At 41.6% G+C, this 54204-nt stretch carries 74 protein-coding genes and 1 pseudogene (2 of these 75 cut by a window edge); 22 read left to right on the top strand and 53 right to left on the bottom strand.

Features of this window, described 5'->3' with window-relative positions:
• The 4 genes from FTU87_RS01235 to FTU87_RS01220 all read right to left on the bottom strand — a co-directional run.
• Positions 1-92, bottom strand: partial view of a tape measure protein gene (locus tag FTU87_RS01235; protein WP_180096539.1) — the beginning only. Its footprint begins 4192 nt before the window's first position; 92 of the gene's 4284 nt are visible here — the first part of the coding sequence; it begins with the start codon at positions 90-92; its stop codon lies off the left edge, out of view.
• A 98-nt stretch (positions 93-190) separates the two neighbouring features.
• Positions 191-826, bottom strand: a complete 636-nt coding sequence (locus tag FTU87_RS01230; RefSeq protein WP_180096538.1) for a hypothetical protein — start codon at positions 824-826, stop codon at positions 191-193.
• Positions 827-828: 2 nt separating this feature from the next.
• A complete protein-coding gene (locus FTU87_RS01225) occupies positions 829-1080 on the bottom strand; it encodes a hypothetical protein (RefSeq protein ID WP_218944816.1) in 252 nt (83 codons plus the stop codon).
• 82 nt (positions 1081-1162) lie between these two features.
• A complete protein-coding gene (locus FTU87_RS01220; protein WP_180096536.1) occupies positions 1163-1723 on the bottom strand; it encodes a hypothetical protein in 561 nt (186 codons plus the stop codon).
• 500 nt (positions 1724-2223) lie between these two features.
• Between FTU87_RS01220 and FTU87_RS01215 the strand changes: the two genes are divergently transcribed.
• On the top strand, positions 2224-2391 hold the full coding sequence (locus FTU87_RS01215; RefSeq protein ID WP_180075137.1) for an MrpF/PhaF family protein: 168 nt from the start codon (positions 2224-2226) through the stop codon (positions 2389-2391).
• A gap of 30 nt (positions 2392-2421) precedes the next feature.
• Here the strand turns inward: FTU87_RS01215 and FTU87_RS01210 are convergent, their stop codons facing one another.
• From FTU87_RS01210 to FTU87_RS01045, 34 genes are all read right to left on the bottom strand, one after another.
• On the bottom strand, positions 2422-2760 hold the full coding sequence (locus tag FTU87_RS01210; RefSeq protein WP_180075138.1) for a hypothetical protein: 339 nt from the start codon (positions 2758-2760) through the stop codon (positions 2422-2424).
• Positions 2761-3138: 378 nt separating this feature from the next.
• Positions 3139-3528, bottom strand: coding sequence for a hypothetical protein (locus FTU87_RS01205; protein ID WP_180075139.1), 390 nt, complete (start codon positions 3526-3528; stop codon positions 3139-3141).
• Positions 3515-4327 (bottom strand): hypothetical protein, encoded by an 813-nt coding sequence (locus FTU87_RS01200; RefSeq protein WP_180075140.1) that lies wholly within the window; start codon positions 4325-4327, stop codon positions 3515-3517. The genes FTU87_RS01205 and FTU87_RS01200 overlap by 14 nt, the downstream gene beginning before the upstream one ends.
• A gap of 235 nt (positions 4328-4562) precedes the next feature.
• Positions 4563-5324 (bottom strand): hypothetical protein, encoded by a 762-nt coding sequence (locus FTU87_RS01195; protein WP_180096535.1) that lies wholly within the window; start codon positions 5322-5324, stop codon positions 4563-4565.
• Entirely contained in the window at positions 5324-5494 is a 171-nt protein-coding gene (locus FTU87_RS01190; RefSeq protein WP_180096534.1) for a hypothetical protein, read from the bottom strand. Before FTU87_RS01190 ends, FTU87_RS01195 begins: the two co-directional genes overlap by 1 nt.
• A 9-nt stretch (positions 5495-5503) precedes the next feature.
• Positions 5504-5926 (bottom strand): hypothetical protein, encoded by a 423-nt coding sequence (locus FTU87_RS01185; RefSeq protein WP_180096533.1) that lies wholly within the window; start codon positions 5924-5926, stop codon positions 5504-5506.
• Positions 5901-6398 carry a phage virion morphogenesis protein gene (locus FTU87_RS01180; protein ID WP_180096532.1) on the bottom strand — a complete coding sequence of 166 codons (498 nt, stop codon included), beginning with the start codon at positions 6396-6398 and terminating at the stop codon, positions 5901-5903. The genes FTU87_RS01185 and FTU87_RS01180 overlap by 26 nt, the downstream gene beginning before the upstream one ends.
• Positions 6399-6405: 7 nt before the next feature.
• Entirely contained in the window at positions 6406-6846 is a 441-nt protein-coding gene (locus FTU87_RS01175; RefSeq protein ID WP_180096531.1) for a gp436 family protein, read from the bottom strand.
• 7 nt (positions 6847-6853) lie between these two features.
• Positions 6854-7213 (bottom strand): hypothetical protein, encoded by a 360-nt coding sequence (locus FTU87_RS01170; protein WP_180096530.1) that lies wholly within the window; start codon positions 7211-7213, stop codon positions 6854-6856.
• 10 nt (positions 7214-7223) lie between these two features.
• Entirely contained in the window at positions 7224-8303 is a 1080-nt protein-coding gene (locus FTU87_RS01165) for a major capsid protein (RefSeq protein ID WP_180096529.1), read from the bottom strand.
• 5 nt (positions 8304-8308) lie between these two features.
• Positions 8309-8683 (bottom strand): hypothetical protein, encoded by a 375-nt coding sequence (locus FTU87_RS01160; RefSeq protein WP_180096528.1) that lies wholly within the window; start codon positions 8681-8683, stop codon positions 8309-8311.
• A gap of 3 nt (positions 8684-8686) precedes the next feature.
• Entirely contained in the window at positions 8687-9649 is a 963-nt protein-coding gene (locus FTU87_RS01155; protein WP_180096527.1) for a hypothetical protein, read from the bottom strand.
• Positions 9650-9704: 55 nt separating this feature from the next.
• Complete coding sequence (locus tag FTU87_RS01150) at positions 9705-10106, bottom strand: hypothetical protein (RefSeq protein WP_180096526.1); 402 nt, start codon at positions 10104-10106, stop codon at positions 9705-9707.
• Positions 10107-11312, bottom strand: a complete 1206-nt coding sequence (locus FTU87_RS01145) for a phage minor head protein (protein WP_180096525.1) — start codon at positions 11310-11312, stop codon at positions 10107-10109.
• A gap of 3 nt (positions 11313-11315) precedes the next feature.
• Positions 11316-12800: a DUF935 family protein gene (locus FTU87_RS01140; protein WP_180096524.1), complete on the bottom strand. Its 1485-nt coding sequence runs from the start codon at positions 12798-12800 to the stop codon at positions 11316-11318.
• Between the two features lie 10 nt (positions 12801-12810).
• A complete protein-coding gene (gene terL / locus FTU87_RS01135) occupies positions 12811-14346 on the bottom strand; it encodes a phage terminase large subunit (protein ID WP_180096523.1) in 1536 nt (511 codons plus the stop codon).
• Positions 14347-14814 carry a DUF2280 domain-containing protein gene (locus tag FTU87_RS01130; protein ID WP_005104425.1) on the bottom strand — a complete coding sequence of 156 codons (468 nt, stop codon included), beginning with the start codon at positions 14812-14814 and terminating at the stop codon, positions 14347-14349.
• Between the two features lie 45 nt (positions 14815-14859).
• Entirely contained in the window at positions 14860-15501 is a 642-nt protein-coding gene (locus tag FTU87_RS01125; RefSeq protein WP_180096522.1) for a putative metallopeptidase, read from the bottom strand.
• Entirely contained in the window at positions 15461-15898 is a 438-nt protein-coding gene (locus FTU87_RS01120) for a hypothetical protein (protein WP_180096521.1), read from the bottom strand. The genes FTU87_RS01125 and FTU87_RS01120 overlap by 41 nt, the downstream gene beginning before the upstream one ends.
• Complete coding sequence (locus tag FTU87_RS01115) at positions 15891-16064, bottom strand: hypothetical protein (protein ID WP_180096520.1); 174 nt, start codon at positions 16062-16064, stop codon at positions 15891-15893. The genes FTU87_RS01120 and FTU87_RS01115 overlap by 8 nt, the downstream gene beginning before the upstream one ends.
• A 789-nt stretch (positions 16065-16853) precedes the next feature.
• Positions 16854-17294, bottom strand: a complete 441-nt coding sequence (locus FTU87_RS01110; RefSeq protein WP_180096519.1) for a hypothetical protein — start codon at positions 17292-17294, stop codon at positions 16854-16856.
• A 12-nt stretch (positions 17295-17306) separates the two neighbouring features.
• Positions 17307-17573, bottom strand: a complete 267-nt coding sequence (locus FTU87_RS01105) for a hypothetical protein (RefSeq protein WP_180096518.1) — start codon at positions 17571-17573, stop codon at positions 17307-17309.
• On the bottom strand, positions 17573-17989 hold the full coding sequence (locus tag FTU87_RS01100) for a hypothetical protein (RefSeq protein WP_180096517.1): 417 nt from the start codon (positions 17987-17989) through the stop codon (positions 17573-17575). The genes FTU87_RS01105 and FTU87_RS01100 overlap by 1 nt, the downstream gene beginning before the upstream one ends.
• Entirely contained in the window at positions 17982-18128 is a 147-nt protein-coding gene (locus tag FTU87_RS01095) for a hypothetical protein (RefSeq protein ID WP_180096516.1), read from the bottom strand. The genes FTU87_RS01100 and FTU87_RS01095 overlap by 8 nt, the downstream gene beginning before the upstream one ends.
• Entirely contained in the window at positions 18121-18534 is a 414-nt protein-coding gene (locus FTU87_RS01090) for a hypothetical protein (RefSeq protein ID WP_257220448.1), read from the bottom strand. The genes FTU87_RS01095 and FTU87_RS01090 overlap by 8 nt, the downstream gene beginning before the upstream one ends.
• Positions 18527-18832 (bottom strand): hypothetical protein, encoded by a 306-nt coding sequence (locus tag FTU87_RS01085; RefSeq protein ID WP_180096515.1) that lies wholly within the window; start codon positions 18830-18832, stop codon positions 18527-18529. The genes FTU87_RS01090 and FTU87_RS01085 overlap by 8 nt, the downstream gene beginning before the upstream one ends.
• The gene (locus FTU87_RS01080; RefSeq protein WP_180096514.1) at positions 18829-19164 is read right to left on the bottom strand and encodes a hypothetical protein; all 336 of its coding nucleotides are present in this window, start codon (positions 19162-19164) and stop codon (positions 18829-18831) included. The genes FTU87_RS01085 and FTU87_RS01080 overlap by 4 nt, the downstream gene beginning before the upstream one ends.
• A complete protein-coding gene (locus FTU87_RS15060) occupies positions 19158-19298 on the bottom strand; it encodes a replication-relaxation family protein (RefSeq protein ID WP_257220447.1) in 141 nt (46 codons plus the stop codon). The genes FTU87_RS01080 and FTU87_RS15060 overlap by 7 nt, the downstream gene beginning before the upstream one ends.
• A 122-nt stretch (positions 19299-19420) precedes the next feature.
• A complete protein-coding gene (locus FTU87_RS01070; RefSeq protein ID WP_180096512.1) occupies positions 19421-19651 on the bottom strand; it encodes a hypothetical protein in 231 nt (76 codons plus the stop codon).
• The gene (dnaB, locus tag FTU87_RS01065) at positions 19648-21024 is read right to left on the bottom strand and encodes a replicative DNA helicase (protein ID WP_180096511.1); all 1377 of its coding nucleotides are present in this window, start codon (positions 21022-21024) and stop codon (positions 19648-19650) included. Before dnaB ends, FTU87_RS01070 begins: the two co-directional genes overlap by 4 nt.
• Positions 21017-21895, bottom strand: a complete 879-nt coding sequence (locus FTU87_RS01060) for a DNA-binding protein (RefSeq protein ID WP_180096510.1) — start codon at positions 21893-21895, stop codon at positions 21017-21019. The genes dnaB and FTU87_RS01060 overlap by 8 nt, the downstream gene beginning before the upstream one ends.
• On the bottom strand, positions 21892-22056 hold the full coding sequence (locus tag FTU87_RS01055) for a hypothetical protein (RefSeq protein WP_180096509.1): 165 nt from the start codon (positions 22054-22056) through the stop codon (positions 21892-21894). The genes FTU87_RS01060 and FTU87_RS01055 overlap by 4 nt, the downstream gene beginning before the upstream one ends.
• Positions 22057-22106: 50 nt before the next feature.
• Positions 22107-22598 (bottom strand): phage regulatory CII family protein, encoded by a 492-nt coding sequence (locus FTU87_RS01050; protein WP_180096508.1) that lies wholly within the window; start codon positions 22596-22598, stop codon positions 22107-22109.
• Positions 22599-22655: 57 nt separating this feature from the next.
• A complete protein-coding gene (locus FTU87_RS01045) occupies positions 22656-22892 on the bottom strand; it encodes a hypothetical protein (protein ID WP_180096507.1) in 237 nt (78 codons plus the stop codon).
• A 131-nt stretch (positions 22893-23023) separates the two neighbouring features.
• Between FTU87_RS01045 and FTU87_RS01040 the strand changes: the two genes are divergently transcribed.
• From FTU87_RS01040 to FTU87_RS01030, 3 genes are all read left to right on the top strand, one after another.
• Positions 23024-23716 carry a S24 family peptidase gene (locus FTU87_RS01040; RefSeq protein ID WP_180096506.1) on the top strand — a complete coding sequence of 231 codons (693 nt, stop codon included), beginning with the start codon at positions 23024-23026 and terminating at the stop codon, positions 23714-23716.
• A gap of 105 nt (positions 23717-23821) precedes the next feature.
• A complete protein-coding gene (locus tag FTU87_RS01035; protein WP_180096505.1) occupies positions 23822-24940 on the top strand; it encodes a DUF262 domain-containing protein in 1119 nt (372 codons plus the stop codon).
• Positions 24937-25581 carry an MAE_28990/MAE_18760 family HEPN-like nuclease gene (locus FTU87_RS01030; protein ID WP_180096504.1) on the top strand — a complete coding sequence of 215 codons (645 nt, stop codon included), beginning with the start codon at positions 24937-24939 and terminating at the stop codon, positions 25579-25581. Before FTU87_RS01035 ends, FTU87_RS01030 begins: the two co-directional genes overlap by 4 nt.
• 24 nt (positions 25582-25605) lie before the next feature.
• Here the strand turns inward: FTU87_RS01030 and FTU87_RS01025 are convergent, their stop codons facing one another.
• Positions 25606-26877, bottom strand: coding sequence for an N-6 DNA methylase (locus FTU87_RS01025; RefSeq protein ID WP_180096503.1), 1272 nt, complete (start codon positions 26875-26877; stop codon positions 25606-25608).
• 264 nt (positions 26878-27141) lie between these two features.
• Between FTU87_RS01025 and FTU87_RS01020 the strand changes: the two genes are divergently transcribed.
• From FTU87_RS01020 to FTU87_RS00970, 11 genes are all read left to right on the top strand, one after another.
• Positions 27142-27477, top strand: a complete 336-nt coding sequence (locus tag FTU87_RS01020) for a hypothetical protein (protein WP_180096502.1) — start codon at positions 27142-27144, stop codon at positions 27475-27477.
• A 208-nt stretch (positions 27478-27685) separates the two neighbouring features.
• Positions 27686-28039, top strand: coding sequence for a hypothetical protein (locus tag FTU87_RS01015; RefSeq protein WP_004646411.1), 354 nt, complete (start codon positions 27686-27688; stop codon positions 28037-28039).
• Between the two features lie 218 nt (positions 28040-28257).
• Positions 28258-28692 (top strand): hypothetical protein, encoded by a 435-nt coding sequence (locus FTU87_RS01010; protein ID WP_180096501.1) that lies wholly within the window; start codon positions 28258-28260, stop codon positions 28690-28692.
• Complete coding sequence (locus FTU87_RS01005; protein WP_180096500.1) at positions 28689-29225, top strand: hypothetical protein; 537 nt, start codon at positions 28689-28691, stop codon at positions 29223-29225. The genes FTU87_RS01010 and FTU87_RS01005 overlap by 4 nt, the downstream gene beginning before the upstream one ends.
• A gap of 56 nt (positions 29226-29281) precedes the next feature.
• Complete coding sequence (locus FTU87_RS01000; RefSeq protein WP_180096499.1) at positions 29282-29974, top strand: ATP-binding protein; 693 nt, start codon at positions 29282-29284, stop codon at positions 29972-29974.
• Between the two features lie 23 nt (positions 29975-29997).
• Positions 29998-30744: a hypothetical protein gene (locus FTU87_RS00995; RefSeq protein WP_180096498.1), complete on the top strand. Its 747-nt coding sequence runs from the start codon at positions 29998-30000 to the stop codon at positions 30742-30744.
• 10 nt (positions 30745-30754) lie between these two features.
• Positions 30755-31450 (top strand): 3'-5' exonuclease, encoded by a 696-nt coding sequence (locus FTU87_RS00990; protein ID WP_180096497.1) that lies wholly within the window; start codon positions 30755-30757, stop codon positions 31448-31450.
• Complete coding sequence (locus tag FTU87_RS00985) at positions 31447-31785, top strand: hypothetical protein (protein ID WP_180096445.1); 339 nt, start codon at positions 31447-31449, stop codon at positions 31783-31785. The genes FTU87_RS00990 and FTU87_RS00985 overlap by 4 nt, the downstream gene beginning before the upstream one ends.
• On the top strand, positions 31778-32284 hold the full coding sequence (locus tag FTU87_RS00980) for a hypothetical protein (protein ID WP_180096496.1): 507 nt from the start codon (positions 31778-31780) through the stop codon (positions 32282-32284). Before FTU87_RS00985 ends, FTU87_RS00980 begins: the two co-directional genes overlap by 8 nt.
• On the top strand, positions 32277-32639 hold the full coding sequence (locus tag FTU87_RS00975) for a hypothetical protein (protein ID WP_180096495.1): 363 nt from the start codon (positions 32277-32279) through the stop codon (positions 32637-32639). Before FTU87_RS00980 ends, FTU87_RS00975 begins: the two co-directional genes overlap by 8 nt.
• Positions 32639-32923 carry a pyocin activator PrtN family protein gene (locus tag FTU87_RS00970; RefSeq protein ID WP_074382946.1) on the top strand — a complete coding sequence of 95 codons (285 nt, stop codon included), beginning with the start codon at positions 32639-32641 and terminating at the stop codon, positions 32921-32923. The genes FTU87_RS00975 and FTU87_RS00970 overlap by 1 nt, the downstream gene beginning before the upstream one ends.
• A 113-nt stretch (positions 32924-33036) precedes the next feature.
• Here FTU87_RS00970 and FTU87_RS15270 read toward each other — a convergent pair.
• Positions 33037-33102, bottom strand: a pseudogene (locus tag FTU87_RS15270) (hypothetical protein); the annotation flags it as partial.
• Between the two features lie 80 nt (positions 33103-33182).
• Between FTU87_RS15270 and FTU87_RS00965 the strand changes: the two are divergent.
• Both FTU87_RS00965 and FTU87_RS00960 read left to right on the top strand, forming a co-directional pair.
• The gene (locus FTU87_RS00965; protein WP_180096494.1) at positions 33183-34391 is read left to right on the top strand and encodes a DUF1615 family protein; all 1209 of its coding nucleotides are present in this window, start codon (positions 33183-33185) and stop codon (positions 34389-34391) included.
• On the top strand, positions 34358-35011 hold the full coding sequence (locus FTU87_RS00960; protein WP_005096629.1) for an HAD family hydrolase: 654 nt from the start codon (positions 34358-34360) through the stop codon (positions 35009-35011). The genes FTU87_RS00965 and FTU87_RS00960 overlap by 34 nt, the downstream gene beginning before the upstream one ends.
• A gap of 188 nt (positions 35012-35199) precedes the next feature.
• Here FTU87_RS00960 and FTU87_RS00955 read toward each other — a convergent pair whose 3' ends face one another.
• Both FTU87_RS00955 and FTU87_RS00950 read right to left on the bottom strand, forming a co-directional pair.
• Positions 35200-36294: an acyl-CoA desaturase gene (locus tag FTU87_RS00955; protein WP_005096627.1), complete on the bottom strand. Its 1095-nt coding sequence runs from the start codon at positions 36292-36294 to the stop codon at positions 35200-35202.
• Between the two features lie 14 nt (positions 36295-36308).
• On the bottom strand, positions 36309-37373 hold the full coding sequence (locus FTU87_RS00950; RefSeq protein ID WP_100355063.1) for a flavin reductase family protein: 1065 nt from the start codon (positions 37371-37373) through the stop codon (positions 36309-36311).
• Between the two features lie 153 nt (positions 37374-37526).
• On the opposite strand from FTU87_RS00950, the gene fabR reads away from it, so the two are divergent.
• The gene (gene fabR / locus FTU87_RS00945) at positions 37527-38207 is read left to right on the top strand and encodes an HTH-type transcriptional repressor FabR (protein WP_005096625.1); all 681 of its coding nucleotides are present in this window, start codon (positions 37527-37529) and stop codon (positions 38205-38207) included.
• A 366-nt stretch (positions 38208-38573) separates the two neighbouring features.
• Here the strand turns inward: fabR and FTU87_RS00940 are convergent, their stop codons facing one another.
• From FTU87_RS00940 to FTU87_RS00895, 10 genes are all read right to left on the bottom strand, one after another.
• Positions 38574-39374 carry an alpha/beta fold hydrolase gene (locus FTU87_RS00940; protein WP_180075174.1) on the bottom strand — a complete coding sequence of 267 codons (801 nt, stop codon included), beginning with the start codon at positions 39372-39374 and terminating at the stop codon, positions 38574-38576.
• Between the two features lie 139 nt (positions 39375-39513).
• Positions 39514-39780: a PAAR domain-containing protein gene (locus tag FTU87_RS00935; protein WP_180096493.1), complete on the bottom strand. Its 267-nt coding sequence runs from the start codon at positions 39778-39780 to the stop codon at positions 39514-39516.
• A 146-nt stretch (positions 39781-39926) separates the two neighbouring features.
• Positions 39927-42764: an RNA polymerase-associated protein RapA gene (rapA, locus tag FTU87_RS00930; protein ID WP_180096492.1), complete on the bottom strand. Its 2838-nt coding sequence runs from the start codon at positions 42762-42764 to the stop codon at positions 39927-39929.
• 143 nt (positions 42765-42907) lie between these two features.
• Positions 42908-43552 (bottom strand): RluA family pseudouridine synthase, encoded by a 645-nt coding sequence (locus tag FTU87_RS00925; RefSeq protein ID WP_100355067.1) that lies wholly within the window; start codon positions 43550-43552, stop codon positions 42908-42910.
• A gap of 133 nt (positions 43553-43685) precedes the next feature.
• Positions 43686-44393, bottom strand: a complete 708-nt coding sequence (locus tag FTU87_RS00920) for a phosphopantetheine-binding protein (RefSeq protein WP_180000382.1) — start codon at positions 44391-44393, stop codon at positions 43686-43688.
• Positions 44394-44574: 181 nt separating this feature from the next.
• Positions 44575-45426, bottom strand: coding sequence for a hypothetical protein (locus FTU87_RS00915; protein ID WP_100329723.1), 852 nt, complete (start codon positions 45424-45426; stop codon positions 44575-44577).
• 244 nt (positions 45427-45670) lie between these two features.
• Positions 45671-46087 (bottom strand): heme-binding protein, encoded by a 417-nt coding sequence (locus FTU87_RS00910; RefSeq protein ID WP_180096491.1) that lies wholly within the window; start codon positions 46085-46087, stop codon positions 45671-45673.
• Positions 46088-46250: 163 nt separating this feature from the next.
• Positions 46251-47552, bottom strand: coding sequence for a glutamate-1-semialdehyde 2,1-aminomutase (gene hemL, locus FTU87_RS00905; protein WP_159137917.1), 1302 nt, complete (start codon positions 47550-47552; stop codon positions 46251-46253).
• 38 nt (positions 47553-47590) lie between these two features.
• On the bottom strand, positions 47591-48211 hold the full coding sequence (gene thiE, locus FTU87_RS00900) for a thiamine phosphate synthase (RefSeq protein ID WP_179999552.1): 621 nt from the start codon (positions 48209-48211) through the stop codon (positions 47591-47593).
• A 796-nt stretch (positions 48212-49007) separates the two neighbouring features.
• On the bottom strand, positions 49008-49391 hold the full coding sequence (locus FTU87_RS00895) for a DUF962 domain-containing protein (protein WP_005171513.1): 384 nt from the start codon (positions 49389-49391) through the stop codon (positions 49008-49010).
• A 335-nt stretch (positions 49392-49726) separates the two neighbouring features.
• On the opposite strand from FTU87_RS00895, the gene FTU87_RS00890 reads away from it, so the two are divergent.
• A complete protein-coding gene (locus FTU87_RS00890) occupies positions 49727-51184 on the top strand; it encodes a CYTH domain-containing protein (protein ID WP_100329727.1) in 1458 nt (485 codons plus the stop codon).
• A gap of 130 nt (positions 51185-51314) precedes the next feature.
• A complete protein-coding gene (locus FTU87_RS00885) occupies positions 51315-52769 on the top strand; it encodes a CYTH and CHAD domain-containing protein (protein ID WP_074382955.1) in 1455 nt (484 codons plus the stop codon).
• A 7-nt stretch (positions 52770-52776) separates the two neighbouring features.
• Here FTU87_RS00885 and FTU87_RS00880 read toward each other — a convergent pair whose 3' ends face one another.
• The gene (locus tag FTU87_RS00880) at positions 52777-53409 is read right to left on the bottom strand and encodes a hypothetical protein (RefSeq protein WP_005096604.1); all 633 of its coding nucleotides are present in this window, start codon (positions 53407-53409) and stop codon (positions 52777-52779) included.
• Between the two features lie 112 nt (positions 53410-53521).
• On the opposite strand from FTU87_RS00880, the gene FTU87_RS00875 reads away from it, so the two are divergent.
• Complete coding sequence (locus FTU87_RS00875) at positions 53522-53923, top strand: DUF3144 domain-containing protein (protein WP_005096603.1); 402 nt, start codon at positions 53522-53524, stop codon at positions 53921-53923.
• A gap of 117 nt (positions 53924-54040) precedes the next feature.
• Positions 54041-54204 carry the beginning of an amidohydrolase gene (locus FTU87_RS00870; protein ID WP_005171518.1) on the top strand. Its footprint extends 901 nt past the window's final position, so only the first 164 of its 1065 coding nucleotides appear in the window; the start codon lies at positions 54041-54043; the stop codon falls past the right edge of the window.

The following is a 54204-nucleotide window of genomic DNA, read 5'->3' as shown; positions in this document are numbered from 1 at the left end:
TCCCAATTATCTTTAGATGCTTTGGTGCCAGCATCAAAGCCCTTGGTGTCAGCATCCATGACTAATTTGAATGTTAAATTTTTACCAGACATACTGACCTCAAATTTTAGGCAATAAAAAACCCGCAGTGGCGGGTATAAGTTGAATATTAAAAAAGCACCCTAAGGTGCTTTTGATTTACGATACTTTTTTAACTTAGGTTTTTACTTTCACATTCCGCAAGCACTTTCTCAGCCTCTTTTTCTTGAAGTATGCTTTTAGTGAACAAGAAAGTTACCTCATCCTCTTTACTATCACCATCAGCTAAAAAGGTTAGTAGTGCTTCGTTAGTGGCCTCCATGGAGCTCACATAAAGTAGCTTGCTCGCCTCTAAGCATCCTGAGTACTTTTTTTCCTGGGTGTCGCGTTTTATTTTTTGCAATTCAGAAAGTGGTTGCGCCAAAGCCACCCTCATTACGCTATTTGAAAGTTTTCTTTGATCGCTAAATGATGCTGCGTAGCCTTTTAATTCCGAGAAACCCAATCTCTCGGCATGGATCTCTTTAGAGTATTTTAAATTTGCGATCGTATTTGCTTCGCCAGTAGGAAAATCTAATTTTTTCAATACCTCAACATAGGTAGAAACTAGTGATTCGTGCCTAGCTTGCTCCTCTATCTGCTTTTGCGAAAAATACCACCAAGCACCTCCTAGCAAACCACCAACCACCAGAAGCAAAACTATAACTAAAAAAGCATAAGGGGGCTTGTGGTGAGTGCCACACGTTTTACAGTGAGTATCTGTTGGTCTCATTGGTTTTTTACAAGATTTGCAATATTTAACACCCATCCTCAACGCTCCCACTCAATCTTATAGATCTGACCATCCACCACGGTGATAGTGTATTTCTGACCATTTACAGTGTAGCGATATGAAGATGCTTTATGTGGCCATCCTTTGCGGTCATGAATAACATGCTTATAAGAAGATTCGGGCTCGCCCAATACATCAAACATTTGCCCCAGTGAAGAACCGGGTTTCACATAGCTGGTACTACCACGTACAGAGTTCACTTCTGCAGCAAAAGCTGTGGTACTAAGCATAAGAACCGTAATTAATAATAATTTTTTCACACTAACCCCCTAAATAGTTATTTACGCATCATAACTTTAGGGAGATGCTTGATCAATCAGAGACCATTTCTTTTTTAAATGATTCAAAGCCTTTCTTATCAGATTGAGCCACACGTGCTGCAACGGCGTTATTGAAGATTCCCTGCTTATATAGCTTGTTTGCTGCCTTAACGTAGTTCTGAAATGCGCCGTAGGTCATTTCCATGATTTCGCTATGCTGATGGCCCATTGATACCAGAAACTGGAATGAATCAAACCAGGTGGAGTCATCTTTCTTTTTGGTGCCGCGTTTTGGCTTTTCGTATTTAAAGTAAGCTTGATTGACCAGAAGCACCGCTTTAAGCAGATCTTTAAATCCTTGCTCATCAGCAGCAAGCTCTACCAGTGATTCATTATTCAGATCAGTGACACATGCCATGGTCGAAATGACCTGCACACCATGAGCTTTAAATAGACCTGTCAAAATCTCATCTGAATGATTTTGGTCTTTGATGAAGCTCTTAATCAACTCAGCATGCATTGCCCAGGTATCAAAGTCTTTCATCTGGATCTGGCGAACTTCAATGTCATTGATTTTGAGGCTTCGATTCGTTGCTAGGAAAAAATCATTCATGGCGGAATCCCGAGATAAATTTTAGACATTAAAAAAACACCCGAAGGTGCTTTTCTTTTAACTTTGATAAAGGCTGAATTCTATAAAGTCCAACTACCACCTTGTCCCATCTCATAAACGATAAAAATTAAGGCTAGTACCATTAGTATGACAACAACGATTTCTGTTTTTGTTAGCATTTTCGGTGCTCCACTTTTCATCATTCATATGATAAGCAAAGCAAACAATTAATAACACAAATATTACAATAAAATTATTGGATGTTACAAAGAGTTAGAAGTTAAGGAAAGCTCTTTAGAGTGTAGCTACCTACTAAAGCATTCAAACATTTCGTTAAGCAACTCAACAAAAAGTTTCATCAGAAAAGCATTCTTACGCAAAACTAGATCCTTCTAACTCTAGCCTTGAATATCTTACATATCCCGACATAGCTGCTACATCCACGATTTAAATCATTCTCTAGACTGAAATTAAGTCTTAGAAACGTAGAGGAAATTCAAATGAAAAAGTATTCGAAAATTCTAATCTTGGCTTTATTCGGATTCACTGGCACCGTAGCTATTGCATCAGAACCACCAATTGAAGCCACTGCTGCAGCTGAAGCACAACAGGTTGCTTTAGAGTATGGAAATGAAAAAGATCAAAAATCTGAATCATCTGGTGAATAAAAGAAAGCCCTTAATTAAAGGGCTTTTTAATTACTTCCAGCTTGGCGTACAAGCACTCTTCCATGACAACTCAAATTGCTTTTGATCCGTCTGATTTTCTACAAGCACTATATTTTTCTGAAGCACAATGAAACGTTGAAAACCAATATCTGTACCGTCTGCTTCTTTATAGCTTACCTCTCCACACTCTCCTATTTGATTGCGGAACTTAGCTGAATCAGGATTGGGAATGAATTCTTTTGTAGCTTCTTTTGCAAATTCAAGCTGTTCCTTTTTGATTGTCTCTAGATCAAGCTGCTGACCGTTAGATTCCTTGTGTCCGCAACCCGATAAAATCATAATAAAAAATAATAAGCTTAAATTTTTCATAACTTCTCCATGTCTTAAGGGCAGCACTTTACATTAATTTTCAATCTTATCTAAAGCCTAGGGAGAGTGGATTTGTAAAGTTATGTTTAACCATTTTAAGTATTTTTAAAATTCAACTTATATAGCCAGGTGAAACTTCCACTTATCAAAAAACCTCCCGAAGGAGGTTCTTAGCTTACTAACTTACTGACATACAAGATAAATAATAGTAGAAATAATTATTACGGCTAGGATGGAGATAAATATTTCTATTTTAGTCATCGCAAAGTACTCTGTCTTATTATTGGCAGGTACATTTTATATAACCAAAATAGTCAAAACCAAGGGGGAAAAGTTCCAAATTTTTGGGTTAAAAAACCACTCCGAAGAGTGGTCTTGTTAAATATTTTCTAATCTACTATTAATCAACTCAGCCGTGCGTATACAGTAATCTGCATCTAACTTGGTCATGACAACATTTAGGCTGTAATCAGCATTCACTCTCTTCTTTTTTAGACGAATTAAGTCACTCTTGATTTGAGCAATAGTTTTACACTTATTTAAATCTACCAGACCGTGATTGTTAAATCGGCTGTATAGTTTTTCATGCATGCCTCCTTTTATGTTATTTGATTCCGGCCATGAATAGCGCTCAATAGCAACCTCTTGAGCCTTATGGAAGCTAGAATAATAAGCCCTACCAACAATATTTCTTATCATTGGTAAATCGCTGTGGTCTACTTGATGAAATAACTTTTTTGCTAAATCTAAAATTTCACACGAGGACATCTTTCAATTGTTCCTCATTAATTGGTGAAAAATTAATAGAAAAAGCATTAAACTCATCAATTACACCTTGTTCAAACACCGCATCAAACAACTTATCATTGAGGTAAATTATATCTTCAATAGATTTATTAATACCCAAATCAATCAAAAATTCACCGCTAGGCATTGATGTCATTAGGCCAAGCACTCTAACATTATGCTTTTCAATAAATTCTTCTAAAGTGATGGTCAATTTTTCTATCTGAAAACTGTCAATATTTAAGGCTTCATAAGCATTTGAAAAAGATTCAATCTGATATTGAATATCTTCTAGATTTAAATACTCTAAGTCATCAGAGATCACTTTTAATCTTTCTACTATACGGCTAAAGTTCATAATAGTTTCCTCAAACCTGCCTGTAAAAAAAGAAAATGTGCTTAAATTTTTTAAAACAGGAAATCGATAAGCCTGTGGCAAACTTAAAACCGCCTCAGCATCTAGATTGGCTAATATTTTATTTAGCTGTGCAAAAGCACCTATGCGAACCGCCATTCCAACCAAGGTTATATATATATTGCCATTTCCTGAAATATATGGAATTAAGGAGGTTAACTCCGCCTTAGCTTTGGAATACTGTCCAGATTGATAATAAATTAGCATTCTCTGCTTTTTTGCACGCAAAAAATCCACAGACTCCGCATCTCTAGTCATTTTTTCAAGTCGTGCTGCTTGAAACTCAGACAAATAGACGTTATCGGGGTTATTAAAAATAACCTGCGAAACTTCATCTAATTTGCTTTTGGGCTTAGGCGCAGTCATAAGAACAATAAATATTATAAATTTGTATGCATTTTATGCGGGTTAACCTTTTTATACAAATGGATTTACAGTTTCTCATATGTCTAAAAGTAAAAAGAAACCAACTCACACTGCTATCTCACTCATCTTCTTATATGCCTCATGAATATACTGATTATCCAGATCAGAGAGGAAACCATAAAACAGGCACAAAAAAAGACGCATAGCGCCGTGGAGTTCTTTGTGCCTGTATGGGTTACGGTGCTGTTGCTGCCGGAATCGTTACGATATGGCCATATAAGCCAAGTGTTGGGTCTGTTTCTTTACCCACATCAGATAAGGCTTGACCAGAGATTTCATACTGACCCAATTCTTCATGAATTAATGGGAAAGTGGTTTCAGGTGACTTTTTAGTTCGCCACAAACGAACAGCCATATGCTTACCATTTGCTGTATTCACCCCTTTGAAGAACAACTCATATTCTTCATTGAAGTTATTGGCCAGAGTTGTATGTGTTACGGCGCCAGTTGTATAGGTGGCTAGAATAGGCATACTCAGATCAGCTACATCATGAAAAATCACAGTGCCAAACTTAGCATCTACAGTGTATTGATCATCAGTAAGTGTCTTTGGTGTAGCGCTGGTTGAGTCCTTAAAGGTCACTTCTGATAAGTTATAACCTTTTAATTGAATTTCCTGACCAGCGGTAACTGTTCCCAAAGATTCATCAGTGATGGTATCGCTTGCAACTTCAGAGTTTGTACCAGATACGATGTACTCCAGATTGTCTTTATCCACCTCTTCCAGTGTTCCGGAGAAATTCACAGAAGTTGTATTTACCATCGTGAAGTCGGTTGTGCGATTGCCCGATGTTGACTCTTGATGCTCAATAACATCTGCACCAATCTCAAGCTCAAAATCGGGCACGTTGCCCAGATGGCGCATAGCGCCAGCAATACCATTGGTTAGCTTGGATAAATAGAATTTACCCTGCAACGAGATATATTCTTTAGCCATTACTTTTCATCCCCTGTGGTTTTCTTGGCTGGAGCAGCTTTAGCTTCAGGGACTTCCTGAATAGCGCCATCTGCCAGTAATTTTTTGATTTGTGCGTCATCTAACCCGCCAACGACATCGCCCTTTTGGAAGCGTCCGACGGGCTGTGTTGCCTTGTATTGTTTCGCCATGATTGGCTCCTAAATGAATTTCTGTGATTCAAAAATAATGGTGATATATGCAAAGCCTGGACTGTACCCATCTCGAACCGATATGAAATCCAGTGCAGTTCGTGATGCTTGTGGCTGCCAACCGGAAAGCAGTTGAATCACCTTCTCAGTCAAAAACCCCGCTTCATCACTTACAGCACGTCCATCGGTCATTTGAGATTGAGCATTGCGACATGCCACCGTAACCGCCCATTGCTGGCCGATCTGGTTGATGCTTCCACGACCTGCACTGGCTTTCTTGTCTATACGGACAAAATTGACATGTGCCGACGGCGTGACCTGCGACATCTCTGTTACGCTGACTGAATTCAACGGCGTATAGATCTTTAGAAATTCTGGAATCTCTTTCAGCTTTTCTGCAATCTCATCACGCACCGCGAAGAAGGTGCTCATCTATAAAACTCCCGACAATGTCTAAAACCATGGCTTCATCTTCTGCATCAAGACCGAGTTGAGTTCGAGGCGGAATAATGGATTGCTTAACTTTCCGATATTGGCCACCCACTGCAAAAGTAATGTATTGGCCATTCTTGGGTAGGATTGTTGCGCCATAATGCAGATGGGGTGCATACGCAACATCTGTACCCACCTCCACACCACTTGAAAGTACATTGTGTGTGTAGGAATTCATTAGGCGGCCAGTATCACGTAGCGTCTCGCCACCTTGCAGCTTGGCTCTCCATGAAATCTTCCACGGGTTACCATCCACACCAGTACCGGTTAAAAACCGATGCTGAATACTATTCACAAGCCCAGCACCAATCTCATCAAACAACTGGTTCTTCAGCGAATCAAAGTTACCCAACTGGTTAAGCACTGCTTCAATAGGTGAACTATCAGCTCGAATGGTTATTGCGAAAGCCATAAACACCTCACTTCATGCTGGGCATCATGTCTAAAGTGGCATCACCAAATACACCACCGGTATATGAAGTACCGACTGGTGCTGTCGAAGGTCGTCCTTTAGGTTGGTCATCCACGATCTGGCTTGTTTCCGGTAACTGAATCTGCAGATGTGCCTTGTTGTCAGCAACACGTTTTAAGAATGCAATCGCATCCTCATAACGTTGACGCACCTCTTCGGTGGGTTGCTGAAAGTAAAGACGATAGCGTGCAATATCACACGCCATACGCTTTAAATTACTCGGCACATTAGGCAGCGGCAAGGGATAACGGCCGCCGATGTGGCCGTTAATTTCCTCTGTCGCATCCTGAATCGCATCAGTTACTGAGGACTGAGAAGGAAGCATCGTTTTTAGATTTCCAATCTCATCACCAAATCGTGCGACCAAATCTGATTCAGTCGCATACATAGATCACCTATTTGGTTTCATCAGCAGGTTTTTCACCGGCTTTAGGTTTTGCGGCAGGTTTCACCTTTTCAAGTTCAGCCACTTTTGCCTTTAGCTCAGCAACTTCTTGATCAGCCTTGGCCTTGTCAGCAGCAGCTGTCTGATTCGCTTCAGTTAAGGTTTTATTTGCTGCTGTCAGCTCAGCATTGGTCTTTTCAAGTTCAGCCAAGCGTTCGGCCGTACCATCTGCCTTAGGTTCTTCCGGCTCTTGATATTCTTCAATAGCCCCAGATGCTAAAAGGGCCTGAAGTTGTTTAGCTTCAAGCCCTTTGATTTCATCACCTGGCATAAAATGCCCGATGGATTGTTTTGCTGTGTACTTCGGCATGTCTTGCTCCTTATAGGGTGATAAAGCCAGTACCACCAACTACACCGTTCTTATTAGATGGCACAACCAGTGGAGCAGATTCAGTCATTAGCATGATGCCGCTTGGATCTTCGCAGTACCATTGACGATCAAAGTATTGCTGAGCTGCACCATTGGCTAGCATATTTTTGATCTTACAGTGAGCAACTGAGCCATTGGTATCAGAAATCAATGAGAAGTAATCCTTAGGAATAAAGCGTTTCACTTGACCTTTGTTACGGTAGGTCGCGTCATACACCCAGAATTCGATCCCATCAAAAGTACCTTTGAATGTCGCAGATTCTTTAACACCAAAGCTCGGATTCACTGGAACAGAAATACCCGCATACGGCGTGATGAATTCTTTTTTGAATTCTTCATTATTCCAGAGAGCCGACCAAACCAAGCCCGACATAATAGACAGCTTGGTCTCACCACCATCAGCAGCCAATTGACGTTCAAGCATGGTGCGGATATCCGTTACTGGCTTGGCACCCACTTCATTCCACTTAGTCAACGGTGTATATGTCAAAGATGCATCACGACGGTAATCCACCAGGTTGTATTCATAATCATCTGAGTGAAGCGCGTATTTACCATTTTTCAGTAAATCAATCGCCATCATCAGGACTGAGTTATCAATCGCATCATGGTTGCGCTTCATCACTGCGATCTGAGCAACGATCATTTGCTCTTGCTCAGACAGTCGCTGATTACCCGTAGAAATAATCTTTGCCGCACGCAAGCGCTCAAGCAAAGCAATTTCAAAAGTTTCTGCAGGTGTGACCTGATTTTTTGGTTTGTAGTAAGCCGGTTTGACGTGGCGTACTTCACCGGATTGAGTGGTATCGAATGGCTTACCAGGTTGTTGTGGTGATACCAGTGGTGCCAAATCATGCTCAGCAGATACTTCCGCCAAAGGTACGTCATCACGCGTGAATAACGGGCGATTAGGGAAAAGCTTGTCTAAAAGCCAGGTGTCCATCGGACGGTAGTTTGAGTGGATCAGTGCAAGCTCACCCACATCAAGAAGTTCAAGTGGAGCACCTTCAATATTAAAAGACTGTGGCATGTTAATTACACCTTAGAAAGTTCGATTTTGTTTTTAGTTGCCTGTGCACGCGCTGCATCATATTGAGCAGTTGTAAGCAAAGTTCCATTTACTGATACAGCTTCGACATTAAATACGCCGCCGTAGTACACCGAAATTTCGATTCCATCAGCAGCCTTAATCGTAGCTTCAGCCGCAGTTACATCCTGACCGCAGATCACATCCCACGTTTTTTCATCAGTGGCGTGGGCCAGCACATTGGTATCTGACAGCGTTAATAGATCACCATATTTAAATGCAGTGGCGGTTGGAACCTTTGCATTGGCACGACGTAACTTTTCATTGTCCAAGACCAGTCGTTTTGAGGTGACTGAAATGGGCGGTACATAGTGAATAGCCATGGATTATTTCCCCTTTTGTTCTGCAAATGCTTGTGCACCTGAAGTGAATTTGTGAGTGTCATTGTTATTTGACTGGCCACCTTGCCCCGGATTAGCTTGATGGCTAAACAAATGTGCAAATGCTGGATTCACACCTGGTGCTTGTTGTGGCTGTTGGCCAGCTGGTGGCTGCTGATTACCTGCTGAGAATTGACGAAGCTGCTTAGCCGCGAAGGTAAAAACTGAATCATCCATATTGGTATAAGCGGTTTTATCTTCAGCACTGAACTGTGTTTTCAGCTCAGTTTCTAAGGCTGTAATTTCATCAGCGCGCTTTTGCGCTTTGAATTGCTTAAGTTCAGTCAACGCATCATCACGCTCACGCTCTGCCTGCTCTTTGGCTTGTTGTGCTTTTTCTAATTCGGTCACGTTGGTGTCCTCTTTGGTTGGGTTTGGGTTGGCTTTGCCCGAAAAGGCTTTAATTGATGTATTGCGATCAGCACCTGTTGAACAGATCGTAAATTCACGAATACGGTTTTGACGAAAAATTGTGATCGGGCCTTCAAAGGACTGACCATTCACAGTGACTGTCTTGCCTTGTGATACTTCTTCAATGGATCCTGGATCAATCATCATCGACATTTGGAATGGGAAACCGTCATCAGAGTCTTGAACAATCTCTTGTGCTTTCGCATTCGTAAGAAAATCACCAGATACATCAATCTTTCCGTTTGTATCTACAGCTTGAACTACACCAATTCGACTTGAACCAAAGTGTTCTTCAAGTAAGGCTGTCGGCTTATCAATCTCAATTCCATCAAGATCAAAGACCACACCGGAGCGCCCCCAATACCAGTGACCATCTACACGACCACCAGCATAAGCAGTGCCTTTAAATTTTCGCTTTTGCCCTTCTTCAGCTTTAGGCACCTCAATTGCCGAGGCATTAAATAAATACTTCAGCCGCTCTTCATTTGGATCTGGCATTTTTCATGCTCCATAAAAAACCGCCCCATAAGGAGCGGTTTGAATTTCAATTTTTTTAGAGTGATTGGATTAACAATTCAAGTTTTTCAATAGCCTCGGTCTTTGCACCAAAGTACCCATCAATACTCGCCACAGCACTCAAAGCATTAATAGCTGCTAACTTCGTATCAAAAGCAAGATTTTTAAATCTTTCAGATAGATTTGAAATAGATTCATCATTACCTAAAGCCATACTTCCATTCGATACATCTGGATTTATCGCTAAGGCATTTGAACCAAAATTATGTCCTAATGCATGACAACCATGCTCATCGACCTTTAAGGCACCCATTAGAAGCATTTTAAGATTTGCTCGATCCTCTTTTGATTCTGCAACAATGGAGTCAATGTTCAATCCGGTTAAAGACATCCCATCTCGATATAAAACGCTCATCCCATTTTTTAAAGTAAGTTTCATCTAATTCACCAATGCCTTTAATGTATAAACCATTTGCCCTTCAACTGTTTCAATCGAAACCACTTCAAAAGACAATCCCATCGGCATCAGCACGCCGTTTCCAGCATTCAGCATATCCAGATCAATACCTAAACCTTTAGCATTCTCAATCTTGATTACGATGTCTGAAGCTGTATCAGCCATTAACAACGGCGCATTCAATTGAACTGTCTGCCCAACTTGATAAGCCGCTACCTGCTGAAGCGTTGCAGCACCCACCACTGTTGAAGCGGTATTACTTGCCACAGCTTGAATCGCTGTCATATCGGTACTCAGCCAGCGCTTAAGCACATCATCAGCCAGTGAGCTTGTAGCGGAGTTTAAGTAGCCAGTCAGTGCGGCATCATTTCCTTGCACATAATCAAGGAAAGTACGAATCGCACTAGGTCTGATCTTTGGATCTAGTGGAATTACCGTATTGGCCACCGTATCAAATAGATCCCGAGCTTTATCATCCATCGGAGCAAACAGACTGGTGAGCTTTTTACTCGCCGTCCATTCTGCCCTGATGACTTCCTTCTGCTCGAGGAGATACTCCTTATCCAGACTTGAAGCACTGATTTTCTTATCCACCAGTGATTCAAGTTCACCAAACTGCAATGGATGAGAACTCCAATCTAAGGCTTCGGCTATCTCAGGCAACTGATCATCTGGTGTAATCCCGTATTTCAATGCCTGCTTCTCGGTTAAGGCAATCACGGTGCACCGGCAACGAAATCCCAATGGTGGATAATGTGTTAGCCAGAATGGATGATCAATCGGCAGTACGATACGATTTAAAGCTAAATGAGCAGGACGTACGCGACTATCATCGATAGCCGAGTACATCAGGTATTGTCGTTTAGCTTTATTCCGTTGCTGCTGTTGCCACCGACCATGACCGTATGCACTTTGGATATTGGTACGAAATACATTATCCAAATAGTGTTTAGGCAGGATGATTTCAGATTCTTCAATCAGCTTCTGAAAGTCCTTGAAAGTGCCACCATCGGCAATCGATTTATTCACGGCCTTGATGACCGTTTCAACCTGCTCAAGACTGGATAGAAAACTAACCGTGGTTGCCATCTGCCGGGTCTTTAAGTCCATTGAATAGAACTCATCAGGTAGCACGATCTTTTTATTGTGAGCAAATCGAAGCGCCTCAAGGAATGTGACTGGTTGCATAACTTACTTCCCGTTTTGAGCCGTCACATATCCCAGTACATCCGCAGCATACAAAGCCTGATCCAGATTGGCCGTGAACTGAGTTTGTGTTGCACCAGGTATTAATTGCATCAAGTTATAAGCCAGAGCTTCAGGACTATCAGATTTGAATATCAATTCCTTGACCTGATCCGGTTTTAATAGCTGCAATTCATCCTGTGCATCAGTCAACTCTTCAACTTCTTGCTGCTCTGGTGAGAGCTTGTTTGCTGATGCCTTAAAGTTGAATGCCTGACGCGGTAATGCTGAAAATTGATTAAAACCGGTTTGAACCTCCTCAATCACATCACCATCTTCAAGCCCATACTCACGCTTGAAGTATTGTGGCGTTAAGACTGCACCTGCATTCTTTAACTTCACATCACGATCTGCTTTAGGCTCTTCGAGTGATTTCTCTTCACCAATGATGACTCGATGACGTTCCCAGCCATTTAGATCGCATAACGCATTAATAACGGCTTGGATCGTTGGCATGATCATTCGTACATCGGCTTTGTACTTTGAGTTTTGAACCTCAAGATGAACATCACCCAACGCGCGTGATCCAGAGCCATCGGTACCAGATGTAAGAGTCTGACCAAGAATCACCTTTTGAATACGGCGCTCAAGGTTCTTATCAAAGACTTCGAATGTTTGGGATGCATTACCATTAGTATTGGCAGTTTGGATTTCAACTGAATCTGTACCACTTAAGGCAATAACCGAACTGGCATGAGCTCTAAGTAGTGCATCACGCATATCTGTCGTCTTGCCGGCAGTTTTACCAACCAGCATTGGTAAGCCAAACTTTTCAACGAACTTGGCCCAGAACTTAAAGCCAGACGTTTTGAAGAACCAGACCCAGTACAGTCGACTTAAAAGAGCCTCACCTAATGGATTCTCATAAGTAGATTTACAACGTGTCAAAAAGTGCTTGAAGCGCTGGTCTACTTCCTGATCCTGTCGAGTTGTGTTGTAGTTAGCCAGCAACATCAGACGACCATCATTCTTAGGCTCATACCATTGCATTGGCTTTTCACCAATCCACTTAAAACCAATAAACGGTGTAATAGTATCGCCGTCAATATGTAGGCTCGGTTCCTCAGGCTTGGTATAGATTGCCTCTAATACAGAATATCCGTACCAGCGAGCATTCTGCGCACCCAAGAGAATCTCAGACCACCACTCACGTAAATGCTCCATAATGATTTTAGATTCCGGTCGGTCCATCGGCTCTACACGCCATGATGCACTTTCAAGTTTATCCTGCCGTTTTTCAATTGCCTGATAAATCTCATCGTCATACATCATGACTTTTAACCGTGGGCGGGTAACACCGGCTTTACGCAAAACTTCATCACCATCCGGCATTTTAGTCAGATAACTGATTAAGGCCTGCTCTGCCTCATGAGAATAGAGTGCACCAGATTCGGGCTTACTATTTTCAGACTTTTTACTTTTCTTAGCCATAAATAAAACCTTAAGCCGCTGGTGGGCTATAATTAATCGCAATTACTGCATCTTCAATTGCATCAATGAGCGTATCCACTTGGTCATCATGATCATGGGTAAATGCCGCATTAAACGCTTCACACTCTTCAAAAAACTCGCCTACCCAGTGAGCATCTTTAGGTACCATCACAAAACGATCTTCAGGCTTATCCTTATAGTTCGCTTCAAGATGAACCTGTACATCCATAAACCGGGATAGCTTGTCTGTATTACGCTGTACCGGAATCACAGCAACACCTGAGTAAGTACCGAGTGTCTGGATCAATTGGGTACCAGATGCCTTATCCTCTACTTTCATGTAGCGAATAGGCTTGGTATGCCAGGTGTATTCTTTGTGCTTATCCAGAAATGCCTTAGCCTGGCGGTTTAGTTCCGGTGCTTCCCATTTGCCACGCAAGAGATCCAGTAAGTACAGCTTTCCATCTATACCCATACCCACCAGCAGGAATACAGAGTAGTCATTGTGCTCTTTGGTTTTCTGCGCTGTATCGACAAGGACGGCGCGCCACTGAAGCTCTGGGTGCTCTTTATAGAATCCAAACCATTCAGACTTAATCAAATCACCACCCAGCTTTTTAGGCTGCTGCATGTACTGACTTGAGAATGTATAGCGTGATACCGTCGCGCCCTCTTTATCCTTACCACCCTTTTCAAGCTGCAGTAAGGATTGCAGTGATTCTTTCTTTAGCCAATAACTTTGACGACCCTGCTCATCACGCTCAGTATCTCGCGGTACCAGCTTTTGAATATGCTCTGGCAAGGTTGCAATGTACTTATCATCTATCAATGCCGGAATAGATACTTGGCTCCATTCACCTGGTAGATTTCCCGTCATGACGAAATTAGTGGGATCCTCAGTGTGAAGGCGCTGCATGATCATGATGATAGGTGTATCAGATTTAGCTTTACGAGAGTTCACCGTGTTCAGTAGCTTCCGATTCGCTGCATCCCGCTTGATCTTACTGAAAGCATCTTCAGGCTTTAATGGGTCATCAATGATGATACAGCCAGTAAATCCATCATCTGCCAGTGTTCCTGCCCGTCGTCCAGTGACCTGTCCACCCATAGAGGCAACATACACATGACCAACGTCATAGTCCTCAACCGTAATTTTCCATTCTTTCTTTGAATCAGTACTGTTAGAGACAGTTAAATCCCACATCAGGCGATAGTCTTTCGACTTCACAATGTCACGCGCAGTATCTGAAACACCTTCTACCAGTGATTGGGAAAAGGACAAATACAGAAACCGTGATCGAGCATTTAGAGCTAAGCCTCGTGGAATTAGGTTGGTGGTCAGTTCAGTTTTTCCGGCCCCTGGTGGAACATTGATAACTACGTTCGCAATCTCACCAGCTATCACCTGATCAATGATCCAAGAGATATAAACATGGTGCCAGTTCACAGTAAATTTAAAACCCATACGGGGTTTAAAGAATCGCCGGGTGAAATATAAATGCTCATCTTCACACAGCTTCTTTTCAACCTGTGTTTGCAGATCCATTTAGTATTCCTCTTGGGCCTTCTTTACAGCAGCTTCAACTTGGTCTTGGGTAGCGTGCACAACTGTTGTTTGTAATGCTTCGCCGTCTTTACCAGTGATTTCCTGTCGGTTGGTATATTTACCACCCATATCTTCGGCAGCCTGCTTCAAAATATTCAAAGCGGCTACTCGATTCTTGCCATGCTTTTGATATTGATTTTCTAAACGCTGAAGTCTAACAGTCAAGTTTGCAATAGGAATATTTTGAGGTTTTTCCAAAAAATCTTTTCTGGTTACTTCAAACTCAGCTTTCAATTCATCGCTTAGATTTTCACCTGCACGCTTTGTTGGATCATATTTTTCACATTGCTGCTTTGTAACCTGCACCCCGTAATCTTGGTTGACGAGTTCCGCTGTTTCGGTAGGTGTGTTAAATCTGGCAAGTGATCGAACTATAAAGAGTTTTATCTCTTTTTTAAGAACTGCCATATCCTTAATCCTGTCAACCTACGTCAACCTAAATGGGCAAAAAAATTAGCCGATAACACAGTTCCCACAACATGCTGCAATATTCGTTTCAGATACAAACGGCGCATTCTTGGCAATTTCCAAAAGCCGTTTTACAGATTCGTCTGCACCCCATCGTTTTGTTTCACCAAAGAACACTTCGACATCATGGCCGGCTAAGTAATGCTTAGGTAAGCCAGTATGGTCGCTATAAATGATTTCGCCATCTTCATCGCGCTCAACCCCGATGTGATAAAGCTCATGCTCAATCAGCCGGCAGAATTCACGATCTGAAGCCTGTTCACAGAATGCAGCATCAACAGTAATCAAATATTGAGGTACAAAGCCGTACCAATCACGCATCTGTTGTTCCTGACGTGCCTTCTTCCAGCCACCCTGGTTAAACATGACCTTTTCACATTGGCCCAGTACCATACGTTTTTTCGCTACGGCGGCAGATGAAGCCCAAGCGAATGCAAGGAACTCTTCATTGTCATGCAGTAATTCAGCAATATGATCATGATCAGGGTTATGTAGTTCACCACCGAGAGTAAGCCAGTTATTCACGACCCATTCTTTAAGCTCTGGTGCTGGTGCCAAGCGAATGGCTTCCTCTTGCTCAGCCTGATCAATCAGCTCCGTCGGTGGGAATGGTCTGAACTGTTCCATACGATGCTTTTAAACCTCTTAGCCATTTGGTTGCACGGCCCATATTGATGTCATTAACTTCAAAGCGGTGATATCGATAACCCATTTCTTCAGCATGGTCATAGCGATCCATACTCCAAGCTTTTGTGGCTAATTTACCTTTTCGACCACCAGACCAAGGCCCACCAGCAATTTCAATTAATGTGAGATAGCCAACCAGGTGTAAATCGAAACGCCAGTGCCTCGTACTTTTAAAGTGAAAATATTCTTCGTATTTGATTTCCATCCGATCCAAGATTTCTTTTAATCGATCGAATGCTTCTAGGTATTTTTCACCAGCTTTGGGTAGGGGTCTGACACGCGATTTCTTTTTTGGCGGGATTTTTTGGGTGAAAAGTTTATAAGCCTTTTCATCCATACAAAGCCACACGTAAATTCTTAATCCGCTCTTTCAACTTAATCATGATGCCGTCAATTGCCAGCAGCTCATTTCGCGTTAATCCGGCCCGACTGAGATTCTGATACTTAGACAGCTCAGTACTGCAAAATTCTAAGTCTTGTTTAGCTTGTACTTTGTCTGTCATGGGTACCACCAATAAGAAAAGAAAAACCCCTCAACATCTAGAATGCGAGGGGCTTTGATTGCCGTAATACGTCCGGCGAATTTTAGTCAAAAAAATACCCACACCATTGGGGTCGATGTGGGCGAAACTTTAAATTCAAAATGTGGAGTCTTTGAACAAGTGGTAAATTAATAGAGAATTAATATAACGTCCAACTTATTTTCAAAATAAATTATTAATTAATAAGTGAATTTATCGATTAGTTTATTATGGATTACTCAATTTCTTTCAAACAATCCCGACAGATTTTGATTTCTTCATCATCAATCGTGTAATCGATTTCAGTTACACCATGAAGACCAAATAAACACATCAATAAACGGAGCATGACTTTTCTCCTGACAATAAAAAGCCCGCTTAATTGGGGAATTAGGCGGGCCAATATTTGCTTTACCATTTAGTTATTTTTACTGCTTTAACTTCTTGGAGTAGTAAAAATATAGCACCTGAATTTCGATAACAAAGTATAAGGAATGTGTAGAAACTGTTTTCAACCGTCCACTTTGAGTTATTTTTCTTTTCACGGTATGGCAATATTTTGGGAATTAAAAGCCCGATCAATTGACCGAGCTTTCGTTGCTATATCTGGGTGGCGGCATCCGATTTCAAACCACTAGAAATTAATGAAACCGCCATAATGCAAAAAGCCCACCTTTCGATGAGCTTCTTTGTCAGTCAAAGTGAATTACTTACACTTCGGTGACTTATAACACAAAATAGCATATTCGCATTTAAACGCAAGTTATTTAATCATTTTAAGCGAAGTCTTTTGTCATGGCCTGCTAAGTAATAACTCCCTGCAAAAACCATGTTGTTTATCGAGCTTCTTGATAGAGTGAATTCCTTCTCCATCTGGCTTAATGACATCCCTCTCACATTCTTTTCGATAAACAATTGCACTGCCACTTTCGCTGAAGCACAAACCGAACTAGACTTATTAAAATCAACAATCAACTTCCGCACCTGCTCAGCCTCAAAGTCACTAATCTGACAAATGACCTGATCCTTACGTGGTGCCACCCCTTTGTTATTTTCAAGAATCAGCCAGTAGATCTGATTTACCCCAAGTGAGTCTGGTTGATTTCCTGACTTCATGCGAGAAATCTGGATGTATGCCCCATACTGCTTAAGCCAATCTTCAATACTAAAACGATCCCAGTTCATCACTTCCGCTTTAACCATCGCATTCATCCCTATTCCCTCTTAAATCACATTCAATGCTTTCAATAATGCAAAAATCAGCAGACCCTGAAGACCTAAAGCACATGCCGATGCAATCTTATGCGTCCAGACTTTTTCGCCACGATTAAGTTGGTTGTATTGGTTTTCGTGGTACTCCATGCGCTTTTTAACCTGCTTGCCCCGATACATCGTGTAATACAGCGGGTCGACCAGACCGATGCAGTTCAAGAAAAATTGATATGCAATCGACAACACCAAAACCCATAACGCTATTTGTTCTAATTCCATCACTTCATCCCCCAAATCAGCATTCCCGCATCTCGTTGCTCTTGATTCGTTCTGCCCTGCCAACCTGTAATTCGATTAAAATCTTCAGCTTTCAACTTTGTGCGTGTCGGCTTAACCAATACCACCGCTAAACCGCATTCTTTTGCCATCTCTGCGAGCAATTTGCCTGTTGCGTGGTTCTCCCCTACATTCTTGGCAATCTTCTCTCCTGCGCTCTTGGAATGACCAAAACGAAAATTAGATTTTTTATTCAACCAACCCGCCTCAATGACGACTTTCTTGATTTCATCTTGATGGCTTCGGAATAGCTCTACAGTTTCAGGAAAGGTTAAGTTTTTAAGTTCCAGTGACTGCCCTAAAACAGCCACTCCTGATTTTTCCAAGTCTGGATCGATGCCGATAATCAGGTCAGTCATTGGCACCTCGCCACATCATCACCACAAAAGCGATTTGGAAAATAATCATCAACACGCCCAATGTGGTTGTCTTAAACTCAGCGAAAAGAATGACGTTGCAAATTAAAAGCACCGCTACTTCTTGTTGGAATTTACTCATGACCACCTCGCAGGGCTTTTTCTAAAATCTTCACACCCATATCAACGCCTTCCGACTGGCATATTTGAGCAGGGTCTTTATAGCCATCAACGTCTTCACTTAAAATTAGAGAGAGTTGCCGCATTTCGAATAAAGCCTCATCAATTCGCTTTTGCTGGCCCTCAACCTCCTTCTTCTTCTCGATATAACAAGCCTCCATGTTGCTGAGTTGGGCTTTCAAACTCTCAATCTGCTTCTCATACTTTCGCAAATCAGCGTCTTGAAGCTTGATGACTTCGGTGTGCTCGTCGATGATGGCTTGTTGGTGGTTCCATGCTTCTTCTGAAATCCTGCCCTCTTGGCCAAGAAAATAAGTAACTCGGCCATTTTTATTTAAGGATTTAAACCACTTTTCAAAATCACTCATGCTCAATCACCTTCGTATTTGGAGAAATGTGGTTCTTAATATCACTACACGTATCAATGCGGTCGTGATCGGCTAGAGCGATGCGGAGGTCTGAAATCAAAATTGGATCAAACCCACGCTTCTTGAAATAATCGCCATTGTTATCAGTTAAATTCCATTGCTCATGAACCCCGTTGTGGAATTGAAATTCAGGAGATTCTCGGAAGTAATAACCATCTTGATAACTTTCTGCATTTGATGGCGCCCCATCCACAATCTGCTTACACTTCTCCAACCCTAATTTTTCGATTAAGTTCATGCCCATTCCATGCACTCCTTGCAGTCGCAACCACTTCTAAATTTTGTGATAGTTCCATGTTGAGCCAGTTTTAGGATTTCTTTCTTCACCTCAACTGGCGATGCCTTCCGAGTTGGTTTCTTAGGTCTTATTTTTGGTGTCACAACCTCGATTGGACTCTTGCGCCCAAGGAAAGGTATTTTTCTTAATACTGCTACTTTCAATGGGTGATCAGTGTTGTTATCAAAACTCGCCAAAACCTCTCTGACAGTCAGCGGCTCGTAATGTGGTCGACCCAATGCTTCAGCAATTTCAATCAGTGCTGTTCTGATTTGTTCTTTGGTGTCTAACATGACCCACCCCCGAATAACTGCTTGGCTTTAGGTGTAAGGAAGTAGCGATATTCGTCATTACCACCCCCGACAAATCCAATAAGACCGACTTGCACCAAGGTTTTTAAGTAGCGCTGTACCGATCTAATCGTCATGTATGGCAGCGCTTGATCTTTGATTTCCTTGGTTGTGGCGATTGGTGTGTTTTTAATAACAAGTAAAACATCAATACCACGATTTAATGAAGCTGCTTTGTTATGTTGGTATTCTCTTTCCTTCACACCCCACCCCCTACTTGCTCCACAATCGTCTTAATGGCCTTAAGCGTTAATTCATGGTCATCACTCGGCACAACGAATAGGCTTGCAATCATTTGTACTTTCTTGGCGTACTTACGAGCATCTTTACAATATCCATTACGCTCACGATCCAAATTTTCATTGAAGGCGAGCAGGTCGGCATGTTCTTTTTGAAGCTGCTCAAGATTCATTTCTAGGTAATCACTCACACCCCACCCCCTGCGCTTTGCCCTACAACCTGCAACTGCGTGTAATATTCAGGACTCAAATCACAGAAAGTGGCCCGACCTAAATCAGTTGCCAGGCGAACCGTTCCAGTTGATCCGTTACGTGCTTTACCAATGATAATTTCCGCTGTACCCGCTTCTTTTGAGTCCTTGTTGTAAACCTCGTCACGGTAGATAAACATGATGATGTCTGCATCTTGCTCAATAGCGCCTGACTCACGAATGTCTGACATCACTGGGCGTTTGTTTGGTCGCTGCTCCAATGAGCGGTTGAGCTGAGACAGTGCAATCACTGGGCAACCAAAGTCCTTGGCAATCTTTTTAAGGCCCCATGAAATATCACCAATCTCCTGCACCTTGTTTCCTGTTTTCTCAGGTGGGGTCATGATCTGAAGATAATCAACAACGATGGCATTCAATCGACCACCAGTCTTTTGCTGAACCTTACGAGCTTCACGGCGAATATCAGCCAGACTTGGAGATGCCTTGTCATTGATGAAGATCGGGCATTTTTTCAAAGTGTCGACAGCGCGATAAATACAACCTGCACCTTCCTCATCAAACACAGCCGAACGGACTTGCTTCAATGGAATCTGACCAAGGCCCGAAATCATTCGCTCCATGATCTGCTCTTTCGACATCTCCCCAGACATGAACAACACCACTTCACCCTGATTTACAGCAAGGTCGAGCATGATGTTTTGGGCCAATGTGGTTTTACCCATCGAAGGACGTGCACCGATAATCACCAGATCGGTACGATCAATGCGGTCTAGTTTGTTATCCAGTTCAATAAAACCTGTTTTTACCCCTGCCTTAACTTCAATGCCGGCATGAATTTTTTGGTGACGGTCAATGATGTCAGTCAGCACATCTACAGCAATCGCTTCAACACTCAAAGTGGCCTGCTGAGTCGATGTATTATCAAGACCAGAAACCAATGACTGCACCTTCTCAATTGCGGTTTCACCGGTATAGGTCAGCGTATCGTTGGCAATGGTGCCGATATGCTTGCTCAGGTCTGCAATCTTTCTGCGAGTAGATAAATCTTTTAAGGTTTTGATGTGCGTAGGAATGAGCCTAGGAAGCGATATGGCACTCGATAGCTCCATGATGTACGTTTCATCAATTTGGGCTCTTTCTGTTGGATTTGAGCGAATCTGTTCCCAAACAACAACTGCATCATGACCTTCGCCTTTTAGGTGCTGGCGTTTGATGTAATTGAAGATGACTTGGTGGCGGCTGGCATAGAAATCACTTTCTTCCAGTTGCTCGATGTAGTCACCAGATCCAGCGAAATCCATGAACGAACACAAAACAGCTTGTTCAGTAGGAATTGAAAATAACTCAGTCATTGCTCATCCCCTTAAATTTCTTCGCCACACCCTTGAAGATTGGTGCTGGTTGTTGATCAGGGGTTGAGATTGGTTGTGGATCTTCTAGCTGTTCGATCTCAGCATTGGTTTCAGCCCAATTCCATGCAGCTTTGAATGACTCCCATCCGCGTAAAACGATAATCTGGAATACGCGCTCATTTGAAAGCTTTGCTTCAATTGCTTGCTTGAAGATAATTTTCAGGGAACGATCAGTAATGGTTTTGCGTTTCTTGTTTTTCAGATCAATAAACTCTTGAGCTGTTTTTTCAGATACACCGTTTTCCATCATGAATTTTTTAGCAGAGAATTTTTTAGGTTGTTCAGGTGCGGATGCGCCTAAATTAATATCTGTAGTATTCTCTGTTGTATTCTCTGTATTAGATGCCCCTTTTGGCACATTTGATTGTTCCGTAGCGCACATTTGATTGTTCCCAACGGCACATTCAATTGCTCCATTTGGCACATTCAATTGTTCCGTATGGCACAATTGAGAGCCAGTAAGGGTTTCAGAGTATTCAATGAGCGCTTTATAAAGATTTTCGCGCTCAACACGGAAATAAACTCGAGGTGGTACGCCGCGCTTCTTCTCGGAAATAAAGCCTAAATCCTTAAGTGCTTTTCGTGCTGTGTGCTGTTCTTTTCTGGTTAATCCAGTTTCCAAGGTCCATTCGTGGTGATCCTTATATATCCAGCCATCGGCATCCTTTGTGCGCGAAGTCCAATACACCAACTGGGATAACATGAGCGCACCATTTACACCGCATCCAATAAAAACATAATGCTTATTGAATGCGATCGGTTGATCATTCATAGCTTCAATTAACCTAATCATTGGAATGAGTTTGCTCATGCCTCACCTCTCACAAATACAAGCAGCTCGTGACGAGCTTTAGCCACCAAACAGGCGTGATCAAGGCATGGGTTTTGAATATTTGCTTTAAGGGCTTGTTCCAGAAGTTGAATCTTCTGGATAAGTATTTTTTCTCTAAAATTTCGTGCTAAACTACTCATGTTCATTTTCCTTTGCGGGTTTTTGGACGCTAAAAGCCTGAGTTCAGACCTCAGGCTTTTTCTCGTTGTAGAGCTGATAAATACTTTGAGCACTCGCCTTTCATGGCCTTACGCAAAGATTGAATTTTCTGTTCGATTTCTTCCAGGATGCGATCTGTCTCATCCATTTCAGCAGGTGTCACCACACCATCTTCCAGAGCAGATAAAACCTGCTTGTTTGCTGCACCATTGCCAACATTCATGCCAAGCAGTGATTCGAGAACACCTAGTTCATGATCCTTGCCTTGAGCTTGATCTACTGGAACCAATACAAAACCTAATTTGTGCGCCCATACTTTTAATGGAGCTGGGTTTTGTGTGTAGGTCAGCATTGCTTCAAATGCCTTTAGGCTCGGCAGATGGTTTTCCATGTTTGGATTGGCATAGTTCAAAATCGTGTTATGAGACACGCCAACAAGATCAGCTATCTCTTTTGGAGTAATGCCGTTCGACTGGTGCACCATCTTGTGCAATGCGGTTTTGGTCTCTTTCGATATATCCATGTGAATACCTTGTTTACTTTCACGTTTATTAAAAAAGCCAAGTTGCTGATAATTGGTTTAAGCAGCAATGGTATGATGTTTGGGGTTGGCTTTATCCATAAGCCAATCCGTGGTAATAAGGCCATTACTGTTGCTAGCTAATGTTTGTGCATAGTTTGTTTCGCCCGTGTAGTCTGTTCGAGGAAGCGATCCTTTTGCCTCCATTTTTCGAACCGCTACATAGGAGATGCCTAATAGGTTTGCTGCGATTGTTCGCCCACCTACAGCATTAATTGCTTTTTGCATAGGGTTCATGATTTAAACCTTAATTAAACCAGATGTACTTTTTTAATTAAACCACCAGTTACATAATAATGCAACCTATGGTTGATTCCTTTAGGCTGATTTTTGCTTGATAATTTAACCAAAGGTTAAAGTGTGTGGATATGGAAACTCTTGTTGATCGTTTACAGAAGGCATTAAGTGCCAAAAAACTCTCATGGTCGAAAGCCTCAACCATGATTGGTCTTAGCCCTCAAGCGCCATCCAAGTGGAAGAAAGGTCAAATAAGTAAAGAGACCCTAGAGAAATTAGCTGGAATTCTTGAGGTTGATGTTGGGTGGCTTATGACTGGGGGTGAGCCTGTATCAGCTCAAACAGAAAAAACCCAACCCGTAATTGCTCATGAATATGGAAATGTAAAGCCAACAGGGAAAAAGTTAAGGGAGATTCCGGTGTTGGATTTTGTTCAAGCAGGCTTGTGGAGAGATGTGGTTTATGATGGGCTTCACCCCAAAGGAAAGACCCATACAACCTATGAAGGTATAGACCCTAAGGCGGTATTTTCATTAACTATTGATGGTATGAGCATGGCACCAGAATTCATGCCAGGTGATGAAGTTGTTGTGGATGCAGCAAAAGCGCCAGTACCGGGATCATTGGTTATTGCTCAAGAAATTCAGCACGGTCTAGCTTTAACAACTTTTAAAAAATATCGTGTTATTGGGGTCAATGAGCATGGGGTGGATGTTATTGAATTGGTTCCACTTAATCCTGACTTTCCTACTTACAACTCTTTGCAAATAGAAATATCCATCATTGGTGTGGTTGTTCAGCACCACAGAGAGTTTAAATATTAATAAAAAAGCCGCTATATGCGGCTTGGTGGTTGGGGTGTGTGGATGTGTAATTATAATTTTTTAATTTATTCAAATTAATTTCTTTAAAGTACTAAGGGAAGGGAAATGTCAAATCTTCAGGAACAAATTGATAAAGCTCGCATGCAAGTAAATACTGATTCATATCCGATGTCGATAGGTGAGTTAATTAATTTATATGATGATGGCGAGCTTGATATTCATCCAGAATTTCAACGTGTGTATAGATGGTCGGTTGAACAAAAAAGTAGGTTGATCGAATCGATACTTTTAGGTATTCCATTACCATCAATTTTTGTTGCTCAAAGGAAAGATGGTGTTTGGGATGTTGTTGATGGATTACAACGGATTTCAACAATTCTTTCATTTTTAGGAAAATTAAAAGATGAAGAGGGTAAAGTTAAAAAACCTTTAATATTGCAGGCAACAAAATATCTGCCAGCACTACAAGACAAAGTATGGGAAAATATTCATAATCCTGAACAAGAACTTGACATTGAGATTAAAAGAATCTTTAAACGAGAAAAAATTGATATAAAAATTATCAAAAGAGAAAGTGATAGTGATACTAAATTTGAATTATTCCAAAGATTGAACACCGGTGGCTCTAAACTATCAGATCAAGAAGTTCGAAATTGCATGCTTTTAATGCATAATAAAACAGCATTCTTTTGGTTAAAAGAACTCACTAAAGAAGACTCTTTTAAAACAACGCTACCTATTTCTGAAAAACAATCTGAAGAGTCGTATGATGCAGAACTAGCCCTTAGGTTCTTTATCTATAGAAATAGTAGTGAGGTAATTCGAAAAGAACACTCAGATGTCGCACCATATTTAAATGCCGAAATGATCAGATTGTTTGATGAAAAACAGAATTTTAATTTTGATTATGAAAAACAAATTTTCCTAAAAACGTTTACCATCGCCGATAAAGCCTTAGAGGACTCTGCCTTTAAAAAATACAATCACCAAAAGGCCAAATATGAGGGCGCTATATCTCTGCCTGTGTATGAAGCGGCTTCATTCGGACTATCTAAGCTTATAGAAAATAACAAGCTTGATGATAATCAACTGGTGGAGCTATTTATAAGAAAAACCAAAGAATTGACAGCAGATAGTGAATACTTACGTGTAATCGAAAATCGCACTCGTCCAATTGATAGAATGGTTGAGATGTCAAAAATTGCAATTCGAGTTTTTAAATGAAAATTCGAACATCTTTAGAACTCCAAGATAGTCTCCAGAAGGATATTAAATGGCGTAAGCGAGAGTTCACCTCTCTAAACTTCATGATACAGTCGAGTCGTGGTCACGAAAAGCAAATCTTAATTAGGGCTGCTATTGTTTTACTTTACGCACACTGGGAGGGGCATATAAAACACTGTGCGTTAGCTTATATAACTTTCCTTAATAGCAAAGGATTGCCATTTCACAAAATGAAGGATAATTTTCTTTTATTAAGTGTTCCTGATAAATTTAGAAAAGGCTTTTCACTCAATAAAATCTCTTCGTTATTGGAGTTGAGTGATTATATGAATAGCCCTCCAATAGGAAACTTCAAGGTGGATGAAAGTCTAGTTGTTGACACCGACTCAAACCTGAAATACCCCATTCTGCTAAATATTTTGCAGCAATTAGGCCTAGACTCAAGACCCTACGACTTGAAAGAACACTTTATTGATTCAAAGTTAGTACGCTGCCGTAACGCTATAGCTCACGGTGATATTTTAGGCCTGACAGATATTGAGGATACTTATGAGGAGATTAAAAAAGAGTTGCTGAGTATGATTGTCTTATTTCAAAATCTAATATTTAAAGCAGTTGATAATCAAGAGTATCTAAAATAGCAATCAATACCTTTGGGAGAACCATTAAAATGATTCATCCAAAGGTATATCTTTAATCGCCTGTACTGTTAAATGACGTAATCGAATTCTCTTGTTTAGGAATTCATTAGTTGCATCTGATTTGAGTGTCTTTAAGAGCTTCTTGCAATCTCTTAAAGAATTGCTCATTGGTTTAATTACAATAAGATGGTTTTCTACCGCTACCATTGATTTAAGGTTAATAATTGTTGCTGTTGCCCTATATCTATCCCCAGGACTAGAGGTTCTTTTAATGATTACGAATGGCGGTGAAATTACTTTTCCTTGAAATTTCCTTGTTTCACTTATATCTTCCAATATCTCCCATCCTGGAGTATTTTTGGAGTGAAAATAGGGGTATTCATTACCTATCTCTATATCTCTATAGGCAACTAAAGGCCCAATACAGACATTAAACTTACTTGATAACGCTTTATATTCTCCTAATTCCTCCTGCCATAAAATCGACTTTTGACTTTCTTCTGCCATGATTATCCCAGAAAGAATAAAAACATCTACATCGGTTTTGGTATTAAACCTCCCCCAAAGAATGGATTTTGCAGACATGTTGATAGAGCAGAAATTACGAAATAAGCTATATCGACTTCCTGATCGTAAAACTTCAGGCAAAATTGCTACCACAACACAATCTTTAGGCAAAACCCTTAGAAAGTGATCAAAAACAATACCAGCCGCATTTATTTTCCCTTGTTTCCAATAGTTTTTGTTCGGTGACTTCCAAATAGAAAATGGGGGATTCATTGCAACATGGGTAATACTTTTTAAATCCGTCTTTGTAACAAGCAATGCGTCCATTACTTTTATATTTTTAAAATATGATGTAGCTTGCTCAATCGAGCAATTTTTTTGAACGCCACGATTTAATGCTTCAATAATTAGTCTTAATTTTGTGGCTTCAATAAATGACTCATGTATATCAAACCCCCACAAAATTTCACCCCACTCTTCAAGTGTTTCACTTAAAGTATCGCGCACCCCAAGTCTTCTAGAGCACTCTATTAGTAAGTTACCTGCCCCGCACGTTGGATCTAATACCCTTGAGTTTAAAGTTAGAGCTCTTTCAAATGAATTAATTGCTTCAGTTGCTAGCATTTGACCTGTAAAAAAACTTCCCGCTTCCCTCATCTGCTCCAGAGGAAGGCACTGCCTTAAAACTGTATCTATAGAATCTAGGTCCACAATTGATTTGATTGATTCTGGAGGAGCATTATCGATTAGATATCGAAGATTCTGATTATGAATGGAAAGTTGGTTCATCTTTAAATACTGCAGAAGTTCATAGCACTTATACCATTTTTTTGACAAAAAAACTATAATTAAATTATTGAATATAAAAGACTTTTAAAAACAAAAAACTGCAGATAAAACAATTTATTACACAAGCTTTAAGATCTAGTTTAGACTCCAATAAAATGATCTGTGTGTTAAAAAACAATACTATTGCCAACCTCTATCTTATTTGGGTGTTCTTTCCTTTATTTCCGCCTATAATTCATCCACCAACAACAAAAAAGCAAAACCATGAAAAGAATAACTTTGACCACCCTACTCTTATCTTTGGCTTTCACTGGTTGTGAGAAGCAACTAACTGATGATATAGATCCAATCACAACCACAACAGCTCTTGAGAACTCAGATAATATTCTTAGTAAATACCTGGAAAAGTTAGATTCAGAGTTCACCACTCAAGATGTGCGGGTAAAGATCTTATGCAGAGACTATCCGCGTGAGTATGAAAAGAACTATATGCCCAACTTGTTGAAGCTATCACCCGGTGAATACTCTGAAGTCGCACTTCTAGCTGATATGGATTTGGTTTTAGATCACTACAAAGAGAAAGATTCTATTCAGTGCTAAAATTTTCTTACTGCTGAAATATTAAATCTTTATATTGAGCTTAAGGCCTCTCATGACCTGGCCTGTAATAACAAAGCAAAGCATCACTAACCCGACTTTACGTCGGGTTTTTCTTTATGTAAGGTAAGTGTAACCTTGTCTTTAAATGTTACATTATAACAATTAGTATAATGATACCTATGATTCATAAATAGAAAGGTAAGTCTCAATGAAATATCTGTTAGGCGCAGCATTGTTAGGATTAGCGATTACTGGCTGTACTTCAAATCAAAAAAACGAAGTAGTGCAAGAAAAAGTTGTGAGCAATACTGCAACTGAAACTCAGGTAATTAATTTTACTGGTCCAATGGATCTTACAGTCGAATTGAAATCTTCAGATAATTTTGAAACCGCAGAAATGACAGATAATTCTGGCAAGGTTTATCACCTTAAACGAGCTATTTCAGGAAGTGGTATGCGTTTGGCCAATAATGATGGTGTTTCAATTCATTTCAAAGCTGGTGAAGGTATTGTAGAGTTTATGAAAGACAAACCTATCAGTATTACTGAATACAAAAAATAAGATTATTGTTGCAGGACAACCCACCCAGCGGTGGGTTTTCTTTTGCCTATTAAAATTTATTTAAACCTAATTTCAACTAAATTTCACCTTTGGTTTAATTTTCGCTTGCTTTATGTTTATACCTTTGGTTTAATAATTTCATCGAAACAAAGAAAAGCCCCAGCGTTGCTGTAACAACCTGGAGCGTGACCCACACTCTCTCTGTGAGTAAAGTGATTATGAACACAAAACTAACCCCACACAATAGCTTCAAGGTAACTCTGTTTACTGCTGCTTTAACAGTAAGCGCCTTGGCGTTTGCTCATCTTGCTGACTTTGGTACTGACCAGGTAGCACCAGCTCAAAATATTCAATCTGAATATGGAATCGTCTCTTTAAAGATGCTCGACGATATGCGCGGTGAAGCAGTCGTAAATCTGGATGGATTTCGTTTAAATATCTCTTCATTTGAAGTTCAGGCTTATCCAGATAGCTACGGCGTACCTGGTTCAGAGTTCACTGCAGTCGAAGTAATGGAGCTCGGTGAAATCAATGTATTTGATGCCAATGGTAATCCATATAAAGACTTCACTGATCACCAGGATCATCGCGAAATCAATTCAATGATCGCTGGTTACATCATGAAGCATCGTTTGGTGGAGGTGCAGTCATGATCTTAAATTCTGCTGATCAAATCTTTGAAGCGCTCCTGAATGGCCAATCGGTCTACTGGTGTGAATGTGGCTCTGACGACTGGTCTCCTCTTAATGATCGAACTCAAATTAATTTTGTAGATCTTTACACCGGTTTCCTGCAATTCAAAGCAGATGAGTTGCCTGTAATACCAATGCCGATTGAGTTCAACTCAACTCATCGCTACTTCTCTGAATACATCAAGACCTTTGAAGGGCTTGAAATATATCGAGTGGGTAAAACTCGTGCGAGTTATTTTGCCCTACGTGTCAAAAGCTCAGGAACTATTGCTGACTATTTCTGCAACACAACTATCTATTCCATTCAGCCGGACGGCTCATTGAGGAAGATGGGTAAATCCCTTACTCCAAAATGGATTTTAGATGGGTTGGAAAATGCGCGTGTTGCTATGCGAAAGAACAAGCGTCATCAAGCTTTAGAAAGTACGGGCTTCTTTGCATCCGAAGACTATAAGAACTTTAAGCGTAATAACCATCAAAACAAAGCGCGTTAGTAGCTAGATGCTATTTACGGCACCCCGAATGAATACCGAATAATGAGGAATGAATAATGAGTACATCTATTTTTATACTGGGACAATCAGGCTCTGGTAAGTCAACCAGCCTTCGCAACCTTAATCCGCGTCGCGTGTTGCTGATCCAGTCGATTAGAAAACCTTTGCCTTTCCGTTCAGCAGACTGGAAGTACATCACTGCTGAAGACCCAAATGGCTCAATCCTTGTGTCTGACAATCCGCAAGAAATCATTCAGCACATCCGCATGACTCGTCGCCCAATAATAATTATTGATGACTTTCAGTATGTAATGGCAAATGAATTTATGCGTCGTAGCACTGAACGTGGTTTCGATAAGTTCACAGAAATTGGCTTCAATGCGTGGAACATCATCACCGAAGCAAATAATGCTCATCCGCAAAAACGTGTCTACATCCTAAGCCACACCGAAGAAGACCAGCACGGTAAGACCAAGATTAAGACCATCGGGAAAATGCTCGATGAAAAAATCACCCTAGAAGGCATGGTCACTATCTGCCTACAGACAGCTGTAATTAATGATCAAAACCTATTTGTGACTAAGAACAACGGCAACACAACCGTTAAATCACCTATGGATATGTTTGATTCTGATCACATTGAAAATGACTTAAACCTTGTCGATCAGGCGATATGCGAATTTTATGGCTTGCCTATGCCGCAAGCTCAAAATGCTCAACAGCAACAACAATCTGCTCAAAATCCTTAATTTAATCTCTTGGAGAAATCATCATGACTCAGCAATACAAACAATTTGGCTTTAACCCTGAATCTGCAAAACAAGCGGACAGCAGCAATCGTATCGAAGAAGCTGGTAAGTATGTTGGCGTTATCAAAAGCATGGAATTCATCACTGCTAAATCTGGCACAACTGGCTTTGAAGTTGAGTTTGAAACGGACAATAAGGAGTCTGCGTCATTCACCGTCTGGACTGAAAAGAAAGACGGCACTCCATTAGGTGGTGTTCACAAGATCAATGCTCTGCTTGCTTGTGTGGGTGTACGGGGACTCACTCCAACGAATCAGCAGCTCGAAAAGTACGACTTCGACCTCAAAGAGCGCGTCATGAAAAATTGTGTTGTGGCTCCTGAGGTTGCGGGCAAGCGAATTGGGCTGTTACTTCAGCGCGAAAACTACAAAAATGACAGTGGTGATTTGAAATACCAGATGAATTTTTTCTCTTGTTTTCATGCTCAAAGTGAGCTTATGGCCAAAGAAATTCTTGATCGGAAAACCACACCAGAAGCACTACCAAAATCACTTGCTGCATTGATGGCAAACCCAATCACTATGCGCAAACCTAAAAATAGCGGTGGATTCCAGCAAAACCAAAACAACGGTTATGGCGGTGGGTATGGTCAGAATGGCGGCTCTAATCAGAGCGGCTCTAATCAGAGTGGCTATGATCAAGGTGGATACGCCAATGATGTACCACCTGTATTGGATGCCCCCTCTTACCTTGATGATCTTCCGTATTGAGGATTGGCTAATGACTGAACTTAAAGCACTAATTTTGGATACCGAAACCCACACATTAAATGGTTATCCAATTGAAATCGCTTTCGCACCTTGCGCTTTTGCGCAAGGGGTGTTGGTGATTCATCAGGATCAGGTTTTTGATGAGTATTTCTCTTGCCCTGAGCCGATCTCCCTCGGCGCTATGGCAGTGCATCATATTCTTGAAGTAGATATTGCGGAAAAGCCATCTTACGACACTTTCTGTATGCCAGAAGATGTCGAATATCTGATTGGTCACAATATCAATTATGACATTGAGGCTGTTCAAAAATGTCAGCCTGACTTTAAAGCAAAAGGTATCTGCACACTCGCTCTTGCTCGCATGATCTGGGGTGATTTGGAAACTCACACCCTTGGCGCTTTGTACTACTTTGTCATGAGTGATAAGCAGGCAGCCCGAAAGCACCTGCGCAATGCTCACAACGCTAGAGCTGACATCTATTTTACTGGTGTGATTCTTCAAGCAATTGTTGAAAGGCTTGCAATCAAAGATATGCAATCACTTTATCTAATGTCAGAAACTGCACGAATCCCGAAACGCATCAATTTTGGCAAGTATAAGGGCACTTTAATTAAGGATCTTGATGCTGGCTATGTTTCGTGGCTGCTGCGCCAGGATGACTTGGATCCATATCTCGAAAAAGCACTGCGAGGTAAAGCAGCATGAAAATTAAAGAAGGTGGTGGGATGGATATTCAGAAAGAAAGAGAAGGGTTTGAAAACCATTTAAAAAAAATGGGAAAAACTGACAATGAAACATTTTCTAAGAATGAAGATGATTCCTATCAAATGGATATTATTCATTTTGGCTGGAAGATATGGCAGGCAGCCAAAGTCCAAGCGGTGCCGGCTCAATTGGATGTCAATTCAATACTTCATGATATTGATTGCTATTTTGATAATGGTTTGAGCAATACAGAAAGAGCCGCTAATAACTTGCTTCAGTCAATTTATGAAAAGTTGAGTGGTGAAGTTAAAGCACAGGAGCCAGCCAATGACTAAGCAAACTTGTTTTTACAAAATTGAAGATGCTGAAACCTTGGCAAAAATTGATGCCTTCATGGATAAACGCGATGCCTTTTATGAGCAAGTCACAAAGCTCTGTAAGCACTATGGTTTTGAGATGCACCAAACACATGACAGCATTCAAAATGGTCTTCGTTTCTTCAATATGTCAGCAGACCCAAAGGCTGAAATTGATAAAACAAAATGGAAAACATCAAAGCATAAAAGTGGTTATTTAGCTATTTTGCCTCGCGCTACTGCCAAGGAGCACAAGGCTGAATATGATGCCATGAAGCCAAGGTCCATGACCTACGACGAGCTGAATAAGATTATTCTGGCTGAAGAAGTTTTGCCTTGGGGATCTGGTTATGGCTTGTCTTGGAAAAAGGGCGAATATTTTAAGTTCGAAACATCGCTAAAGGTTGCGCCAGTAGCTATTGAGATTCTGGGTAGTGAGTATCGAAAAGCTGATGTGGAGGATGAAGCCAATGACTGAAATTCAACTAACCAAGCTTCAATTGGCTAACTATGTTTGTGATGAGTTGCATAAAGAAATGCCATTTGATCTCATTTTTAATCAGGACGAATTCGTGCCATTTATGGAAATCATTGATGCTTCAAATCTTGATGTTGGATTTCCAGTCAAGAACATCGGTGACAAGATTCATGTCGGTGTAACAAAGGGAAATTCAAACGGTATATATCAAGCACTGAGCAGTTATATCGCAGAACATCAGAAGCCGAAAAACTGCATCGATCAATTCATTGCAAGCGGTGAATTTGATAAGGCTTTTCGTGATGTGTTTGGTTTACCTGAATCGGTAAAACAAAGTTTGAAGGAGATTTCATAATGGGAGCAGCTATGAAAATTGATGATCCGGTTGATATCAGTTTTATGTTACTCATGAAGTATCGTAAACCTGTAATCAAACTTGAAGAGCTCTTGCCTGATTACTTGCCTCATCTTACAATTGAGCAGGCAAATAAGCGCGCAAATAAATGCACTCTTCCATTTCCAGCATTCAAATCTGATGGACGTAACTCACCTTTTTATGTTCATCTAAGTGATGTAGCATTCTGGCTTGAAGCAATACAAAAAGAGTCTAAGAAAGACTGGGTAGCAATGAACCATTGATTGCTAAATTATTGATTAATTGCCGCATGGTTGCACCTATTTTGCACCTTGCACCATGCGGCTATTCAGTAAGATGCTAATAAATAATAATTTTTATAATGTATATGTGATTAATCTATCCCACCTGCCATCGGTGCGACAATCAAATTGTTTGACAGTTGATATGGACCAATATACATATAAATTCATCACTTTTTTGATGGGCATAGTATACTGCATCTGCCTTATTCGCTCATCTTTTCAATTAATTTACCACACCATGAATAAAACTTTTGCTGATTGTTTTTCTGTTAAGTCATTGTCTGTACTTGCACTTTCTCTGGGTCTTGCCGGCTGTGGCAATGGCTCATGGTGGTCAAAAGATGATGAACCGACACTTGAAGTTGAACATATTCGTAAAGCAATTCCGAGTCGGATAAATCAGCGTGAGTCCTGGGCACAAGATATTTACGACATCACCGAACAACTGGGTATTCCTCAAACCAAGGAAAATGTCTGCACGATTGTGGCCGTGGTCGATCAGGAATCCAATTTTGTGGCAGACCCTACAGTACCAGGTCTGGGAGAAAAAGCGGTTAAAGAAGTTCAGGATCGTCTTGAAGAAAAATTTAAAGATAAACTCGGACAAGCAATCGGTGGAACAGTTGCGGGATATTTCCAGGAAGTACTCAAGAACCATCCAAGCCCAGAAGATAACTATTTAAGCCAGATGCGCCGGGTAAAAACCGAACGTGAATTAGATGAGTTATATCGTGAAATATTTGACTATATGTCTAAGCATTACCATGTCAGCGCACTGACTGGTGCTGCAAAACTGGTCGGCCAGAACATTGGCGAGAAAATGAATCCGATTACCACTTTGGGTTCAATGCAAGTGCATATTAGTTATGTCAAGGAATATAAACGTCAAGGTGGCAACATCGCAGCCTTACGCTCCGATGTCTATACGCAATATGGCGGCCTATATTACGGGATTCATCGTCTGATGATGTATCCTGCAGATTATGACAAACCGATCTACCGTTTTGCAGACTATAACTCGGGCATGTATTCCAGCCGGAATGCCGCTTTTCAGAGCATGCTCAATGATTTAACTGAAGCTGAACTCGATCTGGATGGCGATTTATTACTCTATAACAAAGATGGCGCGATCCGTTCGCAGAAGAGTCAATCCGAGCGTGAGCTGATCAGTGTATTTGCGAAAAATAATTTTATTATTACCGAACGTCAAATCCGCGCCGATTTAAAGAAAGAAAAAGAGAAAGATTTTGAAGATACCATGACCTATCGTGGGATCAGCAAGCTCTATCAGGAAAAAACAGGCAAAGATCCGATGTATGCAATCATGCCGGAAGTGGTCATTTCTGGACCAAAACTGAGTCGTGATTACAATACCAACTGGTTTGCCACCCGTGTCGATGGTCGATATCAAACATGCATGCGCAAAATCAAACACCTAAAACTCTAGCCTTATTTGATTTTGATGGCACCCTGTATACAGACGACAGTTTTACCGGGTTCATTTTCTATGCCTTGAAAAAACGGCATATTTTAAGACGCGGCATTCGTCTCCTGCCCTGGATTCAGGCCTATTATCTGAAGCTGTATCCTGCCCATGCGATGCGTCCAAAATTGTATGGCAACATGTTTAAGGACAGCGATGCAGAAGAAATTTTACAACTGGCGCAGGACTATGCCCAGCAGCTGGTCTTTAAGTTTAATCCAAAACTGTTGCAGCAACTTCGGCAACATCAGCAACTGGGTCATGAGATCGCGCTGGTTTCAGCATCACTGGATTTATACTTGAAACCGGTCTGTACCTATTTAAATATCGATTTACTGTGTAGCGAAGTTGAAATCAAAGCTGGAAAAATAACAGGATTTTATCAGACTCCAGATTGTAGTAATGCGCAGAAGAAACTGAGAATTTTAGAAAAATATCGTCTGGAAGATTATGCTGAAATTTATGCCTATGGTAACAGCGAAGAAGATCAGGAAATGCTGAGTTTGGCACATCAACGCTATCTGGAAGGACAAGATCAGCAATTGCCAAAAATTAATCTACCATCCGATTCAATGACATATTAGGGCTTTAAAATTTCCGCTTTATTGATACGCCATAATAGTCTTTAACAAGCGCTTAAATGACAGATGAGTTGTCGCTCAACAATACGTTTAATGCAGATCTGATGACTGAATCATCCAAACTTTTTTTAAATATAAGCTTTATCCATAAAAAACCACCTCAAATAAGGTGGTTTTGGCTTTAAGAAATATTATTTCTTAAACGGAAATGCATATTTCACAATACGTTTAATCACGCTGCCATACTGCTTAACCAGACTGGCATTGTTATAGTTCAAACCATATTTTTCACACACCGCCTGAACTTTTGGCGCCATTTGCCGGTAACGACGGGCAGGCACATCAGGATACAGATGATGTTCAATCTGGTGACTTAAATGACCCGTCAAGATATGGAATGCTTCAGAACCGGTCAGGTTAGATGAACCACGAATCTGGCGCATATACCAGTGACCACGGCTCTCATTTTGCAGTACCGATTTCGGGAACACCTCTACATCTTTGGTAAAGTGGCCACAGAAAATAATACTGAACGTCCAGATATTACGCAGACCATTGGCCACCATATTACCCGTCAAAACTGGCAAAGCAGCAGGACCTGCAATCAATGGAAAGAACACATAATCTTTAAACAATTGTTTACCGATTTTGTTCTGCATTGGGCGCCATTCTTCTTTGGTCTGCTCTTTGCTTTTGCGACCTTTGAAATATTTACCCAATTCAAGGTTCTGAATGGCCACGCCCCACTGGAACAGCAAACAGAATGGCACCGCATAAATCGGTTGTAATAAATAACCCGGTTTCCAGCGCTGTTCTGGGAACAGACGCAATAGACCATAACCGATATCATCATCCATACCTTTAATATTGGTATAAGTATGATGTTTAAAGTTATGGGTTTGACGCCAGTTATCCGAAGTACCTACGATATCCCATTCATAGGTCTGACCATTCATTTTAGGATCATTCATCCAGTCATACTGACCATGCATGACATTGTGACCCAGTTCCATGTTTTCCATGATTTTGGCAAAGCCTAATAGACCTGTGCCTAGCAACCATGCTGGTGGGAACCAGCCTGCAAACAATAGCGCACGACCGGCAATTGATGAATAACGGATGGTTGAATAGACACGACGGATATATTTCGCGTCTTTTTCACCTAAATCATCCAGCACTTCTTGCTTGATCGCATCAAGTTCACGTGCAAGTTCATCGAGTTCTACTTGTGATAATTCACGGTTTTTAGGATTTTTAAAATATTGAAATTTTACTGGCATATTCATAGGATAAAACTCGCTTATAGGTCGATGACTAGATCAGTCTGCGCTGAGTTAACACAAATTTTGAGCAGATTACCTGGCTCAGTATTTCGTGCGCCGTTTACCAAATTCTTGGTCGAACCTTCCACTTTATTGCAGGCGCATTTATTACAAATGCCCATACGGCAACCATGTGTCGGTTTGATATTTTGTTGTTCCAGACTCACCAAAATGGACTGGCCTTTTGGAATACTGACAATTTTTTTCGACTGAGTCAGGGTGACATTAATAAAGCCGATATCGGATTGATCCGCCAGACTCATGCTAAAGGCTTCACCCTTAAACTCTTTGGCTGAAGCAAACAGCTGCTCTGCAGTCGATACAAAACCTGACGGGCCGCAGCAATAGACCGTGCTATTTTCCAGATTTTGCAAATCTGTCAGATAAGTTTCATTCAGACGAGCTGCCGCAGCTTGTTCTTGCGTGGCATAAACATGAAATGAGAAATTTGCATGTTTCTGAGCAAGTTCTTCGAAACGTGCTTTAAATGCTGCATCTTGATGTTTTTTAACCCAGTACCACAAGCTCACTGGTGTTGATAATTCACCCTTTTTGCTCAGGCTTTCCAGCATGCTCAGCATTGGGGTAATTCCGCTGCCTGCTGCAAGCAAGATCAGTGGACTCGCCTGCTGAGGTACAGTCATATCGCCATAAGGCTGACCAAATTCGATGACATCACCCACTTGCGCCTGCTCTGCAAACCAGGTGCTGACTTTACCGGCATGGACTTTTTTCACGGTCAATAACACATGCTGGGCATCTATACGGGTCAAACTATAGCTACGTTCATAACGAATGCCCTTCACCACCACATACACTGGATGGTGTTGCCCCGCTTCACCAAACTTAAATAAACGATTCACTTGAATTTTCAGACTCAGCATATCCTGTGCAGCATTTTCCTTGTGCACAATCTTGCCCAATGGCTGATTCAACGACCATATCGGATTGAGTTTCTGAATCCAGAAATTAATCGCATGCTGATCGACGACACTGTCAGACAGTGCATTCAACGGCATTTTAAGTTTTTGGAGTACATGCATCGTTATCGACATCATCTTGAGGTTTTGAATTATTATACACATGTATATATATTTGTATATACATGTGTATTGTTTCCATTCATTTCACAAGCCTGTCGTGCTCGGTTATAATCAAACGATTCATGCATGAACCTATTGATGAACGAGCCTTCAATGAAAATAAGCAGTGACGCATCTCTACTACAATCGAAAAGCATTGATGAGCCGATTATCGTACGGAGTGTCGGTCGCAAGGCCACCATTACCAAAGAAGAACTGTTTCAGGCAGCATTAAACCTGATTGGTCCACAAAAAAGTATTGCATCGTTGAGCCTGCGCGAAGTCGCACGTGAGGCCGGCATTGCGCCAAACAGTTTCTATCGTCATTTTAAAGATATTGATGAGCTGGCCATTGAGCTGATTGATCGTGCCGGGATTGTATTACGTCAGATTTTGCATGAAGCACGCTTAAAAGCCTCCCGACAAAGCAGTATTATTCGTAGTTCGGTCGAAATTTTTATTGCTCAGCTGGATGCAGATGAAGGCAATTTAAGCCTGTTATTGCGTGAAGGTTATACCGGTTCAAAATCGTATAAACAGGCTGTAGAACGCCAGTTAAATTATTTTCAGCAGGAATTGCAGGATGATTTGATTCGTCTGGAACGCCTGAATAATAGAAAGTTATTACATGCCGATATTGCCGCCAAAGCCATTACTCAACTGGTGTTTAACATGGGGGCCAATGTCATTGACATGCCGGCTGAAGACCGCCAGGAAATTGCCGAACAGACCATGCTCATGATTCGGATGATTCTGGAAGGCGCTCGCCATCTGGAAGATTCGCAGCTGCGTTAATTTTCCAATTTGCGTAAAATGATATAAAAAGAGACGTACTAGACGGATTACTGTCCCAAAGTTAAAGTGATTAGCTTTAAGTTACGCGCGTGTGGCAGGGATGCCACACATTACCCATCACGACAGGACGTCGTGTATGGGTAATAAGAGACTTTTGCCTACTTTGGGGCTTTCCAAAGTAGGGTTGCGCCTGCACAAATCCATTTAAACTTTTAAAGGGAAGATGAGGCTGCGCAATATCCAAGTATAAATATCAGATATTTAAAAACACTATCTAATTGCTTTTATTACTCCATACAATTCAAACTATAGCCTAGTTAAAATTGTGGAACAGTAGTGGTACCAGTCATCTCTTTTTTATGACGATTACAACAGTACAAGTTGTGCTTTCACTATCTCCGCAGTGGCTTCCGGATACTCAAGCGGAAACATATGTCCGCCCTCGACCACTGAATAATTGATCCGATAAATCTTGTGCATGCCTTGAGGCAAACCCTGCTGATAAAACTGGCTCTGCTCTGCAGTCATCAGATGAATCGGCACTTCAGGTGGTCGTCTTGGCGTACGCCACCACCATGCCGGTACAGTCCGGAAAATCTCCGCTTCTACCTGTTTTGGAATGCTCAAAGTCACCCCACCGCGTTCAGGTTCTGGCTGAATGCCACTCTCGATATAATCAGCAAAACATTGCTCATCAAAATTGCTAAATAAGCGGTTTGATCTGAGTGCATCAACTGCGGCCTGTTTCGATGGCCAGTGATCCTTGCGTTTTAGCGTAATTCCTGCAGGTGTATAGCGATCGATACTTTTCAGATTCAGCTTTTTAACCAGTTCAAACATGGCGCTGTTTTTTCCAATAATAAATGGCGGATCCATAATTAACAGTTTGGAAAACAGTTCCGGACGTCGATACGCTGCCATCAAAGTCACCAGACCACCAAAGGAATGTCCAAGACCCACCACCTGCTGCTGAGGAAATTGCTGCTCGATATCTGCAATGACTTCATCGACCAGATAGCGCCAGTCTGGCGTAATCGGATATTGCGACTTCATGCCAATCAAGGGAATCGCTTTGACCTCATATTCTGGCTGGAAACAGTCCAGAAATTTCTGATAGGTTGCCGCAGGGATGCCATTGGCATGGGTAAAATGTAGGGCTTGTTTCATTATTTTCCAAACGCAGCGCGTATTCATCCTGAAATCATCGGATGAGCTTACTGATCTGAAAAGTCATGTGATAGTGCCAAAACGCTCAAAGCATGACCTTGAAGTCAGCTCTTCTTATTTTATTAAACGAATTTAAGATTTATTTCTGCGATACCGTCAAATGCTGCATGGCTAGAAAAGTCGCGCCGCAACTGGTCTTATCCCCTGCGATAAGCATTGCCCGTCCTTTGACAGTAATAGATAAATCGCTGGAGATTGCGGTGACCATGGTCTGGCATTTGGGACAATAATGCGTCATGCCATTTAAATGTACGGCGATGCCATTCATAATAAAAGACGGCTCACTTTCCACCACAATACCACCGTGAGTGGTTTTGGCACCGAGACCAATAAAGGCTTTGGACATGTTTATTATTTCTGGTTATTAGTTAGACTGATTTTAAACACAAGAAAAATGACAGGCCAGTATTCCCCGACCAAAACAATATAAAAGCCGAATTTCGGCCATAAAAAAAAGCAGCCCGAAAGCTGCATTTTTTAATTGCTTAAAACTTAAGGCTTGACGACGACCATCACCTGGATTGCTTCCGGGGTCACAGATAAACCATCCAGTAGGCTGAGACCTTCTTTCTGCAACTTCTGTAAACGTGAAATTTCATCTTCACGGATACTTGGATTAAACTGTTTCAGATAGGTCAGACGGTCAATTTCATATTGCCATTTATTGCCATACACTTCTTTGGCTTGCTGCTTGAAGTTTGGCAATGCACTACGTGCCAGTTCAAGTGCTTGCTGATAACGTGCCTCAATCACATCACGACGTGCTTTCACTACCTGGCGGCAGCTGTTGCCATCTAAATGGTGTAGATACGGCTTCAGGATTTCTGGCGCAATTTTTTGTGAAAGATCCTGACCTTTCTCGCTTAATAACACACGAACCAATTGTTGCGGCAGGCTTGATGGCAAGTTCAATGCTTTCGGTGCAACCACATCGACCTTGAACCAGACTTCCAGCAATACCGAACCTTGTGGCAGTGCCGCAGATTTCAATACCGCAACGTTGGTGCTACCAAAGCCTTGAGTATTGATCATTTCCATCACACTTTCAGTGAATGGATGTTCCAGGGTCAGGTATTGCGCATCTTCGCGGATTTGTGCCTGATCACGATAGAAAGTGGCAGTGATGCCTTCTTCATCCAGCGTCAAACCTTGAACCTGCATTTGATCTGTTGGCTTGATGATCACGGTACCGTTACTTTGCTCGTCAAAGTCAATATTCGTGGACGCCATAAAGCGTTTCATGAAGATCGGCAAAGTAGTATTGTCATCATAGTCTTCAAGTGCCTTGACAATTTCCTGTGCCACCACCGGACGGCAAGAGTTGTACTCTAGCAAACGGTCACGGCCTTCCTGCAATTCAGCTTCCAGCGCTTCACGTTGCACGCTGACTTCTTCCAGCAGGTCTTCAAACGCTTGACCTTTGTCTGCCAATAGACAGTCTTTCAAGCGAACAATAAAGTTTTCTTGCAAGGTTTGTGCAGTTGGGGAAATATTGCCGAAAATATTCAAGGCTTCGTTATACCAGCGGAACATACGTTCTTGCGCAGTTCCCACCAGATAAGGCACATGAATCTGAATCCGGTTTTCCTGACCGATACGATCTAAACGGCCAATACGCTGCTCTAAAACGTCCGGGTTGGCAGGAAGATCGAACAGAATTAAATCAGATGCAAACTGGAAGTTACGCCCTTCTGAACCAATTTCCGAACAAAGTAAAATCTGCGCGCCATACGAATCTTCAGCAAAATAAGCGGCAGCCTGATCACGCTCTAACAAGCTCATGCCTTCATGGAACATCGCGGTACGAATACCGGCATGTAAGCGAAGTACATTTTCCAGCGCTTCAACCACTGGCCCGCTACGCGCAATCAGTAAGACTTTCTTGTGTTTAAGATCGGTACGTAAACGCTCCATCAGCCACATCACGCGTGGATCGGCTTCCATCCATGCACCATCGAGCTGGGCTTCTTCAGGCCACATTTGCTCACGCAACTTACCATCTTTCGACCAGTGTTCCGGTGCTGGTAATGGTGCCGGCTGACAGTCACGACCCGGGAAGCCCTGAATGGCTTCACGCGTATTACGAAACAGGATACGACCGGTACCATGACGGTCTAAAAGTTCGTGAATGGCACGGAAACGCTGCTCAGGATGATCTTCAATTGAATGACCCAACAAGGCCTCAATCGCAGTCAAATGTTCTGCTTCAAGTGGCAGATTTGACATCAACACTTCTGCAATTTTAGCGGTGTGCTGATATTGCGCTTCTTCATCCAGGAAACGATCCAGCGAGTTAAAGCGCTGCGGATCGAGTAAACGCAGGCGTGCAAAGTGACTTTCTACCCCGAGCTGTTCCGGTGTTGCCGTCAATAACAATACGCCCGGCGTATGTTCAGCCAGTTCTTCGACCAGATCATAACGGTCATTACCGCCATCTTCTTCGCTCCACATCAAATGATGTGCTTCATCGACCACCAGCAAGTCGAAACCGGCTTCGAGCGCCTGTTCACGCAGATCTTCATGGTCGACCATCAAATCGACAGAGGCAATAATTTTTTGTTCGGTCAGGAATGGGTTTTGTTCAGGATCATGCTCTTTGATTGATGCAGTACGGGTCAAATCAAATAACGAGAACTCAAGATTGAAACGACGGCGCATCTCAATCATCCACTGATATTGCAGCGAATCTGGTACTAAAATCAGGATGCGTTCAGAACGGCCAGTTTTCAGCTGTTGATGGATAATCAAACCCGCTTCGATGGTTTTACCCAGACCGACTTCATCGGCCAGTAATACACGCGGAGCAAAACGCTGACCGACTTCATGCGCAATATACAACTGGTGCGGAATCAGGCCGACACGTGAACCGACCAAACCGCGCAGTGGACTGCTTTGCATATTGGCCTGCATCAGCAGCGCTTCAATGCGCAAGTCATACCATTCTTTATAATCGACCTGACTGGCCAGTAGACGGTCTAGAGGCTTGGACAGCTGGATGGTGGCACCAATGCGGGTTTCATTCAGCGATTTACGTTCTTCAGTCCCATCTTCCAGGGTACGAATGACGTGATAACGCACCACGCCATTGCGGTCTTCCACGGATTCTACAATCCATTTGGTTCCTTCCTGATCCTGTAATTCATCTTTCACATTAAATACGATACGAGATAAGGGTGCATTGCTACGTGCATAGACGCGAGTTTCATCGCTTTTCGGGAATAAAATGCTAACCGACCGCTCATCAACATCAATAAGAACGCCTAAACCGAGTTCTGTTTCAGTATCTGATAACCAACGTTGACCAATAGCAAATTGCTGCAATTTTTCCACCTTTATCTTAAGTACAAGATTATGAATATTAGGCTCAATCACGAAACGTCATTGGAGCAAAATTTCACACCTTCAAGCAATGTATTTTGACATAAAGCCCACTAAAAAGTGAGCATAATTCACGCCGATTCAAGAAGTATTTCCTAGAACGGCGCCGGACAATAAAATTCGACCAGCTGATCTGTTTGAGGATGATAAAAACTCAAACGTTCAGCATGTAAATGTAGACGCGAGCTGAGCTGTTGCTGTTCAGGTGTCGCATATAAGGTATCGCCGATAATCGGATGCCCCAGATATTGCATATGCACACGCAACTGATGCGAACGGCCGGTAATTGGCGTAAGTTTCACCCGAGTCACGGCTTGTTCCTGAATATTAAAGTGTTCGATCGCCTGCCAATGCGTGATGGCCGGCTTGTTATGTGCCGGATCTGCGATATGTAAGGGCGGACGGCTTGGGTCATATACCACGGGCACCTCAATGCTACCTTCACCTTCGAGTGTACCGGCAACCACGGCCTGATAGGTTTTGTCGGTCTGGCGTTCCTGAAACTGGCGGGAAATGGTTTTTTGTCCCCATTTTGTGAGACCAAACACGAGAATGCCGGAAGTATCGCGATCCAGTCGATGGATCAGTAAGGTTTTTGGTTCTATTTTTAATAATCGGTTAATCAGGCAATCTTGTAAATCTTCTGTTTTCCCGGGAACTGTGAGTAAACCTGCAGGTTTGTGGATGACCATGAAATCGTCATCACGATGTATCAGATGTTCGGTTAGAAAATTACTCAAAGTTCAATCCCAGGCTGATCGCGAAAAACAAGGCGGCCATGATAGAAAGCTTCGCCCATAATTACAATGCGCTTTTATATAAATGCTGATGAAATTTCCGATTTAGGTCATAAAAATGCTCAATCGCAGCGTATCAACCTGAGGATTGTAAAATGAAGCCTGCCAATTCATGCAAAGATGCATGCTGTCGTACATCTTCATAACGAATATTGGCACCATGTGCACGCCATACACCGACCAAACTCACCACGGCTACAGAGTCCAATCCATAATTTCTTAAATCGACATAGGAATCAATCTCCAGAGCATCTATGTCTAGCTGTTCTGCCACAGCCAACATAATACCTTTGGTTGATAAGATATAGTCTGAGGGCGCACTTAAATCCCACAACCGTGTCAGACTATAAGTATTTAAGTGATGCACACCTTGACTGGAAATATTTTCGATCCACTGAATATGCTGTTCCTGATTGGCCAATAAGATTGCATCATCGACCACACCTATTTGATCTGTCACACTCATCAAATGCGGTAAGATTTGCTTGAGCATCGGTGTGACCTGCCCTGTAAAAATCAGTTGTGGATGCGTGGAGGCATATTCACCAAGCTGTTGCATACCCTGCATCAGGTCATCACCATATAAATCGACAATGGGAATATCCAGTGCTTTGGCTTTATTGGTCAATTGAATCAAATTCGCCATGAGTCCACTTTCTTGTATGCCCTGTTGCATACGCAAGTTTTGTAATCCGACTAAGACCAAAACCGATTGGTTCGATGCAAGCTGCCATTTGGCTTGAGATGGGGCAAGTTGGATTTTTTTGGGTATTGGGTACAGCATGGGAGACTCTTATAAATACAAAATAACGTAATGATTCATGCTATGTGAGTTTAGCATCTATTTGAAAAACACTCTGATTGTACGAACATTTATTCTTATAGTTTTGTATAAGCACCATTATGTTAAATGGGCGTTAAAGTGGTTAAGTTAAAATACGAAAAATCATAAAAGTGAATAGATACTAATTTACGTCTTTAATAAGTGTGTAGAAAGAATTTGATAAATCACAGTTAAACTTCTGAATTAATGCGGAAATATAATAGTCTGAATCATCAGCTTCAAAATAAATAGTTTTATACTTTTTAAGTAATGTCTTAAACTCATGTTGAAAGAAAGCTAAATAGTAGTTCATACGATCTTCATACATCCCTCCTATATATGCGATTTCTATTAAATTATCATCTGAGTTACCAATAAGGACGTAAGCACAGAGATCGTAATAACTATTTAAGAGTATTCTTGATTGTTCTAAGTTTATATTTTCTAAATTTTCGAACAATTGATCAGGAGGAATTTCTTGAGCTAAACGATTAACACTTTCATGATATCGACTATAGTTAAAGTGGAATAATTTCTTAAACTCTATCCATTCATCTACAGACATGTGATTTAAGCTTTTGGTTCTTATTGTTTTTGGATCAGTAATAATTTCATTTAATCTAGTTAACTCAATCAAGTAAGAAGTTCTGGCAATATAAAAACCATGTAATTCGAGTAGCTCATGTAGGTGAGTATCCCTAGAATTAAGTAACAGTTGTAATCTTTTTAGTTTAGAGTTCTTCTCTAAAAAGTTGATCAATTTTGAGAATATACTAGGTTCTAAATAATCTTGCACGTCATGAAATAAAATATAATCACGATAAGGATGTATCTTATTAGTATAAAGCATTCCTAAAGCAATAATCGTATGATCTTTTATCACAACTACATGATAAAAACCTATCTTAGGTAAATGGTGCTCAATCAAATATTGCTGTAAAAGCTCATTCGTTTTTAAATTAAAATAGTAAGATTCTAAAATTTTAATATTCATTTTAATTGACTAACCTACTTTTAGATTGAAGTTCATTTCTACTCTTTAATTTTCCTAAAATCAACATAATACAACTTATACAAAATTCTATTTTTATTTTATATAATTCATAACCTTATTGTATATAGATAAGCCCAATTATAACTAATTGAGCTTTTTAGTTGATATTTCACGTTCCACGCTTCATTTTGGTATACTTTTAGATAAATTTATTGAGTTTAGATAATCAATTTTTTATCTTGAATTAAATTAGCTGCGCCAAAAACTTCTTAATCGCCACCTGCGCAATCTCTGCATCTTCAAATGATTTCACACCTGATACACCCATCGCACCCACCAGTTGCCCTTGATACAGAATCGGTTCGCCACCTTCCAGCATTCCCGAGAAACTTTCCATAGTCAGAAAGCCCATCTGCCCGCCTTTGATAATATCTTCAAACAGCTTGGATGGACGACGACTCATCGCCGAGCATCTGGCTTTTTCAATGGCCAGATTTGCAGTCATCGGTGCTGCACCATCCATACGTTTCATCGCAAGCAAATTGCCCGTTTCATCGACTACGGCAATACTGACATTGAAGCTGTTCTGAATTGCGTATTGATGGGCGTGATCCAATAGAAATTCCGCATCACTTAGAGTCAAATAGTGTTTGGTTTGCATGAATGAATATCCATAATTTTAGAATTTAATCTCCCCTAACCCTGAGCCAGATATGGCACAAGGAAAAGAGGGGAAATTTATTATTTGTACAGATAAAATTCCCTCCTTTGAAAAGGTGAAAAGCACCGCTTCGCAAGAGGGAGGATTTAAAAAAAATTAAAATTTAAGCTTTCATCTCAGCAAAAGTCTCGATCGCAGCCTGAATGGTAAATTCAATATCTTCATCGCTGTGTGCAGCCGAGAAGAAGCCAGCTTCGAATGCAGAAGGTGCTAAATTCACACCCCGATTCAACATGCCATGGAAAAATTTACGAAAAGCATCGACATCACATTTCAACATCGAATCAAAGCTGGTGATGTCTTCCTGATCGGTGAAGTACAGACCAAACATCCCACCGACCTGTTGGGTTTTAAAGGGTACGCCCGCCTCGTCCGCTGCTGCTTGTAAACCTGCAAGAAGTTTTGACAACTGCGCAGATAGGTTTTCATAGAAACCTTCAGCACGAAGATGCTTGAACATCTCAATCCCGGCACGCATTGCCAATGGATTACCCGACAATGTTCCTGCTTGATACACTTTACCCAGTGGCGCAATGCATTCCATCACTTCACGTTTACCGCCAAAGGCACCGACTGGCAGACCTGCACCAATGATTTTACCCAATGTGGTTAAATCCGGAGTTACGCCATAATGTGCCTGCGCACCGCCTAAGCCAACACGGAAACCGGTCATCACTTCGTCGATGATAAAGACTGAACCATGCTCATCACAAACATCACGAATCGCTTGCAGAAAACCGTCAATTGGTTTCACCAGATTCATGTTGCCTGCCACAGGCTCCACAATCACGCCGGCAATTTCAGCACCAAACTTGGCAAAGCATTCTTTTAAAGTCGCAATGTCATTGTATGGAAGCGTGATGGTATGCTTGGCAAAATCAGCTGGCACACCCGCAGATGTCGCTTCGCCCTCACCTTTAGTTAACAAGCCCGAACCTGCTTTTACAAGAAGCGAGTCTGAGTGACCGTGATAACAGCCTTCAAATTTTACAATCTTGTCACGGCCGGTATAACCGCGCGCTAAACGAATCGCTGTCATGGTGGCTTCCGTGCCCGAGTTGGTCATACGTACCAATTCAATCGACGGCATGATCTCGCAAATAATATCGGCAAGCGTGGTTTCATGAACTGTTGGCGCACCAAAGCTTAAACCATCTACTGCGGCCTGTTGAACGGCTTGAATAATTGCAGGATGGGCGTGACCCAGAATCATCGGTCCCCATGAACCGACATAGTCCACATAACGTTTTCCGTCTACATCATACAAATATGCGCCTTGGGCTTTTTCGATAAAGACCGGTGTACCACCGACGCCGTTAAATGCGCGTACAGGTGAATTGACGCCACCCGGAATATGTTTATTGGCTTGTTTGAACAATTGTTCTTGCTTTGGAGATAAGCTCATGAAGGCACTCGACTCAAAATTAAATCAATCAAAAAATTTTATGCTGTAGCTTGAAAAAGCGCAGACCATTCATCTAAACGTTCAGGAATGGCATTCATCGGTAAGCCCAATATATCACTAATCACGGCGCAATAATCCGCACCTGACTCAATGACTTCTTTGGAATTTTCAACCGTTAAACCGCCAATGGCACATAAAGGCACGTTCAATTTCTCTTTGGCCAGTTTTAAGGTTTCCAAGCCAATATTACCGGCTTCAGGTTTACTGTCGGTGGCATAGATGGCACCAAATGCCACATAGTTTGCACCATCGGCAATGGCCCGTTCAGCCAGCTCAAGCGAGTTATTACAGCTACGACCAATCAAGACATTTTTCGGCAAGCGTGCAACTGCCTCGACAATAGACCCGTCATCCTGACCCAAATGCACACCCACCCCGTATTTAACGGCCATTTCAAGATCATCATTAATCACAAAAAGCACACCATATTCAGCACACATGGCTTTCATATACTCGATTTCGTAAATTTGATCTTGTTTGGCGACTTTTTTACGGCGATATTGCAATACTGCAATGCCGCCATTGGCCATTGCGCCTTCCAGTTTTGCCAATAAAAGTTCTACGGGATCATCATTGGTAATTAAATATAAACCGCGCATCTTGCTCGCCACTTGCTAGGATGGCTCTATTATAGGCATAACTCGGTTTAATTGCCGCAGTCCTGCTGTTTCCGCGACCGGGTAGCAACAGATTTGCAGTTTTTTAGCGCAATTTTCCAGTTAAATCTAAAATATCACCATTTTCAGGGATATACCGACTATAAAATATGGGTTTTAATCGCTTTATAACAAAAATAATAAAGTGTTAATGCTTACGCCCTCCGACAAACGCTTTTAGGATTTTGCAGATAACTTGGTGGAGAAGTTGCAAAATTCTAAGAGCGGTTTTTTTTGCCTTTAAATTTTCAATATTGTTAAGCCTCTTTAAGATTAAACTCAAAAAGATTAAAAAATACCCAATTTCAGGGATGGCCCAATTAGCTCAAAGAGACTTAAATAGCGTTAGACACAGAAAATAACCAGAAAAATAAATACCTGTGTTGGTGACACCCGATCCTTTCTAGTTTTGAATAATACGTTTGTGGGGAGACGTTTCAAAGCTAGAAAGGATCATTTTCTTTATGTATGATCCGCATGACTTGTTCTATAAATATTTACGCAATAATGGCAACGAAGTCAGTAAATTTATTTAAAAAATAGAGACATAAAAAAAGCCCGGAGAAGGTCGCTCCAGGCTTGGAAAACTGTTTTATTCAGTAAACTATAACTTTTGATCAAATTCCATCAAACTGAATAAGCAATAACACAATTAATAGAATAATAAATGGCGACTTGCAAGTCTTTTATCGAAAGATCATGTTCCCTAGCCACACAATCCGATGAAAGTTACCTGAGTTTAACTTGAAATCTTATCGTATTTGCGATCAAGCAGACTGAGACGACCACGCAGGACATCCGCAAACATACGCCAGTCTGAAATAAAGCTATACACCGGCTGTTTAAAACTGGCCGGTTTATTGCGTTCAAAGATAAAATGGCCAATCCAGGCACAGGCATAACCCGAAAGCAAACCATAAGCAAAATATCGTGGTTTGCCTTGACGAATGGCTTGAGTAAAACAATATAGGCCGATACTGCTACCTGCGACATGTAAACGGCGACTGACCATATGCCGGTGTTCGGTCAAATAAAAGCGGTAAAACTCATGATAATTGCCAATCGGCATCTGGGGTTGATGCGCGATCACATGGGTATTCTCTGGCTGTACTTGTACATTCATTTCTCATCGTCCTGATGTTTTCTTTTACCTTAGCGTATATTTTGGCCAATTAACAGTCTCTTGATTTGCTCGAATATTCTTAGATATTTTCCAAGCAAAGCCGCAATTCCTCTCGCTTTGCAACCCTATTAACAGCTCAAAGCCAATATTTAAATTCCTGTTCAATATTTTTATATGCAGGTCAAGTCTTACATGCATTTTGATTTTGGTTACAATCTGCCACGCATACATCTAAAAATATAATTGCGGCGATTGCCCGCCGAATTTTCAGCATCTCATTAAAGCGAAAAATATCAGTACATGCTGGCGTGTACTAAACAGATAGGAAAATCATTATGGTTGAAGTTGAACTCAAGTTCCAGATTCCTGCGGCACGACGCACTGCGCTGCTCAAGGCACTTGATCCGAAAAAGTCTCAACAGATCCAGCTTCAAGCCAAATATTATGATACTGCCGACCGTCAACTGGCCCAGCACGGGGTAGCACTACGTCAGCGTCTGGAAGGTACGCGCTGGGTGCAAACCCTGAAAGCTGCCGGTAAAAGCCATATTGAACGCTTTGAACATAATCATGATCTGGGGGAATTAACTGAATCTCCTGAACTGGATTTAAGTATTTATACCCAGTTCCCAGAAGCACAGGCGATTCTGAGCCATGCGCTCGGCAATCAGTCTGATCAGCTACAACTGCAATTCGAAACCGATATTGCCCGCACCTTGCGTGTAATTGAATACCAAGACACACAAATCGAAGTCAGTCTGGATATTGGGCAGATCCGTACCCGAAATGCTGAACAAGAGGTACATGAAGTCGAGTTTGAGCTAAAAAGTGGGTTGATACACAATTTATTGGCATTCAGTTTTGAATGGGTCAAGAAATATCAGCTCTGGCTCGATGTACGCAGCAAGGCAGAAATTGGTAATTTATTGGCCACCTCACAACGCGTGAGCCCGGCCACCTTCGCCAAAGAGTTCCAGATCAGTAAAAAAGACAGCGCTGGTAAAACCCTATGCAGTCTGATTGCGCAGCAGATGCAACATTTATTGCCAAATATCGCCGCGATTTCAGCTCAGGTTGCACAGCAGGAACATATTCAGCAGGCTCAACTGGCACTGGATCAGCTATATCTCACTTTGCTGCTGTTTAAAGACTGGCATCCGCAGCTTTCGGACAAATGGGCACATCAAATGGCTGCCTTTAAGCAGCAGTTCGAGCATTTACAACATTTGCAGCATATGCAAAACAGCTTGGCCAGCTTCCTGCAAAATCCGACCACTGCGGAAAATCTGAGTAAAGATATTCTGTATGCTCAGGAAAAACTGGGCAATCTAGTCAAATCAACGCAAAATGTGCATCATTATCTGGAGTTATTGACTTTTAGTTTAACTGAAGATGAACATGCTGCTCTGGATTTAAAAACTGCTGCACAAACCACGCTGCAACAACAGTATAAAGTGCTGCAAGAACAGATGAACCAGACTGAAATTAACAATTTTGAAAGTCTGGATCAATTGGCAAGCCGGATTCAGGAACTCAAATTCAGCTTCCCGATTTTAACCACAATCTATGACGTCAAAAACTTGCAGAAGTACAGCAAAGCGCTGAATGATGCACAACTTGCAGCCGGTGAATATCAAACCTTGGCCTCTTCGGCAGTGTATATTCAGCAAACTGAACTGGAAGCGAGTGACTGGTTTGTATTAGGCTGGCTGACTGCTAAACAGGAAGTCTATGCCCAGAAACTGCTTGAGGCGACAGAACAGTTCCTGGTGAGCCGTAAATTCCTCAAATAAATATCTTTAAGAACATTTCAAAGCACGCTCCCTCTACGGCGTGCTTTTTTTGTTGCAGAAGCACATCACACTGTGGCTAATCTTTGAGCTATATTGATCTGTATAACCTACATCGAGAAGGAATGACCCGATGGCAGAAATAGAGCTTAAATTCCAGATTCCGTCACAGTCACGTGCACAATTTGAACAGGACTTCCAGAAGCTTCAGCCGACTCGGCATCGTTTATGTGCGCGCTACTTCGATACTGAAGCACAACAACTCCAACAAAATCAAATCGCCTTGCGACAACGTCTAGAAGACCAGCAATGGATTCAAACCCTGAAAGCACCTACTGAGCAGCAATTTGAACGTTTTGAACTTGAACATACATTAAAAAGCCCACCTGAAAGCTGTGATTTTCAGTTATATCGCAAACACAAACCGGCAAAAAAAATCCTGAAACAGGCGCTTGGCGATTTGGATATACCGCTTATTCTGCAATTTGAAACAGATGTCGCGCGTTATGTACTGACCGAAACACATCAAAATAGCCAGATTGAGATTGCCTTTGATGTAGGGGAAATTCGCCATAAGGATCAAGCCATTGATATTTATGAAGTCGAATTTGAGCTAAAATCCGGTCAATTGAGCGAATTGATTGATTTCATTCGGCCATGGATTCAACGTTATGATTTATGGCTGGATACGCGGAGTAAATCGGAACGCGGTTATGCCCTATTACAGGGTGAAGAAAGTCTGCCTGTGCAGCATCAGCTGCCATTAGAACTTGAGCAGAAAGATCAGATTGCTACTATTTTAAAGAAAATCGTAGCCAACTGTCTGGCTCATCTTTTTCCGAATGCAACTGCGATTGCCGCTGATCATTATAACAGCGATCATGTGCATCAGGCACGTGTCGCGATCCGGCGCTTACGCAGTGCCTTTAAAATTTTTCAGTCTGTGACTGAACATGTACAGCCAGAATGGCCGGAACAGCTGCGAGATATTTTTCAGCAACTGGGTTCTACCCGAGATCGCGATGCCCTTGCAGAAAGTCTGATTCCGCAACTGGAAAAAGCCGGCTCACCCTTATTAAAATTACCACCACACCGACAAAAACAGCCAGATATTAGCGCGCTGTTCAGACAAACAGCTACAGTGGACTTGATACTGCAACTACTCAGCTTTAGTCAGGAAAAAACGCATAGCAAAGCCAAATCTTCGCATAAAATTTTGTGTAAAGGTTTGAGCAAGTTACATCAGCAAATTTGTCAGGATGCCGAAAACTATCAGGAACTGGATATTGAATCGCGGCATCGCACCCGTAAACGGGTGAAACGCTTGCGCTATAACGTAGAATTTTTACAGAGTTTATTTCCTGAAAAGGATGTGAAAACTTATCTGAAAGCCCTAAAACCCTTACAGGAAAGCTTGGGGCATTATAACGACCTGTTTGTGGCAGACGAACTGTTTAGACCGTATGTCAAGCAAAATAGCAAAGCCTGGTTTGTGCTGGGTTGGATAAGCGCGGAACAGCAGCGTTTGTCGAGTGAAGCAGCCGAGCGTTTACAGCAGTTTGCTGAAAATACCAAACCCTTCTGGTAAAACCGGGCTAGCGATATTTACCAAACACTTTCCAGGTATTATTATCGGCCAGAGGGTCATTATAACTATCACTGCGTTGCTTACGTGGTTTATCACGGGCATCGATCAGCTCAAAATGTGGCTCGACACTCAGCACGATACCATTCACATAAAAACGGGTACGTGTATATTCACTTTGACCATGCTGAAACACATAAGTACGTAAGTCTACAAATTCGCGGTGTGCCACCAAAGCCGCGGTATCGTCACTGTCGAGCCAGTGTCGCATGGCTGCGATCTGTTCGGGTTCAAACTGCCCGCATTTTTCAATCAAGCTGGCCACACCACGAAAAGTTTTAGATTCTTTGGCCCGGGTTTTATTTAGCCTGATTCGGTCAACATGAAAATAAAACAGCGGCAAGTTTAAATGACTGGGAAGATGGATAGCATCTAGGGTTTCATCGTCCATGAAAGGTTGGAACAGATCCTGCGCCCTTTCAATCAGACCAAGCCACTGGGTGTAATATTCTTCGACCTGCGATTTGGTTCCATAATAAATCGGCAGACCTTCGACATTGGCCAGATTTGCCGGTGGCCAGATATTCTGGCGCAATAAGGCAATATCACTTTTCAGACTTTGTACCGCAATCGCATCCTGCATGGCATTCACTTTTATATGCTTAGGCTATTTTTAGATTAAGGCAAAGGTTTAGTTTCTGCAAGGCTTTGCCTATAATTAGCCATTAAGATTTTATGATGGTCAGGAAAAATTCATGGTTCAAAAGATTGAAGCAACCGATGTAACCGAAGAAGAAGCGTTAAATGCGGCATTCTTTGAACGTGCTGATGAATTTATTCAACAAGCCAACGAGTTTTGTCGCGTAGAAAAAGGCTCGCAGGAAAAACCGAGTGATAAGCGCGGTCAAGTCAGTGCAGCCATGTTATTTGGTACTGCCCGTTTCAATACCTGGGTGGCAGCGAATAACTTTAAAGATGGCAACGAAATGCGCGATGCCAAAGATCAGGTGATGTCTTATATTATGCAGCAATTCCAAATGATGCTGGAAGATAACTATGATGAATACTGTGAACAGTTCGAAAACTATTTGCGTTTCCGTCACAATGAAGAGTTTCATGCCAACAAGCATAACCATGATCACAAGCACGATCATTGATTAAAATACGAAAAGCCCCTCGGGGCTTTTTTATTTGCTGTAATTTATCATCTTGACTTCGAACTGATTTTAGCCCCATATAAATTGAATAATAAATACACTAAAACAAGGCATAGCATGCAGCAACTTCCCTTCCCGATCATTGACCCACATATTCACCAATGGGATCCGTACAACACCCCACACGCGGCAGCATTTGCCGTAAAACTGTTTGGCAAATATCCTAAATTACTGGACAAAATGGTGCGGCTGCTCAAACCTAAAGATGTGATTGAGACCAT

This window comes from Acinetobacter sp. YH12156 (assembly GCF_013418235.1).
GTDB lineage: Bacteria > Pseudomonadota > Gammaproteobacteria > Pseudomonadales > Moraxellaceae > Acinetobacter > Acinetobacter pseudolwoffii.
Note: the sequence above shows the minus strand (reverse complement) of the source record. Positions and strands in the feature narration are given on the sequence as shown.

Bases quoted from the DNA above. Each gene is read 5' to 3' on its own strand.
- FTU87_RS01005 (WP_180096500.1), top strand. From the start codon at position 28,689: ATGATCTTAAATTCTGCTGATCAAATCTTTGAAGCGCTCCTGAATGGC.
- FTU87_RS01165 (WP_180096529.1), bottom strand. From the start codon at position 8,303: ATGCCACAGTCTTTTAATATTGAAGGTGCTCCACTTGAACTTCTTGAT.
- FTU87_RS01040 (WP_180096506.1), top strand. From the start codon at position 23,024: ATGGAAACTCTTGTTGATCGTTTACAGAAGGCATTAAGTGCCAAAAAA.
- FTU87_RS01130 (WP_005104425.1), bottom strand. From the start codon at position 14,814: ATGGCAGTTCTTAAAAAAGAGATAAAACTCTTTATAGTTCGATCACTT.
- FTU87_RS00940 (WP_180075174.1), bottom strand. From the start codon at position 39,374: ATGAAACAAGCCCTACATTTTACCCATGCCAATGGCATCCCTGCGGCA.
- FTU87_RS01190 (WP_180096534.1), bottom strand. From the start codon at position 5,494: ATGGCGAAACAATACAAGGCAACACAGCCCGTCGGACGCTTCCAAAAG.
- FTU87_RS00880 (WP_005096604.1), bottom strand. From the start codon at position 53,409: ATGCAGGATGCGATTGCGGTACAAAGTCTGAAAAGTGATATTGCCTTA.
- FTU87_RS01160 (WP_180096528.1), bottom strand. From the start codon at position 8,683: ATGGCTATTCACTATGTACCGCCCATTTCAGTCACCTCAAAACGACTG.
- FTU87_RS00960 (WP_005096629.1), top strand. From the start codon at position 34,358: ATGCATGCGCAAAATCAAACACCTAAAACTCTAGCCTTATTTGATTTT.
- FTU87_RS01105 (WP_180096518.1), bottom strand. From the start codon at position 17,573: ATGGAATTAGAACAAATAGCGTTATGGGTTTTGGTGTTGTCGATTGCA.
- FTU87_RS00935 (WP_180096493.1), bottom strand. From the start codon at position 39,780: ATGTCCAAAGCCTTTATTGGTCTCGGTGCCAAAACCACTCACGGTGGT.
- FTU87_RS01015 (WP_004646411.1), top strand. From the start codon at position 27,686: ATGAAATATCTGTTAGGCGCAGCATTGTTAGGATTAGCGATTACTGGC.
- FTU87_RS00890 (WP_100329727.1), top strand. From the start codon at position 49,727: ATGGTTGAAGTTGAACTCAAGTTCCAGATTCCTGCGGCACGACGCACT.
- FTU87_RS00955 (WP_005096627.1), bottom strand. From the start codon at position 36,294: ATGAATATGCCAGTAAAATTTCAATATTTTAAAAATCCTAAAAACCGT.
- FTU87_RS01210 (WP_180075138.1), bottom strand. From the start codon at position 2,760: ATGAAAAATTTAAGCTTATTATTTTTTATTATGATTTTATCGGGTTGC.
- FTU87_RS00980 (WP_180096496.1), top strand. From the start codon at position 31,778: ATGACTAAGCAAACTTGTTTTTACAAAATTGAAGATGCTGAAACCTTG.
- FTU87_RS01230 (WP_180096538.1), bottom strand. From the start codon at position 826: ATGGGTGTTAAATATTGCAAATCTTGTAAAAAACCAATGAGACCAACA.
- FTU87_RS00950 (WP_100355063.1), bottom strand. From the start codon at position 37,373: ATGCATGTACTCCAAAAACTTAAAATGCCGTTGAATGCACTGTCTGAC.
- FTU87_RS01045 (WP_180096507.1), bottom strand. From the start codon at position 22,892: ATGAACCCTATGCAAAAAGCAATTAATGCTGTAGGTGGGCGAACAATC.
- FTU87_RS00990 (WP_180096497.1), top strand. From the start codon at position 30,755: ATGACTGAACTTAAAGCACTAATTTTGGATACCGAAACCCACACATTA.
- FTU87_RS01055 (WP_180096509.1), bottom strand. From the start codon at position 22,056: ATGAGTAGTTTAGCACGAAATTTTAGAGAAAAAATACTTATCCAGAAG.
- FTU87_RS01010 (WP_180096501.1), top strand. From the start codon at position 28,258: ATGAACACAAAACTAACCCCACACAATAGCTTCAAGGTAACTCTGTTT.
- FTU87_RS01150 (WP_180096526.1), bottom strand. From the start codon at position 10,106: ATGAAACTTACTTTAAAAAATGGGATGAGCGTTTTATATCGAGATGGG.
- FTU87_RS01085 (WP_180096515.1), bottom strand. From the start codon at position 18,832: ATGAACTTAATCGAAAAATTAGGGTTGGAGAAGTGTAAGCAGATTGTG.
- FTU87_RS00965 (WP_180096494.1), top strand. From the start codon at position 33,183: ATGAATAAAACTTTTGCTGATTGTTTTTCTGTTAAGTCATTGTCTGTA.
- FTU87_RS01215 (WP_180075137.1), top strand. From the start codon at position 2,224: ATGAAAAAGTATTCGAAAATTCTAATCTTGGCTTTATTCGGATTCACT.
- FTU87_RS01000 (WP_180096499.1), top strand. From the start codon at position 29,282: ATGAGTACATCTATTTTTATACTGGGACAATCAGGCTCTGGTAAGTCA.
- FTU87_RS00910 (WP_180096491.1), bottom strand. From the start codon at position 46,087: ATGCAAACCAAACACTATTTGACTCTAAGTGATGCGGAATTTCTATTG.
- FTU87_RS00985 (WP_180096445.1), top strand. From the start codon at position 31,447: ATGAAAATTAAAGAAGGTGGTGGGATGGATATTCAGAAAGAAAGAGAA.
- FTU87_RS01030 (WP_180096504.1), top strand. From the start codon at position 24,937: ATGAAAATTCGAACATCTTTAGAACTCCAAGATAGTCTCCAGAAGGAT.
- FTU87_RS01155 (WP_180096527.1), bottom strand. From the start codon at position 9,649: ATGCCAGATCCAAATGAAGAGCGGCTGAAGTATTTATTTAATGCCTCG.
- FTU87_RS00885 (WP_074382955.1), top strand. From the start codon at position 51,315: ATGGCAGAAATAGAGCTTAAATTCCAGATTCCGTCACAGTCACGTGCA.
- hemL (WP_159137917.1), bottom strand. From the start codon at position 47,552: ATGAGCTTATCTCCAAAGCAAGAACAATTGTTCAAACAAGCCAATAAA.
- FTU87_RS01170 (WP_180096530.1), bottom strand. From the start codon at position 7,213: ATGCCGAAGTACACAGCAAAACAATCCATCGGGCATTTTATGCCAGGT.
- FTU87_RS01060 (WP_180096510.1), bottom strand. From the start codon at position 21,895: ATGAGCAAACTCATTCCAATGATTAGGTTAATTGAAGCTATGAATGAT.
- FTU87_RS01020 (WP_180096502.1), top strand. From the start codon at position 27,142: ATGAAAAGAATAACTTTGACCACCCTACTCTTATCTTTGGCTTTCACT.
- FTU87_RS01090 (WP_257220448.1), bottom strand. From the start codon at position 18,534: ATGAGTGATTTTGAAAAGTGGTTTAAATCCTTAAATAAAAATGGCCGA.
- FTU87_RS01220 (WP_180096536.1), bottom strand. From the start codon at position 1,723: ATGAATGATTTTTTCCTAGCAACGAATCGAAGCCTCAAAATCAATGAC.
- FTU87_RS01225 (WP_218944816.1), bottom strand. From the start codon at position 1,080: ATGCTTAGTACCACAGCTTTTGCTGCAGAAGTGAACTCTGTACGTGGT.
- FTU87_RS00915 (WP_100329723.1), bottom strand. From the start codon at position 45,426: ATGAATATTAAAATTTTAGAATCTTACTATTTTAATTTAAAAACGAAT.
- thiE (WP_179999552.1), bottom strand. From the start codon at position 48,211: ATGCGCGGTTTATATTTAATTACCAATGATGATCCCGTAGAACTTTTA.
- FTU87_RS01110 (WP_180096519.1), bottom strand. From the start codon at position 17,294: ATGAATGCGATGGTTAAAGCGGAAGTGATGAACTGGGATCGTTTTAGT.
- FTU87_RS01050 (WP_180096508.1), bottom strand. From the start codon at position 22,598: ATGGATATATCGAAAGAGACCAAAACCGCATTGCACAAGATGGTGCAC.
- FTU87_RS01205 (WP_180075139.1), bottom strand. From the start codon at position 3,528: ATGTCCTCGTGTGAAATTTTAGATTTAGCAAAAAAGTTATTTCATCAA.
- FTU87_RS01100 (WP_180096517.1), bottom strand. From the start codon at position 17,989: ATGACTGACCTGATTATCGGCATCGATCCAGACTTGGAAAAATCAGGA.
- FTU87_RS00995 (WP_180096498.1), top strand. From the start codon at position 29,998: ATGACTCAGCAATACAAACAATTTGGCTTTAACCCTGAATCTGCAAAA.
- FTU87_RS00875 (WP_005096603.1), top strand. From the start codon at position 53,522: ATGGTTCAAAAGATTGAAGCAACCGATGTAACCGAAGAAGAAGCGTTA.
- FTU87_RS00895 (WP_005171513.1), bottom strand. From the start codon at position 49,391: ATGAATGTACAAGTACAGCCAGAGAATACCCATGTGATCGCGCATCAA.
- FTU87_RS01145 (WP_180096525.1), bottom strand. From the start codon at position 11,312: ATGCAACCAGTCACATTCCTTGAGGCGCTTCGATTTGCTCACAATAAA.
- FTU87_RS01185 (WP_180096533.1), bottom strand. From the start codon at position 5,926: ATGAGCACCTTCTTCGCGGTGCGTGATGAGATTGCAGAAAAGCTGAAA.
- FTU87_RS01095 (WP_180096516.1), bottom strand. From the start codon at position 18,128: ATGAGTAAATTCCAACAAGAAGTAGCGGTGCTTTTAATTTGCAACGTC.
- FTU87_RS01120 (WP_180096521.1), bottom strand. From the start codon at position 15,898: ATGGATGAAAAGGCTTATAAACTTTTCACCCAAAAAATCCCGCCAAAA.
- FTU87_RS01200 (WP_180075140.1), bottom strand. From the start codon at position 4,327: ATGACTGCGCCTAAGCCCAAAAGCAAATTAGATGAAGTTTCGCAGGTT.
- FTU87_RS01115 (WP_180096520.1), bottom strand. From the start codon at position 16,064: ATGACAGACAAAGTACAAGCTAAACAAGACTTAGAATTTTGCAGTACT.
- terL (WP_180096523.1), bottom strand. From the start codon at position 14,346: ATGGATCTGCAAACACAGGTTGAAAAGAAGCTGTGTGAAGATGAGCAT.
- FTU87_RS01025 (WP_180096503.1), bottom strand. From the start codon at position 26,877: ATGAACCAACTTTCCATTCATAATCAGAATCTTCGATATCTAATCGAT.
- FTU87_RS00970 (WP_074382946.1), top strand. From the start codon at position 32,639: ATGGGAGCAGCTATGAAAATTGATGATCCGGTTGATATCAGTTTTATG.
- FTU87_RS01125 (WP_180096522.1), bottom strand. From the start codon at position 15,501: ATGGAACAGTTCAGACCATTCCCACCGACGGAGCTGATTGATCAGGCT.
- fabR (WP_005096625.1), top strand. From the start codon at position 37,527: ATGAAAATAAGCAGTGACGCATCTCTACTACAATCGAAAAGCATTGAT.
- FTU87_RS00920 (WP_180000382.1), bottom strand. From the start codon at position 44,393: ATGCTGTACCCAATACCCAAAAAAATCCAACTTGCCCCATCTCAAGCC.
- dnaB (WP_180096511.1), bottom strand. From the start codon at position 21,024: ATGACTGAGTTATTTTCAATTCCTACTGAACAAGCTGTTTTGTGTTCG.
- FTU87_RS01180 (WP_180096532.1), bottom strand. From the start codon at position 6,398: ATGGCTTTCGCAATAACCATTCGAGCTGATAGTTCACCTATTGAAGCA.
- FTU87_RS01035 (WP_180096505.1), top strand. From the start codon at position 23,822: ATGTCAAATCTTCAGGAACAAATTGATAAAGCTCGCATGCAAGTAAAT.
- FTU87_RS00975 (WP_180096495.1), top strand. From the start codon at position 32,277: ATGACTGAAATTCAACTAACCAAGCTTCAATTGGCTAACTATGTTTGT.
- FTU87_RS01080 (WP_180096514.1), bottom strand. From the start codon at position 19,164: ATGTTAGACACCAAAGAACAAATCAGAACAGCACTGATTGAAATTGCT.
- FTU87_RS01140 (WP_180096524.1), bottom strand. From the start codon at position 12,800: ATGGCTAAGAAAAGTAAAAAGTCTGAAAATAGTAAGCCCGAATCTGGT.
- FTU87_RS15060 (WP_257220447.1), bottom strand. From the start codon at position 19,298: ATGACGATTAGATCGGTACAGCGCTACTTAAAAACCTTGGTGCAAGTC.
- FTU87_RS01175 (WP_180096531.1), bottom strand. From the start codon at position 6,846: ATGTATGCGACTGAATCAGATTTGGTCGCACGATTTGGTGATGAGATT.
- FTU87_RS01195 (WP_180096535.1), bottom strand. From the start codon at position 5,324: ATGGCTAAAGAATATATCTCGTTGCAGGGTAAATTCTATTTATCCAAG.